55 protein-coding genes and 1 CRISPR repeat array (1 of these 56 cut by a window edge) are annotated in these 57671 nt (G+C 43.9%); of the genes, 9 read left to right on the top strand and 46 right to left on the bottom strand.

Translation table 11 applies throughout. The features are described from left to right. Window positions 1–324, bottom strand: the beginning of a protein-coding gene (locus tag BQ9856_RS05450; protein WP_077610136.1) for a LacI family DNA-binding transcriptional regulator. It extends 678 nt beyond the left edge of the window; only the first 324 of its 1002 coding nucleotides appear in the window; its start codon is at window positions 322–324; its stop codon lies beyond the left edge, outside the window. A 419-nt stretch (window positions 325–743) separates the two neighbouring features. Between BQ9856_RS05450 and BQ9856_RS05445 the strand changes: the two genes are divergently transcribed. Continuing rightward, window positions 744–2123 (top strand): ABC transporter substrate-binding protein, encoded by a 1380-nt coding sequence (locus tag BQ9856_RS05445; RefSeq protein ID WP_077613259.1) that lies wholly within the window; start codon window positions 744–746, stop codon window positions 2121–2123. A gap of 31 nt (window positions 2124–2154) precedes the next feature. Then, complete coding sequence (locus tag BQ9856_RS05440) at window positions 2155–2991, top strand: alpha/beta hydrolase (RefSeq protein WP_077610135.1); 837 nt, start codon at window positions 2155–2157, stop codon at window positions 2989–2991. A 71-nt stretch (window positions 2992–3062) separates the two neighbouring features. On the opposite strand, the gene pfkA is transcribed toward BQ9856_RS05440, so the two are convergent. The 13 genes from pfkA to map all read right to left on the bottom strand — a co-directional run bounded on the left by pfkA (window position 3063) and on the right by map (window position 18155). Next, entirely contained in the window at window positions 3063–4037 is a 975-nt protein-coding gene (pfkA, locus tag BQ9856_RS05435) for a 6-phosphofructokinase (RefSeq protein WP_077610134.1), read from the bottom strand. 65 nt (window positions 4038–4102) lie between these two features. Beyond that, window positions 4103–7585, bottom strand: a complete 3483-nt coding sequence (locus BQ9856_RS05430) for a DNA polymerase III subunit alpha (protein WP_077610133.1) — start codon at window positions 7583–7585, stop codon at window positions 4103–4105. A 255-nt stretch (window positions 7586–7840) separates the two neighbouring features. After that, on the bottom strand, window positions 7841–8098 hold the full coding sequence (locus BQ9856_RS05425; RefSeq protein ID WP_077610132.1) for an HPr family phosphocarrier protein: 258 nt from the start codon (window positions 8096–8098) through the stop codon (window positions 7841–7843). A gap of 29 nt (window positions 8099–8127) precedes the next feature. Further along, window positions 8128–9096, bottom strand: coding sequence for a DNA-binding protein WhiA (whiA, locus tag BQ9856_RS05420; protein WP_077610131.1), 969 nt, complete (start codon window positions 9094–9096; stop codon window positions 8128–8130). A gap of 2 nt (window positions 9097–9098) precedes the next feature. Further along, on the bottom strand, window positions 9099–9980 hold the full coding sequence (gene rapZ, locus BQ9856_RS05415; RefSeq protein WP_077610130.1) for an RNase adapter RapZ: 882 nt from the start codon (window positions 9978–9980) through the stop codon (window positions 9099–9101). A 22-nt stretch (window positions 9981–10002) separates the two neighbouring features. After that, a complete protein-coding gene (gene murB, locus BQ9856_RS05410) occupies window positions 10003–10914 on the bottom strand; it encodes a UDP-N-acetylmuramate dehydrogenase (RefSeq protein WP_077610129.1) in 912 nt (303 codons plus the stop codon). 8 nt (window positions 10915–10922) lie between these two features. After that, window positions 10923–11855, bottom strand: coding sequence for an HPr(Ser) kinase/phosphatase (gene hprK, locus BQ9856_RS05405; RefSeq protein ID WP_077610128.1), 933 nt, complete (start codon window positions 11853–11855; stop codon window positions 10923–10925). A gap of 82 nt (window positions 11856–11937) precedes the next feature. Next, window positions 11938–13809 (bottom strand): excinuclease ABC subunit UvrC, encoded by a 1872-nt coding sequence (gene uvrC, locus BQ9856_RS05400; protein WP_077610127.1) that lies wholly within the window; start codon window positions 13807–13809, stop codon window positions 11938–11940. 9 nt (window positions 13810–13818) lie between these two features. Further along, window positions 13819–14337 carry a DUF1653 domain-containing protein gene (locus tag BQ9856_RS05395; protein ID WP_077610126.1) on the bottom strand — a complete coding sequence of 173 codons (519 nt, stop codon included), beginning with the start codon at window positions 14335–14337 and terminating at the stop codon, window positions 13819–13821. Between the two features lie 15 nt (window positions 14338–14352). Then, window positions 14353–15870 carry a putative glycoside hydrolase gene (locus tag BQ9856_RS05390; RefSeq protein WP_442855486.1) on the bottom strand — a complete coding sequence of 506 codons (1518 nt, stop codon included), beginning with the start codon at window positions 15868–15870 and terminating at the stop codon, window positions 14353–14355. Between the two features lie 58 nt (window positions 15871–15928). After that, window positions 15929–16699, bottom strand: a complete 771-nt coding sequence (locus BQ9856_RS05385) for a GNAT family N-acetyltransferase (protein ID WP_077610125.1) — start codon at window positions 16697–16699, stop codon at window positions 15929–15931. 16 nt (window positions 16700–16715) lie between these two features. Then, complete coding sequence (locus tag BQ9856_RS05380; RefSeq protein WP_077610124.1) at window positions 16716–17282, bottom strand: DNA-3-methyladenine glycosylase I; 567 nt, start codon at window positions 17280–17282, stop codon at window positions 16716–16718. After that, window positions 17283–18155 (bottom strand): type I methionyl aminopeptidase, encoded by an 873-nt coding sequence (gene map, locus BQ9856_RS05375; RefSeq protein ID WP_077610123.1) that lies wholly within the window; start codon window positions 18153–18155, stop codon window positions 17283–17285. 181 nt (window positions 18156–18336) lie between these two features. On the opposite strand from map, the gene BQ9856_RS05370 reads away from it, so the two are divergent. After that, the gene (locus BQ9856_RS05370; protein WP_077610122.1) at window positions 18337–19815 is read left to right on the top strand and encodes a DUF1846 domain-containing protein; all 1479 of its coding nucleotides are present in this window, start codon (window positions 18337–18339) and stop codon (window positions 19813–19815) included. A gap of 48 nt (window positions 19816–19863) precedes the next feature. Here the strand turns inward: BQ9856_RS05370 and BQ9856_RS05365 are convergent, their stop codons facing one another. The 7 genes from BQ9856_RS05365 to BQ9856_RS05335 form a co-directional block, all read right to left on the bottom strand. Then, window positions 19864–20418 (bottom strand): CarD family transcriptional regulator, encoded by a 555-nt coding sequence (locus BQ9856_RS05365; RefSeq protein WP_077610121.1) that lies wholly within the window; start codon window positions 20416–20418, stop codon window positions 19864–19866. Window positions 20419–20661: 243 nt separating this feature from the next. Next, complete coding sequence (gene deoC / locus BQ9856_RS05360) at window positions 20662–21330, bottom strand: deoxyribose-phosphate aldolase (RefSeq protein WP_077610120.1); 669 nt, start codon at window positions 21328–21330, stop codon at window positions 20662–20664. Between the two features lie 40 nt (window positions 21331–21370). Beyond that, window positions 21371–22696 carry a pyrimidine-nucleoside phosphorylase gene (locus BQ9856_RS05355; protein WP_077610119.1) on the bottom strand — a complete coding sequence of 442 codons (1326 nt, stop codon included), beginning with the start codon at window positions 22694–22696 and terminating at the stop codon, window positions 21371–21373. A gap of 63 nt (window positions 22697–22759) precedes the next feature. Further along, a complete protein-coding gene (locus BQ9856_RS05350) occupies window positions 22760–23191 on the bottom strand; it encodes a cytidine deaminase (protein ID WP_077613257.1) in 432 nt (143 codons plus the stop codon). A 41-nt stretch (window positions 23192–23232) separates the two neighbouring features. After that, window positions 23233–24408, bottom strand: coding sequence for a phosphopentomutase (locus tag BQ9856_RS05345; RefSeq protein ID WP_077610118.1), 1176 nt, complete (start codon window positions 24406–24408; stop codon window positions 23233–23235). Window positions 24409–24462: 54 nt separating this feature from the next. Beyond that, window positions 24463–24798, bottom strand: a complete 336-nt coding sequence (locus BQ9856_RS05340; protein ID WP_013271785.1) for a cyclic-di-AMP receptor — start codon at window positions 24796–24798, stop codon at window positions 24463–24465. 113 nt (window positions 24799–24911) lie between these two features. Continuing rightward, a complete protein-coding gene (locus tag BQ9856_RS05335; RefSeq protein WP_077610117.1) occupies window positions 24912–25490 on the bottom strand; it encodes an NUDIX hydrolase in 579 nt (192 codons plus the stop codon). Window positions 25491–25581: 91 nt separating this feature from the next. On the opposite strand from BQ9856_RS05335, the gene BQ9856_RS05330 reads away from it, so the two are divergent. Continuing rightward, window positions 25582–26175 carry a ferritin-like domain-containing protein gene (locus BQ9856_RS05330; RefSeq protein ID WP_077610116.1) on the top strand — a complete coding sequence of 198 codons (594 nt, stop codon included), beginning with the start codon at window positions 25582–25584 and terminating at the stop codon, window positions 26173–26175. A 64-nt stretch (window positions 26176–26239) separates the two neighbouring features. Here BQ9856_RS05330 and BQ9856_RS05325 read toward each other — a convergent pair whose 3' ends face one another. From BQ9856_RS05325 to BQ9856_RS05310, 3 genes are all read right to left on the bottom strand, one after another. Continuing rightward, window positions 26240–28156, bottom strand: a complete 1917-nt coding sequence (locus BQ9856_RS05325) for an endonuclease MutS2 (protein WP_077610115.1) — start codon at window positions 28154–28156, stop codon at window positions 26240–26242. Window positions 28157–28935: 779 nt separating this feature from the next. After that, entirely contained in the window at window positions 28936–29472 is a 537-nt protein-coding gene (locus BQ9856_RS05315; protein ID WP_077610113.1) for an NUDIX hydrolase, read from the bottom strand. Window positions 29473–29487: 15 nt separating this feature from the next. Then, window positions 29488–30414, bottom strand: coding sequence for a LysR family transcriptional regulator (locus BQ9856_RS05310; RefSeq protein ID WP_077610112.1), 927 nt, complete (start codon window positions 30412–30414; stop codon window positions 29488–29490). A 130-nt stretch (window positions 30415–30544) separates the two neighbouring features. On the opposite strand from BQ9856_RS05310, the gene BQ9856_RS05305 reads away from it, so the two are divergent. Together BQ9856_RS05305 and BQ9856_RS05300 are read left to right on the top strand one after the other, a co-directional pair. Further along, window positions 30545–31267 (top strand): AzlC family ABC transporter permease, encoded by a 723-nt coding sequence (locus tag BQ9856_RS05305; RefSeq protein ID WP_077610111.1) that lies wholly within the window; start codon window positions 30545–30547, stop codon window positions 31265–31267. Further along, a complete protein-coding gene (locus BQ9856_RS05300) occupies window positions 31260–31565 on the top strand; it encodes an AzlD domain-containing protein (protein ID WP_077610110.1) in 306 nt (101 codons plus the stop codon). Before BQ9856_RS05305 ends, BQ9856_RS05300 begins: the two co-directional genes overlap by 8 nt. A 75-nt stretch (window positions 31566–31640) precedes the next feature. Here the strand turns inward: BQ9856_RS05300 and BQ9856_RS05295 are convergent, their stop codons facing one another. The 14 genes from BQ9856_RS05295 to BQ9856_RS05230 all read right to left on the bottom strand — a co-directional run bounded on the left by BQ9856_RS05295 (window position 31641) and on the right by BQ9856_RS05230 (window position 44312). After that, window positions 31641–32162, bottom strand: a complete 522-nt coding sequence (locus BQ9856_RS05295; RefSeq protein ID WP_077610109.1) for a folate family ECF transporter S component — start codon at window positions 32160–32162, stop codon at window positions 31641–31643. Then, window positions 32159–33967: a glutaredoxin domain-containing protein gene (locus BQ9856_RS05290; RefSeq protein ID WP_159441950.1), complete on the bottom strand. Its 1809-nt coding sequence runs from the start codon at window positions 33965–33967 to the stop codon at window positions 32159–32161. Before BQ9856_RS05290 ends, BQ9856_RS05295 begins: the two co-directional genes overlap by 4 nt. Before the next feature lie 109 nt (window positions 33968–34076). After that, window positions 34077–34892 (bottom strand): energy-coupling factor transporter transmembrane component T family protein, encoded by an 816-nt coding sequence (locus BQ9856_RS05285; protein ID WP_077610107.1) that lies wholly within the window; start codon window positions 34890–34892, stop codon window positions 34077–34079. Continuing rightward, window positions 34886–35761 (bottom strand): energy-coupling factor transporter ATPase, encoded by an 876-nt coding sequence (locus tag BQ9856_RS05280; protein WP_077610106.1) that lies wholly within the window; start codon window positions 35759–35761, stop codon window positions 34886–34888. Before BQ9856_RS05280 ends, BQ9856_RS05285 begins: the two co-directional genes overlap by 7 nt. Before the next feature lies 1 nt (window position 35762). Beyond that, the gene (locus tag BQ9856_RS05275; protein ID WP_235839156.1) at window positions 35763–36614 is read right to left on the bottom strand and encodes an energy-coupling factor transporter ATPase; all 852 of its coding nucleotides are present in this window, start codon (window positions 36612–36614) and stop codon (window positions 35763–35765) included. Between the two features lie 4 nt (window positions 36615–36618). Continuing rightward, entirely contained in the window at window positions 36619–37131 is a 513-nt protein-coding gene (locus tag BQ9856_RS05270) for a folate family ECF transporter S component (protein ID WP_077610104.1), read from the bottom strand. 16 nt (window positions 37132–37147) lie between these two features. Next, window positions 37148–38905 (bottom strand): gamma-glutamyltransferase, encoded by a 1758-nt coding sequence (gene ggt / locus BQ9856_RS05265; RefSeq protein ID WP_159441949.1) that lies wholly within the window; start codon window positions 38903–38905, stop codon window positions 37148–37150. 39 nt (window positions 38906–38944) lie between these two features. Next, a complete protein-coding gene (locus BQ9856_RS05260; RefSeq protein ID WP_077610102.1) occupies window positions 38945–40210 on the bottom strand; it encodes a bifunctional folylpolyglutamate synthase/dihydrofolate synthase in 1266 nt (421 codons plus the stop codon). 13 nt (window positions 40211–40223) lie between these two features. Next, window positions 40224–41003, bottom strand: coding sequence for an N-formylglutamate amidohydrolase (locus BQ9856_RS05255; RefSeq protein WP_077610101.1), 780 nt, complete (start codon window positions 41001–41003; stop codon window positions 40224–40226). 23 nt (window positions 41004–41026) lie between these two features. Next, complete coding sequence (gene folK / locus BQ9856_RS05250; protein ID WP_077610100.1) at window positions 41027–41890, bottom strand: 2-amino-4-hydroxy-6-hydroxymethyldihydropteridine diphosphokinase; 864 nt, start codon at window positions 41888–41890, stop codon at window positions 41027–41029. 11 nt (window positions 41891–41901) lie between these two features. Beyond that, on the bottom strand, window positions 41902–42714 hold the full coding sequence (gene folP / locus BQ9856_RS05245; protein WP_077610099.1) for a dihydropteroate synthase: 813 nt from the start codon (window positions 42712–42714) through the stop codon (window positions 41902–41904). 18 nt (window positions 42715–42732) lie between these two features. Further along, a complete protein-coding gene (locus tag BQ9856_RS05240) occupies window positions 42733–43227 on the bottom strand; it encodes an HD domain-containing protein (protein ID WP_235839154.1) in 495 nt (164 codons plus the stop codon). 24 nt (window positions 43228–43251) lie between these two features. Beyond that, a complete protein-coding gene (gene folE / locus BQ9856_RS05235; protein ID WP_077610098.1) occupies window positions 43252–43818 on the bottom strand; it encodes a GTP cyclohydrolase I FolE in 567 nt (188 codons plus the stop codon). 2 nt (window positions 43819–43820) lie between these two features. Continuing rightward, entirely contained in the window at window positions 43821–44312 is a 492-nt protein-coding gene (locus BQ9856_RS05230) for a dihydrofolate reductase (RefSeq protein WP_077610097.1), read from the bottom strand. A gap of 229 nt (window positions 44313–44541) precedes the next feature. Between BQ9856_RS05230 and BQ9856_RS05225 the strand changes: the two genes are divergently transcribed. Together BQ9856_RS05225 and BQ9856_RS05220 are read left to right on the top strand one after the other, a co-directional pair. Further along, on the top strand, window positions 44542–44934 hold the full coding sequence (locus BQ9856_RS05225; RefSeq protein ID WP_077610096.1) for a BlaI/MecI/CopY family transcriptional regulator: 393 nt from the start codon (window positions 44542–44544) through the stop codon (window positions 44932–44934). 1 nt (window position 44935) lies between these two features. Further along, complete coding sequence (locus BQ9856_RS05220; RefSeq protein ID WP_159441948.1) at window positions 44936–46069, top strand: M56 family metallopeptidase; 1134 nt, start codon at window positions 44936–44938, stop codon at window positions 46067–46069. 377 nt (window positions 46070–46446) lie between these two features. On the opposite strand, the gene fucP is transcribed toward BQ9856_RS05220, so the two are convergent. The 5 genes from fucP to BQ9856_RS05195 all read right to left on the bottom strand — a co-directional run bounded on the left by fucP (window position 46447) and on the right by BQ9856_RS05195 (window position 52328). Then, a complete protein-coding gene (fucP, locus tag BQ9856_RS05215) occupies window positions 46447–47775 on the bottom strand; it encodes an L-fucose:H+ symporter permease (RefSeq protein ID WP_077610094.1) in 1329 nt (442 codons plus the stop codon). Window positions 47776–47821: 46 nt separating this feature from the next. Beyond that, window positions 47822–48511, bottom strand: a complete 690-nt coding sequence (locus BQ9856_RS05210; RefSeq protein WP_077613255.1) for a class II aldolase/adducin family protein — start codon at window positions 48509–48511, stop codon at window positions 47822–47824. A 92-nt stretch (window positions 48512–48603) separates the two neighbouring features. Beyond that, window positions 48604–49041 (bottom strand): RbsD/FucU family protein, encoded by a 438-nt coding sequence (locus BQ9856_RS05205; protein ID WP_077610093.1) that lies wholly within the window; start codon window positions 49039–49041, stop codon window positions 48604–48606. Continuing rightward, window positions 49035–50498 carry a rhamnulokinase gene (locus tag BQ9856_RS05200; protein WP_442855571.1) on the bottom strand — a complete coding sequence of 488 codons (1464 nt, stop codon included), beginning with the start codon at window positions 50496–50498 and terminating at the stop codon, window positions 49035–49037. The genes BQ9856_RS05205 and BQ9856_RS05200 overlap by 7 nt, the downstream gene beginning before the upstream one ends. Window positions 50499–50516: 18 nt before the next feature. After that, window positions 50517–52328: an L-fucose isomerase gene (locus BQ9856_RS05195; protein WP_077610091.1), complete on the bottom strand. Its 1812-nt coding sequence runs from the start codon at window positions 52326–52328 to the stop codon at window positions 50517–50519. A 125-nt stretch (window positions 52329–52453) separates the two neighbouring features. On the opposite strand from BQ9856_RS05195, the gene BQ9856_RS05190 reads away from it, so the two are divergent. After that, window positions 52454–53308: an AraC family transcriptional regulator gene (locus BQ9856_RS05190; protein ID WP_077610090.1), complete on the top strand. Its 855-nt coding sequence runs from the start codon at window positions 52454–52456 to the stop codon at window positions 53306–53308. A 54-nt stretch (window positions 53309–53362) separates the two neighbouring features. On the opposite strand, the gene BQ9856_RS05185 is transcribed toward BQ9856_RS05190, so the two are convergent. The 3 genes from BQ9856_RS05185 to tnpA all read right to left on the bottom strand — a co-directional run bounded on the left by BQ9856_RS05185 (window position 53363) and on the right by tnpA (window position 57556). Continuing rightward, window positions 53363–54106, bottom strand: coding sequence for a MerR family transcriptional regulator (locus BQ9856_RS05185; RefSeq protein ID WP_139348661.1), 744 nt, complete (start codon window positions 54104–54106; stop codon window positions 53363–53365). 93 nt (window positions 54107–54199) lie between these two features. Continuing rightward, on the bottom strand, window positions 54200–54676 hold the full coding sequence (locus BQ9856_RS05180) for an LURP-one-related/scramblase family protein (RefSeq protein WP_077610088.1): 477 nt from the start codon (window positions 54674–54676) through the stop codon (window positions 54200–54202). 582 nt (window positions 54677–55258) lie between these two features. Further along, a CRISPR array of direct repeats spans window positions 55259–56840; the repeat unit is 33 nt; unit sequence ATTTCAATCCCCAAGGGTCTCACGACCCTCGAC. A gap of 287 nt (window positions 56841–57127) precedes the next feature. Beyond that, on the bottom strand, window positions 57128–57556 hold the full coding sequence (gene tnpA / locus BQ9856_RS05175) for an IS200/IS605 family transposase (RefSeq protein ID WP_077609580.1): 429 nt from the start codon (window positions 57554–57556) through the stop codon (window positions 57128–57130). Between the last annotated feature and the right edge of the window lie 115 nt (window positions 57557–57671).

The raw sequence follows: 57671 nt of genomic DNA, 5'->3' as shown, positions 1-57671 counted from the left end.
TGTCTCCGGTTCATGCATGTCAATTCCTTTTACTATGATATTGTACTTACTCCCTATGACGCTGTATACCCCGGTGAGCACATCATGAAGTACAAACGGTGATGTGGATTTGCTGATCGTAGAAAAGTAAAGTCCGATGATATGAGACTTGGACTTTCTTAAAGTAACTGCAGCCTGGTTCGGCACATACCCCATCACGCGGGCAATCTCCAAAATCCGTTCCTTTTTCTTTTGATCAACTGCACCGGTTCCGTTTAAAGCCCGGGAGACCATAGAATAAGAAACTCCTGCCCGTGCTGCAATATCTTTTATGGTAACTGCCATACCGATTCCCTCCAATTCCCATATGCTTCCCCTTTTCTGCTATCATATCATTCTTTTGTTTCCTTGTCACCCACCATGTAAAATCCCTTTTCCCATTGCCGGTGCTTTATTGCAAAGGTTTGCAATTATATTCTCACTTTTCGTTTATTATGTATAATATACCTTCATCTATGCTTACTCTTATTATCCATTTTTTATTATTATGCATAAAGTTAAAATTTTAACCTGATATCAGAAAGATATTTTTGGATATTTTATATAATTTTTTATTACAATTTTATTCATTTTTAATCTTTATTCTTTCCATACTTATGGTAATATAATTGAGGTGTGTAAGTGCTTACACAGTACTTACCTGTTGCGGCATGCTGCCGCCTTATTTCCCTGACAGGGGATGGAAAGAAAGAGAGGAAAGAAATATGAAAAAAAAGCTGGCCAGACTTATGGCAATCGCATTATCCTCCGCTATGGGGTTATCCTTAACAGCCTGCGGCGGCTCCCAAAGCACTACGGCTTCTAAACCGGAGAACGCAGCTCAATCAGAAGCAAAAGCTGGAGAAAATTCCCGGGCGGAAACATCAGGCGAGCCTGTTACCCTTCGCCTTTCCTGGTGGGGAGGAGATTCCAGACATGAGGCAACAGAGAAAGCTGTTAAAGCCTTTATGAAGAAGTATCCTGATATTACTGTTGATACCGAATACGGCGCATGGACCGGCTGGGAAGAAAAGCAGTCCCTCAGTATTTTAAGCGGGGAATGTGCCGATGTTATCCAAATCGGTTCTAACTGGGTTACTGATTACAGTAAGGGCGGAGAATCCTATCTGGACCTTTACCAGTATTCTGATGTCATTGATTTAAGCCAGTTTCCGGAAGACAAGTTAAAATTAAACGAAGTGAACGGAAAACTGATGGCTATCCCGATTTCTCTGACAGGCCGCCTTTTCTACTGGAACAAGACCACATTTGAGGAAGTGGGCTGTGAGATCCCGACAGACGAAGCTTCCCTTCTGGCTGCCGGTGCTGCCTTCAAGGCATTTAACGAAGACTGCTATCCTCTGGCTCTGGGTGAATATGACCGTGCCATTTTCATGGTATATTATCTGGAATCCAAATACGGAAAGGATTGGATCGTTGACGGAAAATTAAATTATACAGAAGATGAGATCAAAGAAGGTATGGAATTCATGACCAGGCTGGAAGAAGCCCATGCGATTCCCTCCATCGCTACCATCAATGGTGACATGGCCGACTCTCTTGACAAAAACTCCAAATGGATCGACGGCAAGTATGCAGGAATTATGGAATGGGATTCCGGCGTTTCCAAGGTAAAAGCTGCTTTGGAAGGAAGTGTTAACAAACCTGGCCAGGAATTTGTCATTGGCGATTTCCTCAAATTCGGCGATTATCAGGGAGGCTCAACAAAAGTTTCCATGGATTTTGCGATCAAAGCTTCTACCCAGCACCCAAAGGAAGCAGCTATGCTGATGAACTTCCTGTTAAATGATCCGGAAGGCGTAGAAATCTGCTCCACCGAGCGCGGAATCCCATGTTCGGCTTTCGCGATCAAGCACCTTAATGAAAAAGGCATTGGCGATGAAATGACCAAAGAAGCAAATGCAAAAGTCCTGGATTATTGCAAGTTCATTCAGGATCCCCAGTTCGACAACAGCGAATTAAAGGCTAACCCGGACGGTTTATACTATAAGGTTTTCGGTAAATTAAGCGCCGGGGATATTACCCCGGAGGAAGCTGCCAAAGCTTTATACGATGGCATCGCAGAGGTTATGGAGGAGAATTGATAGATTTATATGGAAGGATTGGGGCAAGATCATGAAACAGTTTACACAGCGTATTTTTATTACAGAAGAACAGGCAGGCCAGAAAAAATTAACTGCTCCGGCCAGCCTTCATGCTTATATCCTGGATCCGTTAACCATTGCTCCTGACCGCAAGCGCCCTGCAGTCATCATCTGTCCGGGCGGCGGTTATGGGCACTTATCCGACCGGGAGGGCGAGCCTGTGGCCACGCAGCTTCTGTCTATGGGATGCCATGCCTTTGTTTTCCATTACAGTCTGGCACCGGATGGTTTCCCTTTTCCCCAGCTGGAACTGGCCATGGCCATATCCTATATCCGCTCTCACGCTTCGGAATGGCTGGTTGACCCTGAACGAATCATTGTATCCGGCTTTTCAGCCGGAGGTCACCTGGCATGCAGCCTTGGAGCTTTCTGGAACCGGGAATTTCTTTACGCCCCTCTGAAGCTGGATCCGGAAGCAATACGCCCTGACGGCATGATTCTGGGATATCCGGTCATTACGGCAGGGCCGTACTGCCACGCCGGCTCCTTTAAGAATCTGTTAGGAACCAGGGCTGATGATGAAGCCATGCGGCATCTGGTTTCATTGGAGTACCAGGTAGGCGCGCATACACCGAAAACCTTTTTGTGGCACACCTCCACAGACGATGCGGTACCGGTGAAAAACAGTTTGCTGCTGGCTGATGCCCTGACGGCACATGGGGTCAGCGTGGAAATGCACATTTACCCTGCAGGCTGCCACGGCTTATCCCTGGCTACCAAAGAGGTTTCCGGAGCTGACGGCCGGTATGTACAGCCCCAGTGCCAGAGCTGGTTACCGCTGGCCAAAACCTGGCTGGAATATTTCTAACAAGCACATAAAAAGCGCGGCAGCCTGAGCGATTCCATTCTCAAGGCTGACGCGCTTTTTCTTTCCCGTTCTTATCTTACAAGCATTCTGCTGATCTGATACTGATCCTCAGGAATGTCCTTGGTCATATCAAGAGCTTCCTGGATATCGTAATCCACGAACTCTCCATGCCGGTAGCCTACCACACGGTTGCTTTTCCCGTCGCAGAGAAGTTCTACAGCCCTGGCTCCCATAATCGACGCATAAACACGGTCTTTGCAGGTAGGCGCACCGCCTCGCTGCATATGGCCCAGTATGGTGGCTCTTGTCTCAATGCCGGTAGCCGCTTCGATCCGCTTCGCCATGGAAGCAGAATGTCCGATCCCTTCCGCATTGATGATGATATGATGCTTCTTTCCCCGCTTCCTGTTCTCAATGATGCGGTTGATCAGCGACTGCTCATCGCCGTCATAGCGCTCCGGAAGCAGAATATCCTCCGCACCGTTCGCAAAGCCGCACCAAAGGGCAATGTAACCTGCATTGCGCCCCATAACCTCAATGATGCTGCAGCGTTCGTGAGAGGTGGATGTATCACGTACCTTATCAATGGCTTCCATCGCTGTATTGACAGCCGTATCAAAGCCAATGGTATAATCGGTACAGGCAATATCCAGATCAATGGTTCCCGGAAGTCCAATGGTATTGATTCCAAGTGCAGAAAGCTTCCCGGCTCCACGGAAGGAACCATCTCCGCCGATGACCACAATGCCGTCAATGTTATGCTTTCTGCAGATCTCAGCACCTTTTTTCTGCCCCTCCGCAGTCGTAAACTCCTGGCATCTGGCCGTATAAAGAATGGTTCCGCCGCGATGGATGATATCAGACACGCTTGTGCTGGTCATATCAACGATCTCTTCCTGCAGAAGGCCAGCGTATCCTCTCATGATACCCTTTACTTCCAATCCTTTATGGATTGCAGTCCTGACAACAGCACGGATCGCAGCATTCATACCTGGTGCGTCACCGCCGCTGGTTAATACGCCGATGGTTTTTACTTGTTTTGCCATAGTAACTTCCTCCTGATTCACGGATATCTGTTTTTGTAAGTATTTCATTTCGTACATGTTGTATTCTAATTCATTTTCTCAATCTTTTCAAGTTTTTTTTCCACAAGCCTGACATTTTTTTCACCAAGTTTTTTGGCCAAAATTTCAATGAGATCGTGATCCGCATTTACATTCCGGTTAACGGGCAGAACCTTTCTGGCCCGTTCCTTTTCCAGATAGATGATGACGGAATCATTGCCCTCCGAATCCTTTAAATCATCAAAAATTTCCCTTTCTTTCTCCAGATAACATTCCTTATCCGGAAACTTCAGCCAAAGCTCCTTCGGAAGGGAGGAAAACGGAATCACCCGCTCACAGATCAGTTTTCCGACCGGATCGTCTCCGATGGAAGCTCTGCCCTGTATGAATACCTTGGAATCCTCGGTAAAGAGCTCCCTTTTGTTCTCATAGTCCTTCGGGAATACGATCACCTCGACAGAACCTACCAGGTCTTCCAGGGTGATGAACGCCATCATTTTGTTGTTTCTGGTAGTTTTCACCGTCTTGCCCGTAATCATTCCTCCGATGGTCACATGAGAGCCGTCGGGCACATTGGTTTTCTGCGTCTCCTCGTCCACGATAAAATCTATGGATAATGCGGTAATATTATTCCTCCATGTGCCTTCGTAGGCTTCCATGGGGTGGCCGCTTAAATAAATGCCAAGGGTTTCCTTTTCAAAGGCCAGCAGATCCTCTTTTAAAAATTCTCCTACATCAGGGAAGGTTACCTGGAACCGGCTTTTCTCTTCTTCGCCGGCTATATCGAACAGCGTCATCTGCCCCTCCATGGTATTCTTCCGCTCCTTGCTCCTCTGCTCCAAAAGCTCCGGCGCGATTAAAAGCTTCTGCTTCCTTGTACCGGGAAGGGTATCCAAAGCTCCGGATTTTATGAAATTTTCCAGAGTCCGTTTGTTGACCTCCTTGTTGCTCATCCGGTCAATAAAATCCTCTATATCATGAAACAGCCCGTTTTGTTCCCGTTCCGCCACGATCAGCTCTACAACAGACTTTCCAACGCTCTTAATGGCAGAGAGGCCATACCGGATGGATTTACCTGAAACCGAGAAACCGCTTTCTCCTTCGTTGATGTCCGGGGGGAGAATGGGAATCCCCATCTGTCTGCAGCTTAAAATATATTCCGATACCTTTGTTACATTATCCATGACCGAGGTTAAAAGAGCTGCCATAAACTCCTGCGGGTAATAATATTTTAAATAAGCTGTCTGATAGGATACTACCGCATAAGCGGCCGCGTGGGATTTATTAAAAGCATACTTGGCGAAATCAATCATCTCGTCATAAATGCGGTTTGCAGTCTGTTCTTCAATCCCGTTGGATATGCAGCCCGTCACGCCTTCTTCCAGGTTTCCATAGACAAAGTTCTGGCGCTCCTTCTCCATGACATAGGTCTTTTTCTTTGACATGGCTCTGCGGACCAGGTCGCTGCGGCCCATGGTATATCCGGCCAAATCCCTTACGATCTGCATTACCTGCTCCTGGTACACGATACAGCCATGGGTAGGGTTTAAAATCGGCTCCAGCTGGGAGCAGTCATAGGTAATGGAGCTGCGGTCGTTCTTTCCCTTTAAATATTTGGGGATAAAATCCATGGGACCCGGACGGTAAAGGGAAATTCCGGCTATGATATCTTCCAGGCTTTCCGGCTTTAACTCCTTCATGAAGCTCTTCATGCCGGAACTTTCCAGCTGGAACACCCCATCGTCCTTTCCGGTGCCGATGGAATCCAGCACTGCCTTATCATTGTAATCAATTTGGTCCATATCAATGGCAAGATTCCGGTTTTTCTCCACCGCATTCACTGCGTTCTGAATGACGGTCAGGGTACGCAGCCCCAAAAAGTCCATTTTCAGAAGCCCCAGCTCCTCCAGGGTGGTCATGGTGAACTGGGTGGTAATGGTTCCGTCGGTAGCTCTGGAAAGAGGGACGTATTCATCCACGGAGGTCCGGCTGATCACGACACCGGCCGCATGCATGGAAGTATGACGCGGCAGGCCTTCCAGACGCATGGACATATCAATGAGGTATTTGACCTCAGGGTCCTCATTGTAGGCATTGCGCAGGTCCGGGCTCTGTTTTAAGGCCTTTTCCAGAGTTATTCCCGGATCCCCCGGTATCATCTTTGCTATGGTGTCACAGCGCGCGTAGGGCATGTCCAGGACCCGCCCCACATCGCGGACCACACCTTTGGCAGCCAGAGTACCGAAGGTCACGATCTGCACCACCTGGTCCTTGCCGTACTTCCGGACCACGTAATCGATCACCTCCTGCCGCCGTTCAAAGCAGAAATCCACATCAATATCGGGCATGGAAACACGTTCCGGATTCAGAAAACGCTCAAACAGCAGGTTATAACGGTTAGGATCAATGTTAGTGATTCCCAGACAGTACGATACAATGCTTCCCGCAGCAGAACCCCGCCCGGGTCCCACCATGATATCCTGGGACCTTGCATAATGAATGAAATCCCATACGATCAGGAAATAATCCACATATCCCATGGAATGGATGACATCCAGCTCATAATTAAGCCTGTCCCTTAAGGTCCCGTCATCCTCCGGGTAATGGTGCTCAAATCCCTCCAGACACAGCTTGTTTAAGTAAGACCAGGAGTCATACCCTTCCGGCACATCATATTTTGGCAGCTTGGTCACACCGAACTCGATCTCCACATTGCAGCGCATAGCGATCTTATGGGTGTTGTCAATGGCCTCTGACGCATAGGGGAAAAGCTCACGCATCTCCTCTTCGGACTTGCAGTAATACTGGCCGCCCTCGTAGCGCATGCGGTTCTCATCGGCCACTTTTTTTCCGGTCTGGATGCACAGCAGGATGTCGTGAGGCGTGGCGTCCTCCGCAAAAGTATAATGGATATCATTGGTAGCCACCAGCTCGATCCCGGTCTCGGCGCTCATACGAAGAAGTCCCTGGTTAACGGTCTTCTGGGCCGGTATGCCGTGGTCCTGAAGTTCCAGGAAGAAATTCCCCTTGCCGAATATCTCCTGGTAACGAAGTGCCGCCTCTTTCCCCTGCTCGTACATCCCACGGCTGATAAAACGCTGCACCTCTCCCGCCAGACAGGCACTTAAAGCGATGATCCCCTCATGGTATTCCTCAAGAATTTCATAATCCACCCTGGGTTTATAATAAAATCCATCCACAAATCCCTTGGAGACGATCTTCATCAGGTTCTGGTATCCCCGGTTGTTTTCTGCCAGCAGAACCAGATGATAATACCGGTCCTCTCCGCCCGCGATTTCTCTGTCAAATCTTGATCCGGATGTCACATACACCTCGCACCCGATGATGGGCTTCACTCCCACCTCTCTGGCCGCTCTGTAAAAATCAATAACGCCATACATCACACCATGGTCTGTGATCGCCATGCTGTCCATTCCCAGCTCCTTTGCCCTGGCCGCAAGCTCCTCAATCTTACAGGAACCATCTAACAGACTGTATTCCGTATGGACGTGTAAATGTGTAAATGCCATCTGCTCCTATCTCCTTCTGTACTCATTTCTTCTATTATATCATGATATTGCAAATCATGATCGTCATTCGCCGCTCGCCAGATGTGCGGGCACATCTTTTTCGCTTAAGCTCATTATATCATAAATCAGCATGCAAGGGGAACCTTTTATCCCAAATTTGGTTTCGTCCTCTATACCGGGGCGTACAAGAGGCGGAGCCTCCATTGTCAGCCAATGGCAGTCTCCGCCTCGTAAACATTCTATTATACTTCAGACTTACTCATGATTGCTTAAGTATTTCTCGATATCGGTAATCGCCTGTTCTTCATCCGTACCATCTGCAGTGATCGTGATATGCTCTCCCGCTGCAAGCCCCAAAGTCATCATGCCCATAATGCTCTTGGCATTCACTCTCTTGGATTCGATTTCAACATAGATGTTGCTTTCATACTGGCTGGCAACCTGAACCAGCATAGCAACTGGTCTTGCCTCTAAGCCTGATGCGAGTTCAACGGTGACTGTTCTTCTTACCATAATTATCCTCCTCATTCCTATGAACGGACCTATTCCATTCTGCTGTCTGCGCCTGTGCCGCGAAGCCGGCCTGCCAGGTCGCAAAGCTTTCTAAGTCGGTGGTTCACTCCTGATTTCCCTACAGGAGGGTCCAGAGCTTCTCCAAGCTCTTTTAATGTTGCTTCCGGCCTCTCCAGTCTTTCCCTGGCAATCTCACTTAGATTGTCCGGCAGATGATCCAGACCGATCGTATCTCTGATATATTCTATATCTTCTATCTGCTTAACCGCAGCTGATACCGTTTTATTAATGTTAGCAGTCTCACAATTAACCTGCCGGTTCACACTATTGCGCATGTCCTTTAAAATCCTGATGTTCTCAAGTTCCATTAAAGAGACCGGCGCTTCCATCACATTTAAGATGTCCACAATCTGGCTTCCTTCTTTTATATAAACCACGAAGTAGCGCTTTCTTTTCACGATCTTTGCTTCCAGATCAAAGGTAGCAATGATGGACTTTAGCTGTTCGGCCTTTTCTTCTGTTGCACATACGATTTCAAAATGATAGAATTTTTCAGGATCGCTTAAGGAACCCGAAGATAAAAATGCCCCCCGGATAAAAGCTCTTCTGCAGCAGAACTGCTGGATGACCACATTCTGTACTACACTTAAGTTTTCCCCAACTTCTCCGTTTTCATTAAGAAGCTTCGTAGCATGCAAAACCCGGATCGCCTCCTCATGCTCCCGGATCGTCACCGTGTAAGTACGGTTCTTATTTAAATAGGCATTTCTTCTAATGGAGACATCAGTACTAATATTAAATGTTTTTTTCAATAATGTAAAGTACTTTCTTGCAACAGCTACATTTTCCGTGTGAATTTTAATGGTATAGCGGTCTTCTTCCGATATTATTATTTTCCCGCAAAGGCTGATAATTGCGGCCATTTCCGCAATCTGGCAATGCCTTGCCGGGCTTATCTGCCTGGAAAGCTCTTCTTTTAATTTGGAAGAAAATGACATATCTAGACCATCCTTTTCCGTATATTGTCCTTGTCGATATCCCGATGCTCCAGCCTGAGCCCAAATTCTTCCCTGGGCTTAAACCTGTCATAAACAGAGTTGGCAAGGGTAACCGACCGATGCTTGCCCCCCGTACATCCAATGGCAACTACCAGTTGGTTCTTCCCCTCCAGAACATAATTGGGGAACAGAAATTCCAGCATATCATAAAGCTTGTCTAAAAACAGGCCTGCGGTACCATGCTGCATCACATAGTCCCGCACTGCCTTATCCTCTCCGGTTTTCGGCCGCAGTTCCTCTACATAGTAGGGATTCGGAAGAAACCGGACATCAAATACCAGATCCGCATCCGACGGAATCCCATATTTGAATCCAAAGGAAAGGATGGTAATGTATAAATTCCGGTAGGATTCATGATTTACAAAAATCTTTTCCAGCTCCTGCTTAAGCTCCTTTGTAAGAAGCTTGCTGGTGTCGATGATGTAATCTGCCTCTTCCTTCAGAAATGCCAGCTTCCCCCGCTCCTTTTGGATCCCGCTGTCGATCCTTCCTCCTGCCGCAAGGGGATGGGCCCTTCTGGTTTCCTTATAACGCTTGACCAGTGTTTCATCACCGGCATCAAGGAACAGAATCTCAAACGGCAGCCGTTTTCTTGACCATTCATCAAAAATCCTGTTTAAAACGGATAAATCTTCCCCGCTGCGGATATCGATCCCCAAAGCTGCGTTCCGGATCCCCTCCTGATTGCTCAGGGTCAGTTCCGCAAATTTTTCAATCAGGGGAATAGGAAGGTTATCCGCGCAATAGAATCCCATGTCCTCCAGCATTTTAAGCGCCTGAGTCTTTCCTGCGCCCGACATGCCCGTAACAATTACAAGCCTCACTTTGTTGTTCTCCTTTGCACTGTTAAAACTTTCCCAGCGTCTTTACTTCCATCTCAAGCTCCACCCCGGAATGGACCAGTACCCTTTCTTTTACTTCTTCACATAAAGCTCTGATATCCGCCGCAGTGGCATGATCTTTATTGATCACAAACCCACAGTGCTTTTCTGAAACCTGAGCTCCGCCTACGGAAAATCCCCGAAGGCCGGCTTCCTCTATCAGCTTTCCGGCAAAATGTCCCTTGGGCCGTTTGAAGGTGCTTCCGGCACTGGGATATTCCAAAGGCTGTTTTTCTTTTCTCCTGCGGGCCAGTTCATCCATCTGGCTTTTAATGGCGCCCTCATCTCCTGTTTCCAGACGGATCATGGCTTCCAGCACAACATACTGCTTTGGAATGATGCAGCTGGTCCGGTATCCCAGGGAAAGCCCGGAAGCAGGTATCTCCTTTCCTTCTCCCTCAGGTGTCAGAACCCTGACAGACTGAAGAACTTCCTTCATCTCCGAACCATATGCACCGGCATTCATTACCACAGCCCCCCCAAGGCTCCCCGGTATACCGGCTGCGAATTCAAAGCCGGTTAATGAAGCCTTATATGCTTCCTGTGCGGCCCGCGCCAGGGATACACCGGCCCCGGCCCTGATGATCCCCGTCTCCTTCTCTGCCTGACAGCCGGAAAAGCCGTCCATGGAAACAACCACTCCGTCAAACCCCTGATCCCCGACCAGAAGATTGCTTCCATTGCCTAGTATAAAAAAAGGTACCTCTTCCCGGCGGCAGAGAGCGATTGTCTCCACAAGCTCTTTTTCATCCCCCGGAGTCACAAACCAGGCGGCAGGCCCGCCAACCCGGAATGAGGTATGCTTCCGCATCTCTTCCCCTATCTTTACATGGTCTTTATCGGCTGCACCAAGAAGTTTTTCATAAAATCCAGTCATCAGACACCTCAATCATCCTGTTTTCTTGAAAGGTTTGCCTGGACGCGGTTATATAATTCCTGAGCCGCGTTGTACCCCATCTTCTTTTGTCTGTAATTGACAGCAGCCGATTCGACAATGATGGCCAGATTACGTCCCGGGCGCACCGGGATGGAATGGCATACCACCCGGTTGCCCAAAAATTCCGTATACTGATCCTCAAGTCCCAGCCTGTCGTATTCCTTATCCTTATCCCAGTCCTCCAGTTTGATGACCATATCAATGGCCTGGGTATCCTTAACACTTTCCACACCGAACAGGGTCTTGACATCGATGATACCGATGCCCCTTAATTCGATAAAATGCCTGGTAATCTCCGGGGCGCTTCCGATTATGGTCTCATCGCTTACCTTGCGGATCTCCACCACGTCATCAGTCACAAGACGGTGGCCTCTCTTAATGAGTTCCAGAGCTGCCTCGCTTTTTCCGATGCCGCTTTCTCCCATGATCAGTACGCCTTCGCCGAATACGTCAACCAGAACTCCGTGAATGCTGATGCAGGGAGCCAGCTTGACCTTTAACCAGCGGATGATCTCTGCCATCAGATCAGAGGTGGTCTTATCCGACACAAGGCATGGGACCCCGTAATGGTTGCAGAGAGCCAGCATATCCTCATCCGGATTCTGGCTCCGGCTGTATACCAGGCACGGGATCTGACAGGACAGCAGCTTATGGTACATCTCAAGCTTTCTTTCCTGATTCATCTGATTGATGTATTCCTGCTCCACGTAACCGATGATCTGTACCCGTTCATTGTCAAAGTGGGCGAAAAAGCCGGCCAACTGCAAAGCCGGACGATTTACATCCGGATGCTCAAGCACAACTTTTTCCGCATCAATCTCCGGCGTCATGTTCCGAAGATTCATCTTCTCAATCAAATCTGTTATGGCTACTCCATGCATGGCTAAACGCTCCTTTTTTCTTTCTGTTTTCTTCATACTAACACACATTTCGTATTTTGAAAAGCTATAATAGCATGGGCTTCTATAGATGAAAAAATTCATAAACGCTTTTTGCTGCCCGTGCATTCATGCCCGGCGCACGTTCCAGTTCCGCCTCGGCTGCTTCCTTTATGGCCTCTATGGATTTAAATTGGCGCATCAGCGCCTTTCTCCGGTTGGGGCCGATATCCGGAATGTCATCAAGAATGGATTTCACCTGTCCCTTGCTTCTTAAGCTCCTGTGGTACTCAATGGCAAACCGGTGGGCTTCATCCTGGATTCTGGTGATCAGCTTAAACCCTTCGGAATGCCTGTCAATGGGAATTTCCACGTTGTTATAGTAAAGTCCCCTGGTCCTGTGGTTGTCATCCTTTACCATGCCGCAGACAGGAATGGAAAGCTTTAATTCCTTCAGAACTTCCAGGGCAATGTTAACCTGGCCCCGCCCGCCATCCATCATGATCAGATCCGGAAACCGGGTGAAGCTGCCAAACTCTTCATCCACGCCCTTTTCCCTTAAGGTCTCCGCTTCTTTCAGCCCATGGGAAAATCTTCTTGTCAAAACCTCGTTCATGGAAGCATAATCGTTGGCTCCCTTGACCCATTTGATTTTAAACTTCCGGTAATCATTCCGTCTGGGCTTTCCATTTTCATAAACGATCATGGAGCCTACCGACTCAAAACCGCTTATGTTGGAAATGTCATAAGCCTCAATCCGCTTTATTCCGGAAAGGCCCATCAAACCGCCTACTTCATTCATGGCTCCGATGGTCCGAAGCTCCTCCCGCTTTATCTTCTCCTTATCCTGGGAAAGCACCAGCGCGGCATTTTTTTCTGCCAGCTCCACCAGACGCTCCTTCTGCCCCTTTTGTGGAACCACAATCCTGACTTTCTGGCCCCGTTTCGTGGAAAGCCAGTCTCCAATGACGCCCTCATCCTCCAGCCCGGTCTGTATCCATAGCTCTCTCGGTACAAAAGGGGTACCTGCATAAAACTGTTTCACAAAGCTGGTAAGTATCTGTTTATTATCCTCAGCCGTAGCAATGCTTACATGGAAATGTTCCCGGCCGATCAGCCGGCCCTCCCGGACAAAAAATACCTGAACCACAGCATCCTTTTCATCCTTTGCCATGGCTATGATATCCCGGTCTTCCATGCCGCTGTCCGTGATCTTCTGTTTCTGTGCGATCTGCTTTACGCTGTTTAATAAATCCCGGTATTCAATGGCCTTTTCATAATCCATTTCTTCCGAAGCTGCCTGCATTTTTTCTTCCAGCAGCTTAATGACCGGAGCGTATTTTCCTCCGAGAAAATCCAGAGCCTGGTCAATGGATTTCCAGTATTCTTCCTTGCTGATATAGTCCTGGCAGGGAGCAGAGCACTGTTTGATATGGTAATTCAGACAGGGACGTTCTTTTCCGATGTCCCTGGGCAGATTCCGGCTGCAGGTCCGGATCCTGTAAAGCTTATGAATCAGCTCTATGGTATCTTTTACCGCTCCGGCGCTTGTGTATGGCCCGAAATACTTGCTTTTATCCTTTTTCATATCCCTGGAAAATAAAATTCTGGGATAATCCTCGTACACCGTCACCTTGATATAGGGATAGGTCTTATCGTCCTTTAACATGGTGTTATAGCGGGGGCGGTGTTCCTTGATCAGATTGCATTCCAATACCAGGGCTTCCAGCTCAGAGTCTGTTATAATGTATTCAAACCGGGCGATTCTCGATACCATCTGTTCGATTTTTGCCGTCTTGTTCCTGCTGCTCTGAAAGTACTGCCTGACCCTGTTTTTTAAGCTGATCGCTTTTCCTACATAGATGATTTCGTCCCACTTGTCGTGCATGATATACACGCCAGGCTGGGACGGCAGTTTTTTTAATTCCTCTTCTATATTAAATTCGGTGTGGTCCACTTAAACTTATCACCTCAGTCTTGCTCCATCGTATTTAACCTGCAGTTCCAGAAACCGTTCCACTGCGTAATATTTCTCTTCCGGTTCCGAATCGGCTCTTCCGATTTCCATGATCTCGCAGATGGCCAGAAGCTCTTCCGCGGAAAACTGATCCTTCCGCTCCCGGAGAACCTCTAACTTCTCATGATACGTCCTGGCGTCAAGAAATGCAAGAAGATTTTTATTGGGACCCTGATTTTCCTCTTTTTTCTCTTCCTGTTTCCGCTCCGTGTTTTCCGCAGCAGGCTGCGCATTTATGAGATCCACCTTCTCAAACCGGTATTTCTGCTTCACATCCGGATATTTCCCGTGATCCACCTCGCTGGTAAACATGGACAAAGGACGCACATAGGTTCCGAATGTTCCATACAAAGCCTGGTATACCACCATTTCTTCTCCGGTTTCCGAGTGAACCGCAACGGTTATCACCTGATACAGCTTATCTTTAAAATGTCTGTAAAATTCTCCTGGTCTGGGTGTTCTGTCCATCGCTTCCCTCACTTCCTATTCTCTTGAGCCTCCTGTTGTCACGATCACTACATTCGGCTTGGTCCTGGTTTCCTTTTTATTCTCATTTTTCGTCTCCGGCGTGGTTTCCACAGCAGCGGTATTTCCCTCCAGGCTCTTTTCTGCAGTCTCTTTCCCGCTTTCCGGCTGTGTCTCCGGCTGCGTCCCCGGTTGTGTCCCCGGCTGAAGCTCTTTTGTTTCAGAGGAAGCCTCTGTAAGCGCTTCTGACGCTTCCCGGGACCGGGCAATCTTATCCGCTTCTTCTTTGGCCGCTTCCTCAGTCAGAAGGCCATCCCAGGTATAACGGTTTGACGCGCTCCATAATATCCACTCATCATACCCAGCATCATAGACCGCCTGAATCTGGTCCCTGATTTCCTTGGCCCCATAGGGAATGTAATGGTCCAGATAGGAAGCCGTAAAGTCCTGAAGCCAGGGGCGGACGATTGCCTGATGCTTTCCATCCTCCCTGACAGCTTCCAGATCCTTAGCGGACAGCTCAAGGGCCGCGCGAATGGTGCGGTAAGGCTCCGTATCGGGATGTTCGATGCCAAAATTACCGTCTCCGTAATGGGAAGGGTATATCATAGGGCAGATATAGTCCAGGTGGGATGCCATCTCATTATAGAGCTGCCCCACCGCTTCTGCGTCCACCCTGCTTCCAATAATGGTACCAAAGACATCGGCAGACACATAAAAATCCCGGGCCGACAGCTTATCATATGCATATTCGATAAATTCCGTAATGATATCGGTTTTGGAACGGCCCCTGGTATCCGCTTCGTCGAAAGCCACCTGTTTCATGGAGCTGTCCGTAGCGAACCGGATATAGTCAAACTGGATTTCATCAAACCCGGCCCTCTTGGCCTCGGCTCCGACCTCCACCAGGTAGTCCCATACTTCCGTCCGGTAAGGATTGACCCAGGCAAGTCCCTTATTATCCCGGTGCAGACTGCCATCCTTGTTTTTAAGGCTCCACTCCGGCTTCTTCTCTGCAAGATATGGATCGCGGAAAGCAACTACCCGGGCAATGGTATAAAGCCCTCTGGCCTTTAACTGGGCCATCAGACTGTCTATATCCCTGATATATTTTTCCGTTGCACCGATCTCATTTACCGTAGGCGCATCATCCATGGCAAAGGTTATGCGCCCATCATCATTCTTCACATCAATGACAACCGTATTGATCTCCGTACCTTCGATCTTGTCCAAAATTGCCTGGAACCCTTCTGAGCCGGCCATATAACCGGAAATATAGATTCCCTTTACCTTCACCGGCTTTTTCTCCGGTACAGCCGAAGCCTCCAGGGTAGCCTTAAGATCATTTTCATTTGTTTCCTGCCCGGTTTCTCCTGTTGCGGGATCTGTCTCCGGTACTTCGGAAATCCTTTTATATCTGCTGCATCCGGATGCCACCAATGAGCATACAATTACTGCCAAAAGCCATCTTTTCATAATACTCCCATTCACTTCCTTTATGGTTTCAGGTGTCTCATTGTAATAAATATTTAACATTTTACCACATTTTGTAAAATTTTCCAATAAAATTTAAAATTTCCGGATGCAGCCATTTTTAATAGCCGCTTATTTCATAAGCCATGTACTCTTTATCCAAATGATATCCCAGCTTTTCAGCCAGTGACACTGACCCTGGATTCTGGGCATCCCAGCTGGGATACAGCCCTCTTTTTAAGCACTCCAATATCAGCCTTGCCCCGCAGGCCAGGGCAGCTCCCCTGCGGCGGTAATCCGCTCTTGTGTCGATTTCTATTTCAATGCCGCCCCGGTAAACCGTATAGGATGACGCGCCGGAAACCACCTGACCATCCACCAGCGCAGCCACACCCAATCCCCGTTTTTCATAGTCCCCGTAACCGGCAAACTGGGAACACAGATCCTCACACCAGGAATGCTCCATGATCTGTCCATAGATTTCTTTATCAATCATGCGGAGTGAAAAGGGAGCAGGAAGCCCGCCGGCTATTTCCCGAAGCCGTTCCGGATCGAATCCATCCGGTTCCTTTTTAATGGCATACCGGACCACCCGTTTTGCGGAGGACTGCCATACAGCTTCAATGGCAGCAGCCCATTTCTCATCGGGCGGGACCATGATGATGAAATCAGAATCCCGGCCGGAGGGCTTGTTCTTAATCAGTTCCCGGTTGGGTGTTCCTGCAAAAAAGCAAAAGTCCGCCACCACAATCTGTGCGGACTCCGGGTTTTCTTCCCTATCAGCATAAGCTCTGCCCATAACGCCCTGCAGGCAGGACCAGATCATGGTTTCCTGCCAGCCTTCAAAAAGGGGGGCAATTGAGGATTTTTCTATGATTTCAACTATACCCATTTTAGTCCCCTCTTACTCATTTTTCCTGGCCGCGCCTGCGGCAAAAGCAGGAAAGCTCATGGTCATTGACTACTCCTACCGCCTGAAGATAGGAATAGATGGTAACGGAACCCACAAAGGCCATTCCCCGCTTTTTTAAGTCCCCGGAAACCCGGTCGGACAGTTCCGTCTTTACCGGAAAGCAATCATCCCGGTTCCTTATGATTTCACCATTGGTAAATCCCCATAAATACCGGGAAAATGAGCCGGACTCCTGCTGAATATCCAGAAACACCCGGGCATTTTTCACCGCGGCCTCCAGCTTTTTCCGGTTCCTTATGATGTCAGCGTTCTGCATCAGCTCCTCAATTTTTTCTTCCCCATAGGAAGCCACCTTTTCTACCGTAAAATCATCAAAGGCTTTCCGGAACGCCTCCCTCTTTCTCAGTATGGTGATCCAGGAAAGCCCGGCCTGAAATGTTTCCAGAAGAAGCATTTCATAGAGTTTCTTATCATCATAAACCGGCACTCCCCACTCTTCATCGTGGTATTTCACATAGATGAGAGAGGATTCATCCACCCAAAAACAACGTTTTTTCTCCATTTATCTTGCCAGCACCTCCGGACCCTCTTCTGTAATTAAAATGGTATGTTCCCACTGGGCCGACAAGCTTCCGTCTTTTGTGTAAATGGTCCAGCCATCTTCGTCGTCCTGGACCACATCCGGCTTTCCGGCATTTACCATGGGCTCAATGGTAAATACCATTCCCGGAACAAGAAGCATATCCGTACCCCTTGTACCGATGTGGCTGACCCATGGTTCCTCATGAATATCCAGGCCTACGCCATGTCCGCCGATTTCCCGGACTACCGTAAAGCCATTGTCATAGATATATTCGGAAATAGCTGCTCCGATATCGCCGAGGTGGCCCCATGCGCGGGCTTCCTTAAGCGCCAGTTCCACACTTTCCTTTGTGACCCGGACAAGCTTTAAAGCCTCAGGGGAAACCTCTCCGATGCAATACATTCTGGATGCATCGGCATAAAAGCCGTTTACAATGGTGGTCGTATCCACATTGATGATGTCTCCCTCCTGCAATATCCGCTTGGGGTCCGGGATACCGTGGCATACTACCTCATTGACCGAAGTACATACACTCTTGGGATATCCCTCAAAATTAAGAGTCGCAGGAATGCCTCCCAGCCTGATGGTATTCTCATGCACCAGTGTGTTGATATCCTCCGTACTGATGCCCGGTTTCATGAACTCATCCACCAGATCAAGGATCTGGTTGTTAATAACTCCGGCATGGCGGATCCCTTCGATCTGTGCCGGGGTTTTTATCATATAGTGCTCCGGCACTTCATCTCCCATGATCGCATAATTTTCAATTTTTCGGTCAAAAGCCAGATGGCAGTTTTTATATTTCTTTCCGCTGCCGCACCAGCACGCATCATTTCTTCCTATTTTAAACATTTCTCTCCTCCTTCTCTCTACAACGTTTTAACACGTTTGACGCCGGTTGTAAAGAGTTTCGGGTAAATAAAGGACCCGAAAAAATCCATGGCATTTTCATCATTTTTATGTTACAATCTATGGATATTACGGGCAAAAAGTTCGTGCATGCGTCAAAGGCGCACACGTCATGGAGGGACAAATGAAATTCGGATTTGATAACAACAAGTATTTAACCATGCAGTCAGAGCACATCAAGGAGCGGATCGGCCAGTTCGGTGACAAGCTTTATCTGGAATTCGGAGGGAAATTGTTTGACGATTATCACGCTTCCAGAGTGCTTCCCGGATTTGAGCCTGACAGCAAGCTCCGCATGCTGATGCAGCTGGCAGACCAGGCTGAGATCGTGATTGCCATCAACGCAGCTGATATCGAAAAGAACAAGATCCGGCATGATCTTGGCATCACTTATGACGTGGATGTGTTCCGCCTGATCCAGTCCTTTACGGATAAGGGACTCTATGTAGGCAGTGTTGTTATCACGCAGTACTCCGGCCAGAAGGCAGCTGATCTATTTAAGAGCAAGCTTGAAAAAATGGGAATCCGGGTATACCGCCACTATATCATTGACGGTTATCCCAGCAACATCCCCATCATCGTCAGTGACGAGGGATATGGCAGAAATGATTATATCGAAACCACGAAGCCCCTTGTCATCATTACGGCTCCCGGGCCCGGAAGCGGAAAGATGGCCACTTGTCTTTCCCAGCTCTATCACGAAAACAAGCGGGGCATCAAGGCCGGATATGCAAAATTTGAGACATTCCCCATCTGGAATATCCCCTTAAAGCATCCGGTCAATTTAGCTTACGAGGCTGCAACCGCAGATTTGAACGATGTAAATATGATCGATCCCTTCCATCTGGATGCTTATGGTAAGACCACGGTCAATTACAACCGTGATGTGGAAATTTTCCCGGTTTTAAGCGCAATTTTTGAAGGAATCTACGGAGAATGCCCTTATAAATCCCCCACCGATATGGGAGTGAATATGGCCGGCTTCTGCATCGTGGATGATGAAGTCTGCCGGGAAGCTTCCATGCAGGAAATCATAAGGCGTTATTACCAGGCGCTTTCCCGTCTTGCAAGGGATATGGGTTCCAAGGATGAGGTATATAAGATCGAACTGCTTATGAAGCAGGCCAAGATCACCACCGATATGAGAATGGTCGTGAATGCAGCCAATGAACTGGCCGAACGGAAAGGCTCCCCGGCTGCCGCAATGAAGCTGGACGATAAGACCGTTATTACGGGAAAGACCACCAACCTATTGGGTGCTTCTGCCGCCCTCCTATTAAATGCAGTAAAGGTTCTGGGAAATATTCCCCATGACATCCACCTGATTTCTCCATCTGCCATTGAACCGATCCAGAAATTAAAGGTAAAGTATCTCGGCAGCAAAAATCCCAGACTCCATACGGATGAGATTTTAATTGCACTGTCCGCCAGCGCAGCTACCGATCCCAATGCCCAGATCGCGCTGGAACAGCTTCCGAAATTAAAGGGGTGTGAGGCGCATACTTCAGTACTGCTTTCCGATGTGGATGTTAAGATATTTAAGAAACTGGGCGTTAATCTGACCTGTGAGCCCATTTATGAAGAAAAGAAAATTTATCATTGATTCGTTCATGCTCCTCTCCGACCCTGCCGGTCAGGGCCGGAGAGTTATTTATTCCTGCAGGAACGGATCAGGCCCTTCGGATTCCATCACCTGTTTTTCCTCATCCTTTATACGCTCTATCACCATATCCTTTACGGCTGTCTGTTCCAGTTCCAGAGCCGCCGCCAGTTCCCCGTAAAGTAAGTCTTCCGCCATTTTAAAATAAAAGTCATCTTTTGACGTATTTTTCTTGCCTTCTGCCAGCCGCTTCTGTTTCTTTAAATAAATTGTTTTGATGATCTGAAGCCAGCCGATGCACTCATTTCTCATCATGATTTCCTTATACATTCCTTCCCGCTGTCTTTCATCAGGCACCCACATGGCCGGGGTATCAGGAATCCGGCCAATCAGTTTTACGGCCTCTTCTCTGGTAGATGCAGCTCTCATGGGCGCCTTTAAATTGTCCACGGGCGTGTAAACGGCGCATTGCTGTGCCTCATAAAGAGGCTTCAGCGTATAGTAAAGGCGGTCCTCATCTGCTGCAGACATTTGCAGACTTCCTATCACCTCTACCCTGCAGATCCCATGGGTTCCGAACACTACCAGATCATTTACCTGAAACATAATCATTCCTCCTGCCTGAATGCCAACACGTTGATACATAAAAGTTTCAATTTCCATATCTTAAGTCTAACACCTTAAAAACCTTTTTGTTAGTGTTTTTTTCTGTTTTTACACATTTTCGTGAAATATAGCCAGACAGATCCTTAATATGATTTGTGCAAATTGAATGAAGAAAAAAAGAAAAACGCTCCAAAAGGCCGACACTTATAAAGCTGCCGCCTTTTGAAGCGCTCAAAGCAAATCTTATTTTCCGGGAATCGATTCCTTCTTTTGTGCCGCCAGCTTAACGGCTGCACTCGCTCCCACACGGCTGCATCCCGCTTCAATATAAGCTCTCAAATCTTCCAGGGTCCTGACTCCGCCGGCTGCTTTTATCTTTACATCAGGACCGATGTGCTTTTTAAATAATTCTATATCACTAAGAGCTGCTCCTCCGGTTCCGAACCCGGTGGAGGTTTTGATGTAATCGGCTCCTGCTGCTGTCACTGCCTTGCACATGGCAATTTTCTCATCCCCGGTCAGATAGCAGGTTTCAATGATGACCTTTAGAATATTCCGGCCGGCCGCTTTTTTAAGCTCCGCTATTTCTTTTTCCACCTTACCGTAATCGCCGTTTTTCACGTCACTGATGTTTACCACCATATCCACTTCGGAGGCCCCATCCTCAATGGCTTTCTTTGTTTCCAGAACCTTGGCCTCCGTCACGCTGTATCCCAGAGGGAAGCCAACCACAGTGCAGATATTAAGGGTCGGGAACTCCTTATGGACCCGGCTGATATAACAGGGCGGGATGCAGACCGAAGCAGTTTTATATTCCACTGCCTCTTTGCACAGCTCTTCTATGTCTTCCCATGTGGCAAACGCCTTTAACTGGGTGTGGTCTACATAACGTAACATTTCTAAATCTGTCATTGGTTTTCTTCTTCCTTTCTTTTTTATCACTTTATCCCGTTTATACCAGACGCTCTACGCCCTCCCGGGTGACTCTGGCATAAATAAGAGGCTCTGGTTCCGGCTTCTGCCCGCAAATGGTGACCGCCTTTAAGAATTCTTCCTCAGATGCCTGAAACAGCTCTTCCTTTGAGGTGTAAAGCACTGCAATGGTCTCTCCCTCTTCCACCTTCTGGCCCGCTTTTTTCTTAAGGGCAATGCCGGCCGTATAATCAATCCGGCTCTCCTTGGTAAGCCTGCCGGCTCCTAAAAGAGAGGAGGCAATTCCACACTGCTCCGTGTTCATGTGGGTAATATAGCCGCTCTTTAAAGCCCTTACTTCTTTTTGGAATGGCGCCATGGCTAAAAGGGATGGATCCTTAATGACAGAGGAATCCCCGCCCTGGGCTTCCACCATGGCAATGAGGCGTTCCAGAGCGCTTCCGTCCGCAACCGCCTGCTCTGTCAGCTTCCTGCATTTCTCCATACCGCCCTTGCCGGCCAGGGAAAGCATGCCGGCAGCCAGGCTTAAGCAGACCTCTGTCAGGTCCCCGGGTCCTCTTCCGTGAAGGGTTTCCACCGCTTCCATGACCTCCAGGCTGTTTCCAATGAGACTTCCTAACGGTATATCCATATTGGTAATAAGAGCCATGGTTTTCTTTCCCGCATGCTCGCCGATCGCCACCATCTTTTCCGCAAGGGTAATGGAATCTTCCAGGGTCTTCATAAATGCGCCGCTTCCCGTCTTTACGTCAAGAAGAATGCAGTCATTTCCCGCCGCCAGCTTCTTACTCATAATAGAAGCAGCGATCAGGGGAATGCTGTCCACCGTGGCCGTCACATCCCGGAGGGCATAAAGCTTTTTATCAGCCGGCGCCAGATTTCCGGACTGTCCGATCACCGAAAGCCCTGCCGTATTGACCACCTGAAAGAACTCCTCTTCCGTCAGAGTAGTCCTCATGCCCGGTATGGATTCCAATTTATCCACGGTTCCTCCGGTATGGCCCAGCCCCCGGCCCGACATTTTGGCGACCTTGACGCCGCATGCCGCCACAATGGGAGCTACAACCAGGGTGGTCTTATCCCCGACCCCTCCGGTGGAATGCTTATCCACTTTAACGCCCTGAATCGGGGAAAGATCCACCATATCGCCGGAATGAGCCACTGCGTCGGTAAGAATCGCGGTTTCCGTATCGCTCATTCCTTTTAAATAAATAGCCATCAGCATGGCAGACATCTGGTAGTCCGGAATCTCTCCCGTTACATAACCGTTAATCATGGCGCGGATCTCTTCCCCTGTCAGAGCCTCCCCATTCCGTTTCTTCGTAATAACATCGTACATCCTCATGATATACCTAAAACCTCCCTTGTTCCCTTACTTGTGATGCCGGATACCCGCAATCCGCCCTGGCTACCCGCTCACATCAGGCAGCCTGCTGTGCAGTTCGCCTGTTAAATTCTTTTTTGTAAATCCCAGGGGAAACAGTTCCTTTAAGGTATATACGGAAATCTCTTCTCCCGCTCCCAGAATGATCTCAAAATCCTCAGGATCGCAGAATTCTGCCATCACCTGCCGGCATACACCGCAGGGAGCGCAGATTTCTCCCTTTTCTCCCCTTTTATTTCCCACAATGGCAATGGCATCAAATGACCTGACCCCCTCGGAAACCGCCTTGAAAAATGCGGTCCGCTCCGCACAGTTGGTAGGCGTAAACGATGCATTTTCAATGTTGCAGCCCCGGTATACTTTGCCGTTTTTCGCAAGCAGGGCGGCCCCAACGCAAAAATCCGAGTAAGGAACATAGGCCATCTTCTGAGCCTCATAGGCCTCTGCCACCAGCATGTTTCTTGTTGCCTCTTCCAGTTTCAAACACACACCTCCTGTTATCCTGCCACTTCATTCAGAAAGCTTTTTCCTGCAATATGGCCCTTTACACCGAATAAATCCAATACCGTAGCCGCAATATCCGCAAAGGTCTCTCTTGTTCCGATGGAAACTCCGGCCTTGATCCCCTGACCATAAATGAGCATCGGAGTATACTCTCTGGAATGGTCCGTGCTTGGAGTTCCCGGGTCGCAGCCATGGTCCGCCGTGATGATCAGCACATCCTCCGGCCTCATGACTTCCATGAACTGTCCCAGCTGCACATCAAAATCCGTAGCTGCCTTTGCATATCCTTTCACATCATTCCGGTGTCCGTAAACCATATCGAAATCCACCAGATTCACAAAGCAGATCCCATTAAAATCTTCCTTCTGGGCTTCCAGGGTCTTTTCCATTCCATCGGTATTATTAACAATGGATGTGGTTTTCCCAATGCTCTTTCCTGCGAAAATATCGTAGATTTTACCGATTCCAATGGTATCGTAGCCAGCATTATCAAGGCAGTCCAGCATCGTGGTATTCGGAGGAAGCAGAGAAAAATCATGGCGGTGGGGCGTTCTCTTATAGTCCGGATATTCCCCTTCAAACGGTCTTGCAATGACGCGGCCGACTCCATGTTTTCCTGTTAAGATTTCTCTTGCGATCCGGCAATCACGGTACAGTTCCTCCAACGGGACCACCTCTTCATGGGCTGCAATCTGAAACACACTGTCCGCAGAGGTATAGACGATCAGATCTCCGGTCTCCACATGCTGTTTCCCATAATCCCGGATCACATCTGTGCCGGAATACGGCTTGTTGCACAGGACCCCGCGGCCGGTCTGTTTCTTGAATTCGTCAAGAACCTCCTCCGGAAATCCTTCCGGATAGGTGGGGAGGGGTTTTTCTGAAATAATTCCGGCGATTTCCCAGTGTCCGATGGTGGTGTCCTTTCCCTGGGAGCGTTCTGTCATGCGTCCAAAGGACCCTGCAGGCTCTTTTTCTTTCTCTCCGGCCGTTACCCCATCAATATTAAATAAGCCCAGCTTTTTTAAATTCGGCGTAAAGTATTCCTCCGCCTTCGCGATCGTGCCCAGGGTATCGCTTCCCTCATCATGGAACCTGGCCGCATCGGGTGCTTCCCCGATTCCAAAGCTGTCCAGTACAATTAAAAATACTCTTTTTGTTTCTGACATGTTCATTCCTCCTGTTACGAAAAGGGATTGCTCTGCAATCCCTTTGTCGGTCCGTCAAATCTTCTCAAATCTTTCTACATCTGTTACAAATATGGTAGCTCCGCCAAGCTCGACTGTCATCGGCATCATCATATATCCGGCCGAAACAGAAGCAATATTGGGTGCCGGAACATTGCATGTAATTTTCTGGCGTTTTCCACAAGTATCTTTAATCAGGGTGATGACTTCTTCTACCTGTCCGTCATCGGTACCAATCATTAATGTAGAGTTGCCCTTTTTTAAGAAACCACCGGTCGTGGCAAGCTTTGTTACGCTGAACTGGTGTTCATTCAGCACATCGGTCACCCGGTTTCCATCATCGGAGCTGACGATCGCATAAATAATCTTCATATTTACCACCTCGCTGTCTTATTTGGCAAAACTTCATCGATAAGCTGCTTCTATTATAAAGCATAATCCAAAAAAATAAAACAGCAAATTGGAAAATAAATATCAATTTTCTGTTAATATTTCATATCACGCATTTTATCGAGCAATTTCCGGTAAATCCGATCTCTCATCCACGGCTCGTTTATGACTTCCAGGCATTGATCCAGGCCGAACCATCCCACGGCGCTGTTTTCATCCGCCTTCTTACGAAGAACCTGCCGGTCATCCGCTTCCAAAAGGTAGGTCACATTCAGATGAAGGTGGGAAGAAACATAGGCCCCTTTCTTCTCATGTCCGTCTACGGTCAGAACCTCCAGGGAGAAAATGTCCTCCATAACCGGCACCGCCTTTGTAATCCCTGTTTCCTCCATGGCTTCCCGGAGGGCAACCTGAAGCAGATCCGTTTCTCCGTCCGCATGGCCTCCGGTCCATGCCCAGGAATCATAAATGTTATGATACGCCATAAGAACCCTATCATGCGTCTGATTTACCACCCAGGCCGACGCCGACATATGGGCTCCCGCACTTTCCCGGTAAAATATGGAATCCCCTGAGGACAGATAATGAAGCACCAGCCCCTTATCCCTTTCCTCCTGTTCGTTATACGGCAAAAAAGCCCGGATCATTTCCTTTAATTTATTTTCTCCATTCATGTCCTTTCTGCCTCCATTTTCTTGTGTTTTTCAGTCATACTCCATAATCTGGCGGATATATATAAATAGAATAACTGAAACGAGGTGCCATATGGATTTATCTTCTCTTGTCTTCTCCGCCCCCTCTCCCTGGCCTCCCATAGAGATTACGGAGCAAAACCCACGGTATGCGGCCGCCATGCTGTCCAACGTCGGCTCCAATAACTCTGAAATGTCGGCAATCAGTCTTTATATCTACAACAGCATGATTACACGGAGTTACTTTTTTGACATAGCGGAGTGCTTTCATAAGATAAGCATTGTTGAAATGCATCATTTAAACACCTTTGGAGAACTGGCCCTAATGCTGGGCACGGATCCCAGGCTGTGGAGCCGTCAAAAAGGGCGCATGCGGTACTGGTCTCCTGCCTGCAACCGCTACCCCACCCGGATCGGAGCCATCGTCTCCAACGCACTGGCCGGGGAACTGGAAGCGATCAAGAAATATGAGGCCCAGGCCAAGTGGATCGACGATTACCGGATCAAGACCATTTTAAACCGCATCATAGCGGATGAACAATGCCATGTGAAGATTTTCCGCCTCATACTGGCAGAACTTAACGATGAGCCCTTTATCCCGCCTCTGGAACATGAGATTCCAAAGGACAGCATAGCAGAGCCGTGCATTAATCCGGAACCTGCATAAAACATATTCCGGCCCGAACCGGCGGATCCTGCTCCCGACAGGCCCGCCGGTCCGGGAAATGAACTTATTCCATGCGGATCTCCAGATCTTCCTGATGTCCTTTTTCCATTTTATGTCTCGCTTTTCTGTTTTCCACCGTATCAAAAATAATGGAGAAATCATAATCTTCCGGATATAGTTCAGCCGCCGCTACCAATCGCTTCACCCGCTTCTGGTTGATCCAGATTTTCCGGTCCGGCATCTGAACCTGCAATACCCCTTTCTCATTGACCGGCCTGCACACGATTCCCTTTTTCTTATCCGGGTAAACGAGAACACTGTCTCCGACGGTAAATTTTTCTTCCATGGTGTTTTTATTTCCTGCCGTTTTTATCTGCTTCTCAATTCTGGGGCTGCCGGCTTTTCTGCCGTTATCCTTCTCTTTGAGGGAATCCGGTCCATTGTCCCGTATGGTTTCCCTTTCTCCATAAGCGTACATTCTGGCTCTTGCGATCATTTCCTCCGGCATTCCAAGCCGTTTGGCGATAAAAAGGGCACAGCTCTCTCCCGCTTCTCCGATCTCCATGCGGTAAAGGGGCCTTAATGTCTCCTTGTCAAAAGCCATGCGTGCATTGGTAATTCCCTCTGCTTCTCTGGCATAGGTTTTTACCTCCGGATAATGTGTGGTCGCCAGAAAAAGACAGCCATTGGTCCGCAGCTCTTCCAGTATGGCAATGGCGATTCCCATACCTTCCGCCGGATCCGTTCCGGAACCCAGCTCATCCATAATGACCAGGCTCTCCGGACCGGCCATATCAAGGATTTTCATTACATTTGTGATGTGGGCGGAAAAGGTGGACAGGTTTTCCGTAATGTTCTGCCCATCCCCAATATCACAGAGGACCTGATTGTTCATACAAAGGTCCGCTTCCCTGCAGGGGACATGAAGCCCGCATTGGGCCATGAGACAGAAAAGGCCCACCGTCTTAATGGATACGGTTTTCCCTCCTGTATTGGGTCCTGTGATGACGATCCCCCTTCCGGTCTTCCCCAGTTCAAATTCAAGGGGCACCACGGTTTCCGGATTCATAAAGGGATGGCGGCCGCCTGTAATCCGTATGAACCGGTCCGTATTCACACCTGGCTCTATTCCTGCCATAGAGGCACTTAAGCTTCCCTTGGCAAACAGGAAATCCAGTTTTTCAAGAAGGCTTTTATCTGCTTCCAGCACCTCCAAGTTCTCCTCCACGGATGCAGTCAGGGTATAAAGAATTCTTCTTGTCTCGTTTTCTTCCTCTATCCTCAGACGTTCCAATTCCTCATTTAGTCCCATAATAGCAGCCGGTTCAATGAACAGAGTGGAACCGGTGGCGGACTGGTCGATAACACTGCCTGGAACCGATGTCCGGTAATCCCTTTTCACAGGAAGGCAGATCCTGCCGTTTCGGATGGTCACATAAGAATCCGAAAAATATTTTTTATTCCCTCTGAGTATGGTTTCCGCTTTTGTCCGCAGCTTTTCTTCCATCCTGACCATGTCCTGGCGAATGTTTTTTAAATATTTACTGGCGGTATCCTCTACCCTTCCGTTTCTGACACTTTCATAGATTTCCCTCGCCAGGTCCTCCAACGGGTTCAAGTCCTGCTCATAATAGGGCAGGCCCAGCTCCAGGTATTTGCACCGGTTTAAAAAGTCCTTAAACCGTTTCACTCCGGTGAGCATAACTCCCATGCTTTCCAGCTCCTCTGCGGAAAGACAGCCGCCCTGCTTTGTCGTATTTATTATCACGGACAGGCCGCTCATGCTGACCGCAGGCGGAAGGCCCATTCGGTCAAGTATGATCCTGGCTTCCGTGGTGTCACGAAGGCTTTTTCGCACTTCTCTTTCCTTTAAGCAGGGTGTAAGGTTTCGTATCCTTTCCTTCGCCGCTTCTGTATGGGCAAATTCTTCAAGCTTCTCCAAAATAAGATTAAATTCTAAAATCTGAAATGTATGGTTCATTAAATTCTCCTCGTTCCTATCGTCAATCAATGGGATTCCGCAAGATCCATGGAGCATGGCAGCCGGGCTGGTTTTCGTACAACAAAAAACCTGTAAGACAACAAATCGACGTCTCACAGGTTTTAAACCCTAATCTGTCTGTTTGTATCTTTATGGGCATAACAGGTACGCAAAACAAAGGATAAGCCTACTGGCTTTCCTTACCCGGTTCCTGTTCTCAATATTCGACTGCTTTATGCTCCATGTTTCGATACAATTAACAAACACACACATCCTAACATTTAATATATTTCCAATATAGCATAGAAAGGCTGCTAAGTCAATCCTTCGGGCTCTTCTTGAGTTTCCTAAAATTTATCTATGCTTTTTTTTACATAACAAATTCCATATTATTTTGGTTCGATCAAATATTAGAAATAAAATAACTATTATCACAATACAAATGATTGTTCTGTAGGTAATAAGTGCTGATCTGGTAATGACACCAATAACATAAAAAAATACACAAAAATTATTAACAATATTTCAGAAATCTTAACTTTCTTTCTATCATAATTATCTTTTTCTTTATCACTTAAAATCCTAAAACTCTTGAAGTGTGCTTTTTTATCGCTATCATTTAGTATTCGTCTAATAATCGTAAAAAAAAGAAATCCGAATGCTAATATATTCATAAAATCCATAAATACCACATTAGTTTCCCCCATTTTAGATAATTATACTGTGACTACATTATGCTTTTGCCAGGTTGAAGAAATTCCGTCTATCTTTTTTGATTACTACCCGTAAGGGCCCTGACGAGCATTAAGCGCCGGCTTGCGTGCCCCCTGTGAGTGGGGCAGCTCCAACGGCGCTCCGTTTAAAGAGGCGTATGACAGGCACTCCCCCTTATAGGCAAGCTTTAAAGAGAAAAAAGGAATGTTATCTTTTAAAAGCCCAAAGAAAATACGGTCCCCTTCCCAGAGGGACAGTTCCCCGGTCTTTTCCTTTTCCACCCATAAAAGCTGCCCTTCCGCACAATCAATCATAGTCCCTTCATATCCGTCCGCCGTAAACAGAAACATATATTCATCCGGAAACCGGTCGGACACAAAGGTAACCACTCCCCGAAGTTTATAGGAGGTTAAGAACAGGCCGGTCTCTTCCTTAACCTCCCGCAGAAGGCATTCTTCCGGGCTCTCCCCATCTTCGAAATGGCCTCCCACTCCCAGCCACTTATCCTGGTTCATATCGCCCTTCTTCTTAATCCGGTGCAGCATCAGATAACTGTCTTCCTGCTCTATATAACAAAGTGTCGTTAAATTCTTGTGCGCCATAACCTTATCCTCCATTTATTTTATGCCTGTTATTGCGGCATTGCCGTTTACACCGGGGCAGTTCAAACCGGGCAGTTCTTTATAGACCTCTGTCAGAAAATCCAGGAATTGCCTGCTGGCTATTGGCAGGATCTTTTTATCCTTGAATGTAACTCCTATGTTCCGGGCCAAAGGCGGTTCTGTCTCTTTCACCGCAATCTTATAATCCACCCGGTTTAATATAAGCTCAGATAATATCCCAACGCCCAGTCCTTTTTCTATCATAGCCATAATCGTATAGTCATCGTGAACGATGTACTGGATGTTCGGCTGGATTTCATGCTCCCGGAAGCACTCCATAGGCTCACTTAAGCTCCCCTCCTCTAAAAGGATAAATGGTTCCGCTGCCAGCTCCTTTAATACGATCTTCTTTTGTGCCGCAAGGCGATGGGAAGGGGGCAGTACAGCCAGCATGGGGTCCTTCCTTAATGGAATGGTCTTAAGCTCCGGATCAGCTACCGCCCGCGGGTTAATGAGGCCAAAATCCACGCTTCCGTCCTTTACCAGATGCTCTATGGCCGAATAGTCTCCCTGATAGAGTTCAAAGCTGACCGACGGGTGTTTTTCCTTAAAATCCTTTATTAAGCCCGGAAGCCAGTGACAGGATACACTGGCAAAGGTGCCGATCCGGATGGTGGCGTTCTGGATTCCTTCCATTTCGCTTCGCTTTTCCATCAGCTCCCTGTGGGCGTGGTATATGTTTTTAATATAGGGCAGAAGCTCTGTACCATCAGGAGTCAGCGTCACACCCTTTTTGGAACGGATAAAAAGAACCGTATCCAGTTCTTCCTCTAAGGACTGTACCATCTGGCTGACGGCCGGCTGGGTATATCCCAGTTCCTCTGCCGCCCTGGTGAATCCCCCTGTTTCCACAATCTTAACAACTGCCCGGTACCGGTTCATCAATTCATCTCCTTACCATTAGATTCTCTTATCTTTTCATTATAAACATTTGTTTTACTGATGTAAAGAATCATGGTATATTTTTGTTAGTTTTATAAAAGGCGGTCGCGCTCTATGACGGAGGATCATTATGAATAACAACAGAGAACAATTAACATGCGGATTAAAGGATGGAATTCCCATCGGCCTCGGTTATTTTGCCGTTTCCTTCACCTTCGGTATCATGGCGGCAGGGACAGGGCTTACTTTATGGCAGTCCACGGTAATGTCCTTAACCAATCTGACGTCCGCAGGGCAGTTTGCAGGTCTTGGCATCATCGCAGCAGGGGCATCTTTTACGGAAATGGCGGCCGCCCAGTTCATCATCAATCTGCGTTATTGCCTCATGTCCTGCTCTCTGTCCCAGAAACTGGAGACAGCAACCCCTTTTTTTCACCGTCTCCTGATCGGGTACGGAGTGACGGATGAAATATTCGGGGTCTCCGTCTTAAGACCCGGCGCGTTAAATCCATGGTACAGCTATGGCCTGCTTATGGCAGCCGTTCCGGGCTGGACGCTTGGCACCGCTGCCGGAGCGGTCTTAAAGGGCCTGCTGCCGGAAAGGGTTTTAAGCGCCTTAAGCGTATCCCTGTACGGCATGTTTCTGGCAGTCATCATTCCTCCTGCTAAAAAGAACCGGATACTGGCTGGGGTAATCGCCGTTTCTATGGCATTAAGCCTTATTTTTTCCCTGATTCCGGCCCTGCAGTCCATATCATCCGGCATCAGATTAATGACTCTGACCGTCGTGACCGCAGGAGGCGCTGCTATCCTGTTCCCGGTTCCGGGGGAGGGGGAGGTGACAAATGAATAACCGGCTCTATCTCTACATACTTGTCATGGCCGCTGTCACCTACTTGATCCGAGTCCTTCCGCTGACGTTTATCCGGTGGGAAATCAAAAGTCCTTTTATCCGGTCTTTTCTTTACTATGTTCCGTATGTGACCTTGTCGGTGATGACCTTTCCTGCTATTCTCACAGCCACAAAAAGTATATGGTCCGCCGGTGCCGCACTGGCAGCGGCCGTATTTCTGGCATACAAAGAGAAAAGCCTGTTTAAGGTTTCCCTCACTGCCTGTGCGGTTGTATTTGTGATTGAATTATTCTTATAAAAAGCACAGGCTGTGAAAATCGTTTCGCAGCCTGTTTCCTGTTAACCATGGTATTGATTGGCATCGTTTACCGGACTATTCTTCCAACCGATTGGCTGCAGCCTTTTGCCGCAATTCAGCAATGGGATAAACAACCAGTCTTATCACGAAAACTTCTATTGGTATCATGACTACATTTTGAAATACTCTTGTTGGTAATACAGCCATGTATCCTTGTCCTGTTAACATATATAGCCAATATGAATTTAAAAAGATACTAACAGCAATATTTGCGATAGCTACTACCCCTAATACGCGCCAAGTCTTTTTGGGCTTATTATATAAAAATAATCCGTACAAAGCGCCTTTTAATATTGCAGATACTGTAAATCCCGGAAAATATCCAAAAGGATTAAGCATCGCAATTATTATATCTCCTAAAGCTGCATTTATTGATGCATACAAGGGACCATACAGAATTGCAGTCAGCGCGAGAGGAACGAATGCAAATCCAATCTTTAAATACAATGTCGATATAGTTAAAAATCTGCCTGCAATTATCTGCAGTGCTAATAACACACCTAAAACCGCTATTTTTTGACCAAACTTTTCTTTCATTTTATTTTATCTCCTTTCATACGCTGTTTTTCTTTAACAATATTATCTAAAGTACCTGAATCCAACATTTCCGGCAATACACTTCCGGAAGCAATAAAATCTCCCCACAGTAAAATCTGCGGAAATCTGCTCCAGCCAGTTCTTTTGATTACCATACTTTTCATTTCTTCATTATTTGAGAGATCAAGCTTAACATATGGCAGATTATATCTTTCTAATAGCTTGCAATCTCTCTCAATATAATACCGGGAACATTCTATACTGTTATCTATGAATAAAATTACATTTTTCTCAAAAAAATCATTTTCCTTAGAATCTTCTGACCCGCTTTCCATTGTTAATATTTTTTCATCTTCTTCCATAACCACCGGATAGCTTTTTACCTCTCCTCTCTCATTTCCTGTATATAATGAATCATTTAACAAAAGACAGGTAGTTACCAATTCATTTACCGATATTTTAGCTATGTTTTTTTGAATTGACTCATCACAAATTCCAATCTCCAAACTCGTAGAAATATATGCAACGCTACTATTGTCTGAACAATAAGATACTTTCCAAATACGGCCACCTGTTATCTTTCTATAACTTATTTCATAATCCATGTTAGTATTAATAAATACAATAGCACCCTCAAATGTAGAAATATAAATATACCCTTTTGCATGGTTAAAAGTCATGGATGTGAAATGATAACCGTTACATTTGATAATCTTGTCTATAAAGTTCTTATAATGGTTCCAGATTATAAATTCTCCTTCAACACTTAGAATCCCTATTTTTTGCTGTGATTCCAAATAACATATATCTATCAGCTGGTTACTGCTGATTTTAAATGTTTCTGATTTTCCGGTATTTAGATCAAATTTAACAACCATGCCTTCAGCAGTTACTGCATAGACAATTTCATTTATTATGCACAGATTATTGAACCACAATTTTAATCTTTCCAATAACTCAGACCTTAATAAATTATGATCTACCTTAATAATCTCTCCTCTACTGGTAACTGCAATTAAGTGTTCATTGGAAAATGCTCCTATCGCATTAATCCAGCCTGCAGAACATTTCAGGTAACTTGATTTTTTTTCATTCATGCTGTATCCAACGATCTCACCATTCTCCGATACAGAATATAACTTATCCTGGTATGCATAAAGATTCCATATAGCACCGCCGTTAATTTTAATATTTTTAAATTCATTGTACGGAATTAGATATAACTCACCAAACTCTGTACCAACATAGAAATTATCTTTTATAAAAGTTAATGACAATATCCAGCCTCTTTTCAATGGATAAGCATCTTCACAATTTCCAGTTTTTAAATCCCACTTTCTAATATATCCATCATATCCGGCTGTATATAGACTGTCTCTGACTATACAGGCATCCGTTACCCAATTTGTGTGATTTCCTGTAAGAACTTTTTCTTCGCCGCCTTCTCTCTTAACATAAATATCAAATGTATTTCCAAAATAGACTCTCATAAATGTATTTTCTATAATATATATATCTTTTCTTATTTTCGTCTCAAAATATGTAACTTGATTCTTTAAAATGTCTTTTTGAGATCCAGCTATTTTTTCTACATTTTGCTGTATGGTTAAACAATTGTTTTCATATAAAATATTAATTTCATAATCTTTAAAAAATAGAACTAATTTTTGATTTTCTTTACGAATCCCAGCAAAATTTTTATTATCAAAAAATCCTAAATATTCTTTATGAAAAGATTCGGGATTATATATCTCTAACCTATTATCTGAAAATCCCAAAACTAAGTAATCATTAAAATTTTCCATAAAAATAATTGCCCGGCCCTCAGAAAAAATCGAAGTAATTCTTTTTGGTTCCTTTGTCATATCTAAAATTAAGGCAATTGAACAATGCCTATTCCTCCTTATCTGATAATCAATAAAAAACTTTAGGTATTCTTGTATCTATATAAATAACCAAAATTCCAATTATTGCGATACAAAAAAAAGCAAAAAAGTCATATCTTTTATACTCCAATTTTTCTAAATAAGTTCGTGGATTTCCACTGTCATAACAACGGCAGCTCATTGCTAATGTAAGTTCATCCGCCCGTTGGAAGGATGCCATAAATAAAGGGATCAATATAGGAATGCGGCTCTTTACCCGTTTGATTACGCTGCCTGAATCCATATCTGCTCCTCTCGATTTTTGAGCAGATATTATTTTGTCTGCTTCTTCTATCAGGGTAGGGATAAACCGTAAAGCTATTGTCATTGTCATAGCAATCTCCTGAACAGGAAAATTTATTTTATTCAGAGGATTCAGAAGCTGTTCTAATCCATGAGTTATTTGCATGATAGATGTTGTATAAGTAAAAATATATGTACCAATCACCAAACAAATAAGCCGAATACACATGAAAACAGCCGCCCAAACTCCTCTGTCGGTTATTTTTAAAATACCAAGTTTCCATAGAACATCGCCATCTGTAAAAAAAATATTAAAAATTAACGAAATACCTACTAATGGTATGACAGGGTCTATACTCTTTTTTAATAAAGTTAATGATACCCCTGATAATATCACAGTGCCAAAAATAAAAATTACACCTAATAACAGTGAAAAAAAATTTGATGCTATAAATAAAACAAAGATATATATAAGACCAACTATAATCTTGGTTCTCGGATCCATTTTGTGGACGATCGAATTTCCCGGAAAATATTGACCGACAGTAATATCTCTTAGCATTCTTGTTCATCCCTTTTTCTGTGTTTTAACAGATTAATTATCTGACATTTTGCGCTTTCAACTGAAGTTGTTACCGGATCTATCGAAATTCCTTTTTCATTTAATCCCAGGCAAATCTCCATAATCTGTGGTATAGATAATCCTATTTCTTTTAGTTTTTTTGCATGACTATATATTTCTGGAACATTTCCGCTTAATACGATTTTTGTATCATTCATGACAAATATTTTATCCGCATAATTCGCAACTTCTTCCATATTGTGCGATACCAATATTACTGAAACATTATTTTCTAAATGATAACGATATATTTCCTTTAATATTTTATCCCTTCCCAGTGGGTCCAAACCTGCAGTAGGCTCATCCAGAATAAGAACTTTCGGATTCATTGCAATTACACCAGCGATAGCTGCCCTTCTTTTTTCTCCTCCCGACAGCTCAAAAGGCGATTTTGATAAAATTGTTCTATCCAATCCAACAATAGAAATAGATTTCATCACTCGTTCATTGATTTCTGATTCCGATACTCCAATATTCATTGGACCATAAGAGATATCTTTATACACGGTTTCTCCAAATAGCTGATATTCCGGATATTGAAAAACCATTCCTACCATAAATCTATATTTTTGCAGATTCTTTGGATGGGACCAAATATCTTGTCCATCAATTATAACTTTCCCGGATGTAGGTTTTAACAGTCCGTTTAAATGTTTTATTAATGTTGATTTTCCAGAACCTGTATGTCCAATTAATGCAACAAATTCATCTTGTTCAATTTCCATATTAATATCTGAAATTGCAGTCTTATGAAAAACACTTCCTGATGAATATTCAAAATTTAAATTTTTTGTCTTTATTATAGGCATATTACCGTTCCTCCAAAAGCCTGTATATTTCATCAATACATTGTTCTTCTGTAAGGCATTCGGAAGAAACTTCAATTCCTTCCGCTCTCAATGATTGCATTAATTCGATTGACTGCGGAACTTTCAAGCCTGCATTTTTAAGTTCTTTCACTCTATTGAAAACTTTTGCCGGAATGTCATCCATTAACACCACTCCGTTTTTCATCACTATTACTCTGTCACACGCTACTGCTTCTTCCATAAAATGCGTAATTAAAACGATAGTAATGCCATATTCTTTACGTAACTGCTGTATGACATCCATTACTTCTTTTCTGCCTTGCGGATCCAGCATAGAGGTCGGCTCATCCAATACAATACATTCTGGTTTCATAGCCAAGATACCTGCGATTGCAACCCGCTGCTTTTGTCCGCCTGATAATTTATGTGTGTCCCAGTATATGTAATCTTTCATAGAAACTGCTTCCAGTGCTTCATCAATGCGAATACGTATTTCTTCCGATGCCATTTCTAAATTTTGTAAGCCAAATGCTACATCTTCCTGAACTGTTGATGCGACTATCTGATTGTCCGGATTCTGAAACACCATTCCAATATGCTTTTTTATTTCTATACGCATATCTCTGATTTTCGTATCCTTAAAATATATTTCTCCGGATTTTGATACTAAAATACCATTAAAATGTTTGGCCAGTGTAGACTTACCAGAACCATTATGTCCTAAAATAGCTATTATGCTTCCAGGAATTATCTCCAAATTGATATGATTTAAAATATTTTCCTGTTGTTCTGAATTCTTATAATAGAATGAAACATCATCACATAATAAAAGGTTTTCCTTTGCACTTCCCACGATTCTATTCATCCCCACTGATCATTTTTTTATTATTTCTTAATGCAATTATTTTATATCCCAGCACCCATATCATAAGAATCATGATTGGTGCCATAAGAATATTCTGAATCAATCGAACCGGCAGAAGAGCCCGTATTGCCTGACCTGTCATTTGATAAACCCATATTGTACTCAAGCCACAGCTTATTATAAAATTGTTAATGAAAACCACACAAACTACCCTCCATAATTGCCTGGTTTTGTTATGTAAAAAGACTCCATAAACGATTCCCGATAGAATTGCCGATAGGGTAAGTCCTGGATGAAAGCCAGCGACAGGATACAGCAATAGCCCAACTACATCTCCTACACCTCCGGATATACCCGCCCACAACGGACCATACAATATCCCTGCCAGAGCCAGAGGAAAAAAGGCAAAGCTTATTCTCATGATAGGAGTTGTAATTGCTAAATAACTCTTTAAAACAATGAGCAGTGCTGTCAGCATTGCTGTTACTGCTATTTTATTTCGCATTTCATTCCCTCACTTTCTATGCTGCAGGCTGTAGTTCCTTATTTTCACTAATTTCTTTTGATTCATCTTCATATGAAATTGATTTATAATTCCTTCTCGGATCTGCACCGCCATTGTATTTTTGTGTTTTTGTATCATAAAATACAGCCGCAATGCCTCCTAACGCAGAATTATACGTGCTTACATCATTAAACTCATATCCCAAACTTAATAACTCATTTTTTACCGTTAATGAGAAATAGCTTCCTTCTATTGTTAATATCGGGTTATATAAATCCAGGACGAATGCACGAGGCATATCAATAGCCTGCTGAATGTCCATATCAAAAATTAATACATTATTTAATACTGTTAATATAGCCGGAGGTATGGAACTGCTGCCTGGTGAACCGATTGCCATAATTGGTTCACCGTCTTTTGAAACAATGGCTGGTGTAATAGTGCTTCTAACGCGTTTACCTGGTATAACATAATCCGGGCTATCACTTTTTTGAGGATCATGTTCTAAATTACTTATATGGCTATTGTAAAAAAAGCCCAGACCAGGAGCCATATATTTACAGCCCCAGGCATTTCCGATGGTATTGGTAGTTGATACTACATTGCCAAATTGATCCATCACGGAGATGTGGCTTGTTTCCTTACTATCTTCTCTGCTTGATTTTTGGGGATTCGATTTTAAGTCTCCGTGGGGCGGATTAATCATAGCTTTATCTGCAGGCATATTTTCAAGTCTTTTCTTTGCATAGTCTTTCGATATGATAGTGTCTACCGGAATATCATAAAAAGCCGGATCTCCCAGAAAAGTGAATGCATCTGCCATTCCTAACCGCAATGCCTCATTTAAAGTAAATAAATATTCAGATGAATGGACTCCCATTGATTTTAAATCATAGTTTTCCAATATATTAAGAGATTCTAACAGCCACTCTCCCCCATTGGATGGCATAGAAGGAACTATAATGTTATAACCATGATATGAAGTCTGAATAGGTTCTCGTTCAATAGAACGATAATTTGACATGTCATTTAAAGTAATTAAATTGTTTTCTGCCTGTAATCCATTTACAATATTGCGTGCTAATTCACCATTATAAAAACCATCAATACCTTGTTCTGCAATTTTTTGCAATGTATTAGCCAACAATTCATTTTTTATTATATCTCCTTCTTTTATTAGCTTTCCATTATTTAAATATACATTTGCAAAGTCAGGGTTTTGAACTAATATCTCATAGTTTTTGCCGATGGAATCTGCTAATCTTTTATCAGCTCTGAATCCATTTCGCGCCAGCTCAATAGCAGGTGCCATTACTTCTTCTCTGCTCATTGTTCCATACTGATCAAGTGCCGTTAATATTCCGTACACCTGTCCGGGTACAGCAGCATTTTTAGCAGTATTTTTGTCTGTATCCGGATCAAACCATCCGGCTGTCATATTTAATGGAACGGTCTCCATATATTCAATGACTATACATTGATCATTTTCCTTTGTATAAATTGTCATAATGCCGCTTCCCCCAATGGAACTTAAGTTGGGCTCGACAACTCCAATTGCAAAGATTGCTGCCACGGCAGCATCCACCGCATTCCCTCCCTTTTTTAATATATCCACTCCTATTTGCGATGAATACTCACTTGCACTGGAAACGACACCTCCGTTTCGAACAACTTCACGATCCTCATTGGCAAACACCGTAACAATATTAAAAATTAATAATATTACAGCTAACAGAAACACCCTGAATGGATGTTTCGTGAGATTTATTTTCACACTTTTCACCCCGCATTTATACAGTTTTTAACATAAAAACTAAAGTCCATAAAATGAACGTATTTCACTTGCTATTGAAAAAGAACCTGCTACACAAATAATATCTTCTTTTTGTGCACCATCAACCGCTCTTTTTAATCCATTTAAGGGACTCCCGCAATTTACTATTGGTAAATTATATTTTTTTAAACATTCAGTTAAATCTTCCGCATTGAAAGCTCTGGGATTATCGGGAGTTATGGTAAAGAATTCTTTTGCATAGGGAGCGATTATATCAATCATTGAAATATAATCTTTATCCGCGAAAACACCGATTACAAATGATATTTTTTTTCCAGGAAAATATTGCACGAGTCCTTCCTTCAGTGCCTGAAAACATTGTGGATTATGTCCGCCGTCCAAAATTACAACCGGATCCTGCTGCAGCACTTCGAATCTCGCCGGCCACTTTGTTCTTTTCAAACCTTCCTTAATATTAGCTTCACTGATTCTCCAGCCTCGTTTTTGTAATACACACGCTGTTTCTATGGCTACTGCTGTATTTTTAAGCTGATGGCTTCCTAAAAGCTCAATAAAAATATTTTGAATGTTTTTATAATGAAATAATTGACCATCCAGATTAGAACGCACAAGGGTTAATTTAGAAAAATCCGTAAGAAATAATTCTACATTTACTTTTTTACAGGTTTCTTCCACAATATGAACAACTTCTTCTCCTTGCTGATACAAAACAACCTGGCAATTCTTTTTTATAATTCCTGCTTTTTCTTTGGCGATTTCAGAAATCGTATTTCCAAGCTGTTCCATATGATCCAGACCAATTGATGTTATTACTGCCACCTCTGTATTCTCTATAAAATTCGTACAATCAAGTCTTCCGCCCATTCCTACTTCAAATACTACGATATCACAGTACTTTCGTTTGAAATATTCTACTGCAAGCATTGTAATCAGTTCAAACTCGGTTGGACCTTCTTTCATCTTATCCACATAAGGTTTTATAAATTCGGTCAGATCAATTAATTCGGAATCCATAATACAACTATCGTTAACCTGAAAATATTCATTAAATTTCGATATAAATGGAGAGGTAAACAAACCTACACGATAGCCAGAATCAATTAATATATTCGCAAGCATTCTGGAGGTTGAGCCCTTTCCATTCGTTCCTGCAATATGAACAAATTTTAATTGTTTTTGGGGATTGCCAATTAATTCATTAAGTTCTATCATTCTATCTAATCCCAGTTTGGTTCCTTTCCAGGATTTGTTATGTATAAATTTTATTGCTTCATCATAAGTCATCTTTATTTACCTCTCATATTTTAGTCCAAATATCAAACGTTTTTTCCAAGGTTTTCTCTAAACGGCCTTTTGAGTCTTTAAATAGTTCCTTATTGTAAGCAACAACTTCCTCTTCTCCAAAATACCTGTTGTCTATATATGCCCTATAATTTATTTCTAAAATCAATCCTTGAAATGCATTGCCAAATAATTTGCGATAATATTTAATTGTATTTCCACCTTTAAAAATTGAATTTGTATTAGTAGAAAATCCATTTGCCTGCAAATTCTTTTTTAACACTTCCATGGTATCCTTACCTGATGTGGCTCCATCTGAATTTCCAAGGCAAATGTCCTCATTATATTGCTGAAAAAAGCTATGCATATCTATCAAATAAACCTTTTCAAATTGTAATATTTTTGATTCTAACTGTCTTCTTAATTCCTCATGATAAGGCTTATAGAATGTTTCGATCCGCTTCGCTATTTCCATTTTGTTTAAAGAATTTTCATATAATGGAGTACCAAATGTATTGGTTTCATAAATAACTGACTGTTTATAATTATCCGGATTTAAATTGCCGGAATCTCTATTTAAATCAACTACATATCGGCTGACATTGGAAATAATCTGTGTTATCCCCTTTGCATTTAAGAAATCAAACAATTCCGGTAAGAACCAGTCCATATTGGTCAGTACAACGGATTTACGCATACTGTTTTTTATAAAATCAGGTACATATGTGCCACTGTGCGGAAAACTTACAATAATAGGGCTTTTGCTATTTGCATTTAAGATATTATATATATCCATAATCGCTTTTTATTGCCCTCCTTCTATTCAGTCCATGCAGTGACAGCTTCCATCGGCTTAATACCCTCCAGCTGCTCTTTCTCCAACCTGTCTTTTATTTCCTGCAATCGTTTTTGTAAAATTGGATGTACATAATTAGCTCTAATTTCACAGAGAGGTGTCAAAACAAACATTCTTTCGTGCAATCTGGGATGGGGAATTATTAAGTCTTCGTCTTCATGTATATCGTGATTAAATAAAAGAATATCAATATCGATTGTCCTGGGTCCCCAGTGGATGGCTCTTATACGTTTTAATTTATTTTCAACAGTCAATACATGTTTTAATAATTCTTCAGCTGTAAGTAAGGTTTTAAGTTCAATACAACAATTAAGGAAATCGTCTTGTTCAACACCTCCGACAGGAGATGTTATATAAAAAGAAGATCGATTCACAATTACATTCTTTGAATCTTCAATCAATTCCAGTGCATTACCTATATTCTCATTCTTGTTTCCCATGTTGGACCCCAGTCCTAAGAATGCCGTGTTCCACCCTCTTTTTATTTTCACTGATACATAATCCACAATGCATCCTATGGGTGCCCAGGGTTTTTTTATTTCTATAATAACCTCCCTCACCATTTGATATTTTAGAAGGATTTCTTCCGCAATTGCTTCTGCACAGCTTTCAATTAAATCATATGATTTACAAGTAAATGCATCAGAAACAAATTTACAAATTTCTGCATAATTTACAGTAGCGTTTATTTGATCATTCAGACCGGCTTTCCGCACACACAAAGACAATTGCAATGATATTAAGAACTTCTGCCCCATCTTTTTTTCTTCTTCAAAAACTCCATGATGTGCATATATTTCTAAATCTGTTATATTTATAGTATCCAAACACCCACCTCCTAATGGCGTCCTCTCACAATCTCATCAGTTATCATGCAAACCCTTTTATTAGCCTTTACATCGTGAACCCTTATAAAATCACAGTGTTTGGATATTGCTAATGCAGTTGTTGCCAGGGTACCCTCCAGTCTTTCCTCTTGTGGTAAATTAAGTATATTACCGATAAAAGATTTTCTTGAAGTCCCTAGTAAAACCGGATATTTTAATTTTGAGAACTCTTCCAGATTTTTCATGACGGCTACATTTTGTGAAACTGTTTTTGCAAAACCAATTCCCGGGTCTATAATAATATTCTCATGAGATATACCTGCATTGAGCGCTATTTCTATGCTCTCTTTCAAATCAGATATAACGTCTATAATGAAATTGTTATAATCCATATTGTTTCTATTATGCATGATGCAGCATGTTACATTATATTTAGAGCATAATGCCGCCATATTTTCATCTTTCTTCAGACAGCCAATATCGTTTATCATAGATGCTCCTAAACAAATAGCCCGTTCTGCTACAGAAGCTCTTCTTGTGTCAATAGAAATCGGTACATTAATATGTTTTTTCAATTCTTTTAAAATTGGCAGCACTCTTGACAATTCCTCTTCCTCTTCCACTGGAATTGCTCCTGGACGTGTAGATTCTCCTCCTATTTCTATGATATCTGCACCTTCACTAGTCAATTTTTCAGCATAAGAAATTGCTTTATCTATTGTATTGTATTTACCGCCGTCATAAAAAGAATCAGGAGTGAAGTTTACAATACCGACAATATAGGTTCTTTCTCCAATATCAAATTTAGTGTTTCCAATATACATTTTTTCTCCTCCTTAAATTCAATAAATTAAGTTTTTATTCATCTTTTCCGGGCTCCAATTACATATATTTTTCGCTTTGCAGAAAAAGCAAAAACGAGATAATTTATCTGCCTTATACATTAATTCTGCAAAGGAATCATTCTCACTTTCTAATTTACGATGCTTAGAAATCGCATTCTTGCACATTTCTTTTTCCTTTCCATGAAACCCGCATGAACCCAATATGATATCAGATACTTCAGCTGCCGAAATGTTATGAGGTGTCCCATCCTCATACTGCCGCCACTTTGTTATATCGTGAAGCAATGCAACTGCATAAATTAATTCTTTGTCATAATCCAACTGATCTTCAAGGTTTAGAATATATGCGATTCTTGCTACATCTATAGAATGGTTTAAATCATGCTTGCAGAACATCCTTTCTCTTTCAGCAGTCTTATTTCTTTCTAAATTTTCTTTAAAAACTTCATTATTTAAAATATTTGTTATACGTTCTATAACTATTCCCTCCAAAAATCTTTTAGAATCTGATAATAATCAATCCGATTGAAGAGTTAACAATTGTAGTGCCTCTTTTCTTGCTTTATCATCCGTTTTTAAAATTCCTGAAAATGAAGTGGTTACCGTTTTGGTACCCGGCTTTTTTATTCCTCTCATATTCATACACAAATGCTCAGCCTTTATTAGTATTGCTGCGCCAAGTGCCTGTGCATCATTTTCTAATATCTCAATAATTTCTGTCCCTAACCGTTCCTGTAACTGTGGTCTTTTTGCACATATATCTACTAAACGGGCTATTTTACTTAATCCTAACAGTTTGCCTGACGCTGGAATGTAACATATACTTGCGGTTCCGTAGAAAGGCAATAAATGGTGTTCACACATTGAATAAAAGGGTATGTCTTTTACCACTACCATCTCTTCATTATAACTCTCGCCGAAAAACTTCAGGACACTTTGGGGAGATGTTTCTAATCCTGCAAATATTTCACCATACATATTAGATACTCTTTCAGGTGTTTCTCTTAATCCTTCCCTGTCAGGATCTTCGCCTATTGCAATCAGCAACTCTCTTACAGCAAATTTAATTCGTTCTTTATCCATGCTTAAAGCCTCCTCGCAACCTTTTTATACTTCATAATGCTAATTTCATCATCTTCATATATTACCTGGTCTAAATTAAAATCTCTTTCAAATGCCGGAAAATATTTATTCCCTTCATAAGCTCTTTTTATTTGTGTTATGTAAACATGTCTGCATTTTGCAATCGTAGCGGCATATATTTCACTTCCACCACAAATCCACACTTTCTTTCCATCCATGCCAGTTTGCGGTATTTCGCTAACCTGGTGTATGATCCTTACATTCGCTTTATCTACGACGTAATTTCTATTTCGTGTTAATATATAGTACACGTTTTCCGGATAAATTTTTTTAATAGACTCAAAGGTTTTCCTTCCAACCACCAATATGTGCCCCTTTGTAGCAGCATGAAACCATTCCATATCTTTAGGCATATTCCAGGGCAGCTTATATCCATTTCCTATCACTCTGTTAGAGTCCATTGCAGCGATGGCATTCCACTCACATTCTTTCACTGTTTACACTTCCTATCATCTTTAGTGACTTATGAACATCCGAAATTATTCTAATGGCATGTATTTTTTTACTGATAATGTATTTTTTTACTGCCTTAACAATAATACACTTTCTAAGACATGTCAACAATCATTTACTGTTATTTTATATTTTATTATATAAAATATTGACACTTCATTTTTATACTGATAAAATATTAGTATACTTCACGAAACCAGGAGAATTATAATGAAAAACTTTTTACCTAAATTGAGCGGCAGAGAAAAAGATATCATGTCAGTTTTCTGGTGCATTGGAAAGCCTTTGACTGCTTCAGATATTGTGGAAAAAGGGGGAGGTATAAGTATAAATACGGTTCAGGCTATGTTACGCAGTTTGTTGAAAAAGGGATATATTGATATTTCCGGTATAACATATAGCGGTACCGTATTAGCCCGGGAATATCAATCAATTATCAGTGCCGAACAATATGCTGCTGAACAATTACAGTCTATGAGAGTAAATACCTTGAATTTTTCAACTTTAAGCTTTCTGGATCATTTAGTCAAAAACAGCAGTCCGGATATATTAGATGAATTAGAAAAAACAATAAAAATCAAAAGGGATGAGGGGGGAAAATAGTATGTCATCTTCCCTGATATTAACTAATTGTTTATTCTGTGGATTAGCAGCAATGTCATTAATTCCTCTTTTAAGAGTTCCAAATCTTTTAATCTACAAAAAAGGGGTTCCTCTTTTTATTATTGTACTCATAGTTTTTATAAAAACTCTCTTTCCTCATGAATTTTCATTTACACATACTTTAGCTTCCAGAAATATACTTCCAGTCTTAAAGAACATAGAAGCATATCCAATATATAATAATCTGCTGCTTGGTAATCTCCTAATAGTAGTTTGGTTCGTTATTGCATTGCTTTTACTGACTTCTATTACAATGAAACATCGAAAACTAATTCAAGTATTATCCCTGGTTCAAGAAACAGAAAATGAAGAACTCAAGCAAATATTATCAGAGTTATGCAGTCTTAAACAACTGACTAAAAAGCCAAAGCTAATTCAATTGAATGTAAATACAGGACCATTTATCGTGGGATTCCGAAACCCAATTATTGTATTTCCATATTATAATCTATCTAAAAGTGAAATGAAATTTGTACTAATGCACGAGCTGGAACATCTGAATAATTTCCATATGATTATTAAATATTTTATAGAAGCAGCAACTGCAATATACTGGTGGAATCCGGTTATGTGGATATTTCGCAGAGAAGTGATACGAGCTTTGGAACTGCAGGCAGATATACAAGTGATTCAGAATCTTTCAAATGATTCCAGACTATCTTATTTGGAAACCTTAATTAATTTAACGCGAATCATGTTCCGAAGACAAAATTCTATTTTAACTCTCTCGTTTTCGTTACATAATAGCATGCTTGAATATCGAATTCAATCAGCTTTAAAGTTCAATTGCAATAACAAGAAGTTAAAATTAATAAAATATAAATTATGTCCTCTGATTTTTACGGCTTCCTTATTATTATTTTCATTTATATATACATTTGAATCGTATCATATAGATCAAACAAATGTTGAAGGAACTTTTACTGTTAACAATAAAACGGATTATTTTATTGCACGTGAAGATAATTCCTATGATTTATATATAAAAGGAAAATATGTTGTGACTATGCAAGAAATCCCCAGTTGTCTTATTAACCTGCCAGTACACAGATCAAAAATTATATTAGCCAAATGAACATCTCTAAAATAAAGTTTAAAAGAAAGGAATTATAATTGTAATGAAGAAAAAATTCAGATATCCTGCTGTATTAATCATGTGTGTTATCCTATTTGGGAGCATCTATAATATTCAAGTATTTGCAAGCTCTTCCGCATCAAGTTCTTTTCATACGAAATCAGCTTGGCTTCAATCGGATATAATCGAATGGCGTTACAAAGTCGTGGATGGGAAATTATATAGAAGACAATATAATTGTACAACAAACAAGTGGATAGGAAAATGGGAATTGGTTGAATAATATATTCTATTAGGCAGACATCAAAATTAGAGATGGAAAATTTTGTGCTAAATAATTGATCCCCGGTACATTCACTTTATACCGGGGATCATGGTTATCTGAAAATTTCTTTTTTATCATAATTTCTAAACACCAGCGCATACAGGAAAATCATCGCAAAGCAGACCACTGGTATCCAGAAGGCAGATCTCACTGCTGCTGCTTCCTCCGCAAAATTATGGAGGCTGTTTGCAAACGTTCCCATATCGATGGTTTTTCCCATAATAGGGGTAATCACTGCCCCGCCAAGGATCGCCATGACCAGACCTGCCGCACCAAATTTCACTTCTTCCCCCATGCCATCCAGTGCTATCCCATAGATTGTCGGGAACATCAGCGACATACAGCCGGATATACAGATCAGACAGATCACGGAAATATTTGTCGGAAGATAGATGGTTCCCAACGTTACAATGACTCCGATAACCGCCATAACCAGCATGATCCATACCGGCTTTATCTTTTTCATCAGTGCTGTACACAGCCACCTGCACATGATGAACACAATTATGGCAGCCAGATAAACCTCTGCCCCCTCTGCTTCATCTACATGCTTTGTCACCATGACATATTTGATCGTCCATGTCCACACTGCGATCTGCATGCCTACATAGAAGAACTGTGTAACAACACCGCTTAAATACCGCGGCGATTCAAACAGCTTTTTCACACTTTGAAGAATATGCAGTTCTCCGCTGTTATCCTTTTCACTGCTTTTCTTTTTCAAAAAGAAAACCCATATAATTACAGCTACTGCGATCAGCCCTACATATGGCACACATACCCATACCAGTTCACCCGCTCTGACCTTGGCCAGCTGCTCGGGAAGCATATCGAGCCTTTCCTCATATCCTGCCGGATTTAAATGGGACAGGATCAAAAACTTTGCCATCATAATTCCCAATAATGATCCCAGAGGATTAAATGCCTGAGCCAGATTCAGACGCCTTACACTGGTCTGTGGGCTTCCGATCGATATAACAAATGGGTTGCAGGTCGTCTCAAGAATAGAAAGACCGCTTGCCAGTGTAAAAATGGAAACAAGAAACAGTTTATAGTTCTGCAATATTGCTGACGGAATATAACCGAGGGCACCTGTAATGTATAATCCAAGCCCTGCCAATACACCTGTTCTGTATGAATATTTCCTGATCAGGAGCGCCGCAGGAACTGCCAGCACTGCATATGCCCCATAAAATGCAACCTGAACATAGGATGAATCGACTGATTTCATCATGAAGATCTTTCCGAAAGCCGGCACCAGATTGTCAGTCATATTGTTCAGTAACCCCCACAGGACAAAGCAGGACACCAGCATTGCAAAATGAATCCGGTATGCTGCCGGAACTGCTGCTTCTGTCTGTTTATTCACATTTTCCCTCATATGTATCCTCCATATCGAAATTTTTAAGACTGCCTTCTCTCAATCATCATTCCTGATTATATTTCTTATACCCCGGATGCCTTCCTGTCACTTTGTAGTCCTTCCTCATCTCAATGAGACGTTCAATGTTTTCCCGGGAAATTTCCACCGCTCCCCCAAGCAGATGGGCATTCAAACTGATCTTTGCAAACAGTTCCAGAGTTTCCATTCTGTAGTATGCAGTAAACAGATCTGCACCTACTGTCAGGGCCCCATGATTCATGAGAAGAACTGCATCATGGATGCCCAGATAGGGTGCAATGGCCTCCGGAACTTCATAAGTAGATGGTGTTCCGTAAGGTGTTACCGGAATAGAACCCAATGCCACAACAGTTTCGATCATGGAATATTCATCCAGGGCCTTGTGCGCTACGGCATATCCTGTCGCTGCCGGAGGATGGGCATGCACTACCGCACCCACATCTTCTCTTTCCTTATAACAGCGCAGATGCATTTTGATCTCAGAAGACGGACGGTATCCTTCTTCCGCTTCCAGAATTTTACCTTCTCCATCAATATGTACCAGCTTCTCCGGTGTAATAAAGCTTTTACTGATGCCTGTGGGCGTTGTTAAGAATGTCCCATCCGCCAGTTTCACACTGATATTGCCATCATTGGCCGCCACCCAGCCGAGCTGCCACATTTTGTGACATACATCACAGATCTCTTCTCTCAACTTCATATCACTTAATTCCATATTTTCTCCTTTTCTGCATCCGGCTTTTGCCATTACTGATACCGGACCCTTATCTGCACTGAAATACCCGTATGCATTAAGGTCTCTTCCTCTTATACTACTACCCCCTTCTGCAGCATAATATTTCCATACAACGCCGTTTCCGAGGTAACAATGATGCAATAAGCATTACGCGCTTCTTCATAGAACTTAAATCGGTCTATATTCTGCACAATGTTTCCCTCTCTGCCATCTGCTGCGTGAATCTCGCTTTTATAGACATCCCAGACAGGAGTTTCAACCGGATCCCCTTCCACAACCTCCATCAAAGTAACCGGATGTTCCACGTAAGTATCCAGCGGAAAGACACACAATACCGCTTTCAGTATTTCCGGAACTCCATGACCATCACACCGGATGACCTTCGCATTCTTTCCTATGCTCTCTGACGGGAAATTCCCGTCTGCAATGACCAGCCGGTCACTGTGCCCCATTTCACACAATGTTTTTAACAGTTCCGGCGACAGAACCGGGGGGATTCCTTTCAGCATATCATTACCTCCTTAAACCGTTTATAAGCGGTATTCCAATGATTTTCTTCCGCAGGTATATAATGCTCCGGAAAAAATGAATGCGCGATCATCTCTCTTGCATCTTTCACACTGGAAATCCCACCATTTGCAATCAGTTGGACCGCAACATTGCCAAGCACCGTTGCTTCTGCAGGTCCGGCCGATAGAAGACACCCGCAGGCATTGGCTGTCATTGCACACAGAAGCCTGCTTTTGGTACCTCCTCCTGTCATGTAGATAGTTCCATATTTCTTCCCGGCTGCCTCTTCAATCTGTTCCCTGGCACTGCGGTATTTCATTGCAAGGCTTTCATTTATGCAACGGACAATTTCTCCTTCACTTTCCGGCACCTGCTGTCCGGTCCTGCGGCAGTAATTCCTGATTCTCTCAGGCATATTTCCTGCCGGAGTAAATACCGGATCATCAGGATCGATAAAAAAACGGAAAGGCTCTGCTTCTGCAGCCAGCTGTTCCAGATCACCAAAGTTTAATTCCTTTCCTTCACGCATCCATTGGCGCCGGCTTTCCTGTACCAGCCAGAGACCTATCATGTTTTTCATGAGAGAAATCTTTCCGTCATACCCTGCTTCGTTGGTGAGATTTAACCGCTCCGCCTTCTGGTTTAAAAGCGGCTGTTCCAGCTCCGTTCCCATCAGTGACCATGTACCGCAGCTTAAAAAGATAAAATCTTTCTCTTTCGCCGGCGTCGCTGCAAGGGCGCTCTGGGTATCATGCCCACAGACTGCCGTCACTTTGACCGGATCCATTCCAAGTTCCGTGCAGATAGCTTTTGACAGATTTCCGACCACAGTACCGCTGGGCACCAGTTCCGGGAATATCCCGGCAGGAAGCCCCAGCTTTTCAATCACCGGATATGCCCATGTCTTCTTATTCATATCAAAAAGCTGTGTCGTCGATGCTATGGACATTTCCGATTTTATTTTTCCTGTAAGAAAATAATGAATCAAATCAGGAATCAGCAGCATGTGACCTGCCCTGTTTAAAACCTCTCCTCTTTTTTCCTTTAATGCAAGCAGCTGAAATGCCGTATTAATCTCCATAAACTGATTTCCTGTTATCTGATAAAATTCTTCTTTATTAAGAAACTCAAAACTCCTTTCCAGCATTCCTTTCGTTCTTTTATCCCGATAATGAACCGGATTCTCCAACAGACTGCCGCTCTTGTCCAGAAGCCCGAAATCCACCCCCCAGGTGTCCACCGCAATGCTGTCCACTTTTCCATATTGTTTGGACTTAATAAGACTCTGCTTAATCTCATGAAACAGCCTGAGTATATCCCAGTACATCGTATCCCCCACCATAACCGGATCATTGGAAAAGCGGTGGATTTCCTGTATTTCAATTCTTCTGCCATGGAGGCTGCCGATCATCGCCCTTCCACCGGATGCACCGATGTCAATTGCCAATACCTTCATCAAATACATTCTCCTTTATCAGATTGACCGAATATTTTTATACAGGGGGCCGTACTGGCGGCACGCCCTGAAATCCTGTCCTTCTTTGTCCATTCCATATGCATTCCAGCATGCAGGACGGAAAATATCTTCTTCCGGTACATTATGCATGCTGACCGGAATGCGGAGCATGGAACACATGGTAATTAAGTCTGCTCCCAAATGTCCATAGCTGATCGCACCATGGTTCGCACCCCAGTTATTCATCACATCATAGGCAGTCCGGAATGCTCCTTTTCCGGTTACCCGCGGCACAAACCAGGTACACGGCCATGTATAATCCGTTCTCTTCCACAGCTTATCAGATACCTCTTCCGGAAGTTTCAATGTCCATCCTTCAGCGATCTGGAGCATTGGTCCCAACCCCTTTACCAGATTCAAGCGGATCATGGTACATGGCATCCGGGCATCAGTCAAAAATCTGGAGGAATAACCGCCTCCTCTGAAATATCCGAAATCAGCAGCATTCCAGGTTATTGTTTTCATGACTGCATCCTGATCTTTCTCTGTCATCTCATACCATGGCTTCATAACAGGATCACCATTTTCATCCGTTACCTGTCCGCACGCATCCAGACACGCTGCACCTGAATTAATCAGATGGATAAAGCCGCCTGCTTCTTTTGCAATGCCTTCCAGCTCATATCCCGTTGCTTTCTTCACCGCTTCCGGCGACCAGTAGGTGCGAACATCTGCAAATATCTGTGCCCGATTCGTCAGAAGTTTCATAAACATCATGCCAAGGCCATTTAATACGTCGTTTTCCGTTGCAAGTATGTACGGCTCTCTCGCTCCGTCCCAATCAAAGGAAGAATTGAGCATTGCTTCCGGGAAATCGCAGTTCGGATAGAAATCGGTCCACTGTCTCTGCCCCTGGAAACCGGCAGCAATGGCATTGTGCCCAAGCTTTTCTTCCTCACATCCATCGGGCAGATTCTCATTTCCATTCATCAGATCCTTGATGATGCACATCATCTTAACAAGAAATTCCCAGTCTTTCGCTTTTTCTTTTTCTGATTTCTGTACTTCTTCCGGATTTTTATCAAAACCGACATTACACTTTTCTTTTGTCCATTTTAGGGCCCTGTTAAATTCATTCTCATCGTAAATTCCCTCTGCCATGCGGCGTATGATCTCCACCTCGTCAACGGATTCCACCCGCATTCCCAGGTATTCTTCGATAAATGCCGGATCAATGATAGAACCGCCGATCCCCATACAGATGGAACCGATCTGCAGATAAGATTTACCGCGCATGGTCGTTACAGCAACCGCCGCCCTGGCAAAACGCAGTATTTTCTCCCGGACATCTGCAGGAATCGTACTGTCATCTGCTTCTTTAACATCATGTCCGTAAATGCCGAATGCCGGAAGCCCTTTCTGTGCGTGGGTAGCCAAAACAGAAGCCAGATAAACCGCACCCGGACGTTCCGTACCGTTAAATCCCCATACGCCTTTTACAGTCATCGGATCCATATCCATGGTTTCCGCCCCGTAACACCAGCAGGGTGTTACGGTCAGCGTAATCTCCACACCTTCTTTTTTAAATTTATCCGCACAGGCGGATGCTTCTGCCACACCGCCGATCGTCGTATCGGCAACAACCACCTTTACCGGATTCCCGTCTGAATAATAAAGGCTGCTTCTTAAAAGCTCTGCTGCAGCCTTAGCCATATTCATAGTCTGCCCTTCCAGAGCGCCGCGCACATCCAGATAACCACGGCGTCCGTCAATGGCCGGACGGATGCCTATTGCCGGATAGGAACCTACAAACCTGTTCTTTTTATTCATTACTATTTTCTCCTTTCATTCACTCTCTTTATTTTTTGTTTTATCTAATATTAACACTTCTCTATTGTTAATTCTCGTGTTATAATCACACGTAATAGTATTATATTCACTTTTTCGAGGTATCTATGCGGTATATTGAATATCAGGAAAAAAGAGAGCACGGAACCTTTAGCTTCCCTTTCGCTTTCTACAATGTAAGCCCCCGCCATCCCCGCTATGTAATGACTTACCACTGGCATAAGGAAACAGAAATCATACGGGTTCTGGAGGGAAGTTTTCCGATCCTCCTTGATAATAAAGAATACAGGCTGAACGCCGGTGACTGGCTGCTGGTTCCCAGCGGAGTCCTACATGGAGGTTTCCCGGAAAACTGCCATTATGAATGCCTTGTCTTTCATTTTGAAAGATTATACAGTGACTCCAATATCACCAGAGCCATCTGCCGGTCATTTACAGAAAAAAATTTGACCTTCCTAAACCTTTTTACACAGGAGAGCCATCCGGATCTTCTGGACAGTCTGCGCCTTTCTTTCGAAGCTGCAGCCAGCCAGTTTGAGGGCTATCAGCTATGTGTGCTTGGCAATCTGTTTTCTGCCCTTGGCTGCATCCTTAAATGCCACTACTATACCCAGCCTCCCATCATCTCTGCCCACAATAAAAAAAAGATCACGCAATATAAGACTGTTCTTTCTTATATTGCGGATCATTATTCTGAAGATATTACTCTTAATGATCTGGCTGGAAGTGTCCACATGAATAGCCGATACTTCTGCCGCTTTTTTAAAGAGTTTACCGGTCAGACACCCATGGAGTACTTAAATGTATACCGGATTGAAGCTGCCTGCGAACAGCTGACTTCTACAACTCATACCGTGACGGAAATCGCTTTTAACTGTGGATATAATGATATCAACTACTTCATACGGGTTTTTAAAAAAGTCAAGAACTGTACCCCAGGGAGATATCTGAAAAAATTGTAAATATCTTCTTCCATCGTTTACCCTCCGGTGGCGGTAAAACTGACATGTTCAGGCTTAAACCTGTTTTTCTGCATAAATGCCCATGGCCCTGGCGAGAAAGGCTGACAGTCCATCTCCATATTTGTCTATATTCCGGGTGAAACGGCTGTCGTTTACGTACATTTGTCCCAGTCCCGCAAAGGCCTCCAGAGTATAGTGACAGCCAAAGTTGCTGTTAAAATAATGGTACATCTTATCCATCGCTTTTTGAACCTTATCAGAATCCGGTAATTCGCTGCGGATCTTTGCCAGTTCCATGAACAATTCGTCCATACCTTTTGCAATGGCATTCTGCTCATGGGCAGACATGGACCGGATCTTCGCATTGCTCCTGTCTACCGCTTCATCTCCCCAAAGACGGCGGGCTTCCTCTTCATATGGATTATGGGTCATATCAAAACCGCCGAACTTTTCTTTTTGTGTCATATTACATTCTCCTTTCCATGATTTCATCGTTTTGTCCAGCGTCTCCAGCATGGCATCAATGCGCTTTCTTTCATGTAAAAGATATTTTTTCTGCAATACAAATGCCTTATCCCGATCATAGGCCGGGCTGCCAAGCAGCTTTCCAATTTCCGCAAGAGAAAATCCGCACTCCTTAAAAAACAAAATCTGCTGCAGCAGATCCAGATCTTTGTCGGAGTATTCCCTGTAACCGTTATCCGGATTACGGTCCGGGCACAAAAGTCCTATCTCATCATAGTGGTGCAGCGTTCTCACACTTACACCTGCCAAACCGGCAACTTGATTTGTGTTCATGGGCATCATCCTCCTTGCATAATCTATCATAGGGTATGACGTTGCGTTGTAGTCAAATGTTTTTTTGAGTTTTTATTGCGGACCAGATGCTAATCAGAACTTATCCTGATTGCATTTGACTGCATCTATGGCTAACACTACCATAAGTACCAGAAGACCGTCCTGTTCATCAGCCACATCTATGATATAGGTGTCGGTAAAATTGAAAAGCTGCTTTTCGATCCGTGCCACGGCCATGCCATTTTGGGTAAGGATACGGTAATCCCATTCCAAAAAGCTGCCTTCCACCTGCCAGTCGTTGCAGTCAACGGAAAATGAGGGCTTGAAGAACGTAAACTCCTTGGTAATAGTCCCAACCGTCTGTCCGTTGATCTGAATGTCAAACCGGGGCAGGAAAGTCAGTATCTGCTCACGCAGGGTGGCCAGATGATTGCCGCTGCGGTCATAAATTTCCAGTTTATGCCCCCAAGCGGGCTTGCCGTTCACCGTGTATACGGCGGTGCCGTTTTCATCGTAGATATCATAACTGTCAAACCAAGAGAAAAAGCGTTGTTTAAACATAAGTTTCATAGGGTCTTTAAATCTCCTTTCCGGGTTCCTTAAACAGGAACAGTCACTATGATCACTACGGTTAATCATAGCATACTTTGTGACAGAAAAAAAGACATGTCCCCCTGATGGAAGGTATGCCCTTTTGTATGTAAATGGAATAATAGCTCACCAGCTTCAATCTGCATGTTCTGCAGTACAAGTGTTTTCTTACCATCCATATTGCGATAAACCCTCATATCAATCAATGCGCACCGTTTTCAATGGAGGGTACAGATTACTTTTATATCATTGTATCTAAAACATACCTGCAGATCTACCAGAATAACATCATATTCACCTCAATATCCTGCAGGGCTGCTTGCAGCCCTGCATCAATGAAATAATCTGCTGGTGCCGCCTTTTTCACGTTAATCACCAGTAGACTGGTTGACATTCTAAAACTTATCCGTTTCCTTTTTTCATATATAAAGCTGCTGATACAAGTCCACAGTCCCTAGACAAAAGTACGTTCCCATATTCTCCTTTTCCTATTGATTTTGACCTACAAGGGTCTTGCGGCACTCGACAGTGGTAAGTACCGTTTCCAGTTGAATGATTCGGATTTCAATCCCCAAGGGTCTCACGACCCTCGACACGATGCCGGGGCGGCTCCTGTCATTCCATTGCATATTTCAATCCCCAAGGGTCTCACGACCCTCGACAAGCACCGGGTAATGTTCACGAAGGACAGAGCAAAATTTCAATCCCCAAGGGTCTCACGACCCTCGACTTCACAGCCGCACAGATGGGATACTTATTAAGCCAATTTCAATCCCCAAGGGTCTCACGACCCTCGACGTGGAAACCCCTGTCCTAAGTGCCTCCCCTTTGTTGATTTCAATCCCCAAGGGTCTCACGACCCTCGACAAAATTTTAATAAAGTAAAGGGATTTTACGATGCAATTTCAATCCCCAAGGGTCTCACGACCCTCGACCCCCACCTTACGATGCAGGGACGGCCCTGGACTGATTTCAATCCCCAAGGGTCTCACGACCCTCGACACTAAAAGACTGGATTACTGTTTACCAGGAATTTATTTCAATCCCCAAGGGTCTCACGACCCTCGACGTACCTATGATGGTTTTAAATCAGAACTGATTGATTTCAATCCCCAAGGGTCTCACGACCCTCGACACATGGTGGTGCTTCCTCGTCACCGGCAAGCACAAATTTCAATCCCCAAGGGTCTCACGACCCTCGACAAATACAAACCCCGTCGAGGCTGTACCGGTCAAATTTCAATCCCCAAGGGTCTCACGACCCTCGACTGTAATTGTGGATGATGCGGACACACATGGATTCATTTCAATCCCCAAGGGTCTCACGACCCTCGACATTAGAGATCCGGAAAGCTGTCAGGAGCTGCAGATTTCAATCCCCAAGGGTCTCACGACCCTCGACAAGCTCCGGGGACTTAGCAATTCCCCAAATAGTACATTTCAATCCCCAAGGGTCTCACGACCCTCGACATTGCAGAAAAGGCAGCAGAGGGCGGAGTAGAAGATTTCAATCCCCAAGGGTCTCACGACCCTCGACATGCAAAAGCCATTCTGCCTGACGTGATTCTGATGATTTCAATCCCCAAGGGTCTCACGACCCTCGACTGTGAATCACGTTTGAACCGTCCATTGTAAACCCATTTCAATCCCCAAGGGTCTCACGACCCTCGACTCTCGGCTATGTAGTCCCTGACGGATTCCTCCGGATTTCAATCCCCAAGGGTCTCACGACCCTCGACGTTATACTACAGATAAGATTCCAGTATATTCTATCATTTCAATCCCCAAGGGTCTCACGACCCTCGACAGGTGGCTCGGCTGGACATGGATCCGGGATAACTATTTCAATCCCCAAGGGTCTCACGACCCTCGACTATCCCGTTTGCCATATATCTTGTCCCCTTACAGATTTCAATCCCCAAGGGTCTCACGACCCTCGACATTAAATGGTGCTTGCATTCAGCCGGGTGACCACAATTTCAATCCCCAAGGGTCTCACGACCCTCGACAAAGTCAACAACTTCAATATATGGTCTATTTGAAAATTTCAATCCCCAAGGGTCTCACGACCCTCGACCCCTCTGCAAATACAGGAGCCCCAGATGCAAGTATTTCAATCCCCAAGGGTCTCACGACCCTCGACAGCAAAAATAACCAATATTAAAATCATCCAAAATACATTTTTGTTATCTTTGTACAAATTACACTATTATTTTTTAACTAATTCAAACTCTTAACATATAAACAACTCTATTTTATAATAAAATAAAGTGCGAATCTCCCAGACTTTTCATGTTCACTTCCAGTTCGCACCTAGCAAATTTTAAGTCAGCAACCACCAGTTCAACTGGTGGTTTGATATTAGCCCTAATAAGGGCTTTCTTACTGCTCGCCCAATAGGGCGGTGTCGCAAGCATCCTTACTGGTCCGCTAAAAAGCGGTACTTCTCATATCTTCCTTGCGCGACTCTTCTGCTTGCTCTTTAATGTATTTCTGTACTGCTTCATCGGTTATATTACCAATGGTTTCTACATAATATCCTCGCGACCAAAACGCTTTATTCCACTTACTCTGCAATTCTGGATGTCTATCATAAATCATCAGCGTACTTTTTCCTTTCAAATAGCCCATGAAACTTGATATACTAAGCTTCGGCGGAATTGCTAAGCTTAAATGTACATGATCTACGCATACTGCTCCTGCTATTATTTCTACATTTTTATACTTGCATAGCGTACCAAGTATTTCTCGTACATCTTCTTTTATTTGTCCGTATAGTTGCTTTTTCCGATACTTTGGAATAAATACTATGTGGTACTGGCATTTCCATCTACTGTGTGATAAACTTTTATTGTCCATTGGGACTGCCTCCTATTTTTGAGTTTGGCTTGCGACACCATTCTCATTTTATCATAGGAGGCTTTTTCGTTATATCCTCACCGTTTCCACTTACACTATTCTCCCCAGCATAGCT

Origin of the sequence: Clostridium sp. Marseille-P2415 (genome assembly GCF_900155545.1) — a bacterium.
Taxonomy (GTDB): domain Bacteria; phylum Bacillota; class Clostridia; order Lachnospirales; family Lachnospiraceae; genus Lacrimispora.
This window is presented reverse-complemented; position numbering and strand designations above follow the sequence as displayed.

What these genes read in the sequence shown, in the direction of transcription:
- BQ9856_RS05445 (WP_077613259.1), top strand. Translation starts at nt 744, where the DNA reads ATGAAAAAAAAGCTGGCCAGACTTATGGCAATCGCATTATCCTCCGCT.
- BQ9856_RS05440 (WP_077610135.1), top strand. Translation starts at nt 2,155, where the DNA reads ATGAAACAGTTTACACAGCGTATTTTTATTACAGAAGAACAGGCAGGC.
- pfkA (WP_077610134.1), bottom strand. Translation starts at nt 4,037, where the DNA reads ATGGCAAAACAAGTAAAAACCATCGGCGTATTAACCAGCGGCGGTGAC.
- BQ9856_RS05430 (WP_077610133.1), bottom strand. Translation starts at nt 7,585, where the DNA reads ATGGCATTTACACATTTACACGTCCATACGGAATACAGTCTGTTAGAT.
- BQ9856_RS05425 (WP_077610132.1), bottom strand. Translation starts at nt 8,098, where the DNA reads ATGGTAAGAAGAACAGTCACCGTTGAACTCGCATCAGGCTTAGAGGCA.
- whiA (WP_077610131.1), bottom strand. Translation starts at nt 9,096, where the DNA reads ATGTCATTTTCTTCCAAATTAAAAGAAGAGCTTTCCAGGCAGATAAGC.
- murB (WP_077610129.1), bottom strand. Translation starts at nt 10,914, where the DNA reads ATGACTGGATTTTATGAAAAACTTCTTGGTGCAGCCGATAAAGACCAT.
- hprK (WP_077610128.1), bottom strand. Translation starts at nt 11,855, where the DNA reads ATGCATGGAGTAGCCATAACAGATTTGATTGAGAAGATGAATCTTCGG.
- BQ9856_RS05395 (WP_077610126.1), bottom strand. Translation starts at nt 14,337, where the DNA reads ATGGACAGAACACCCAGACCAGGAGAATTTTACAGACATTTTAAAGAT.
- BQ9856_RS05390 (WP_442855486.1), bottom strand. Translation starts at nt 15,870, where the DNA reads ATGTTAAATATTTATTACAATGAGACACCTGAAACCATAAAGGAAGTG.
- BQ9856_RS05385 (WP_077610125.1), bottom strand. Translation starts at nt 16,699, where the DNA reads ATGGGTATAGTTGAAATCATAGAAAAATCCTCAATTGCCCCCCTTTTT.
- BQ9856_RS05380 (WP_077610124.1), bottom strand. Translation starts at nt 17,282, where the DNA reads ATGGAGAAAAAACGTTGTTTTTGGGTGGATGAATCCTCTCTCATCTAT.
- map (WP_077610123.1), bottom strand. Translation starts at nt 18,155, where the DNA reads ATGTTTAAAATAGGAAGAAATGATGCGTGCTGGTGCGGCAGCGGAAAG.
- BQ9856_RS05370 (WP_077610122.1), top strand. Translation starts at nt 18,337, where the DNA reads ATGAAATTCGGATTTGATAACAACAAGTATTTAACCATGCAGTCAGAG.
- BQ9856_RS05365 (WP_077610121.1), bottom strand. Translation starts at nt 20,418, where the DNA reads ATGTTTCAGGTAAATGATCTGGTAGTGTTCGGAACCCATGGGATCTGC.
- deoC (WP_077610120.1), bottom strand. Translation starts at nt 21,330, where the DNA reads ATGACAGATTTAGAAATGTTACGTTATGTAGACCACACCCAGTTAAAG.
- BQ9856_RS05355 (WP_077610119.1), bottom strand. Translation starts at nt 22,696, where the DNA reads ATGAGGATGTACGATGTTATTACGAAGAAACGGAATGGGGAGGCTCTG.
- BQ9856_RS05350 (WP_077613257.1), bottom strand. Translation starts at nt 23,191, where the DNA reads ATGCTGGTGGCAGAGGCCTATGAGGCTCAGAAGATGGCCTATGTTCCT.
- BQ9856_RS05345 (WP_077610118.1), bottom strand. Translation starts at nt 24,408, where the DNA reads ATGTCAGAAACAAAAAGAGTATTTTTAATTGTACTGGACAGCTTTGGA.
- BQ9856_RS05340 (WP_013271785.1), bottom strand. Translation starts at nt 24,798, where the DNA reads ATGAAGATTATTTATGCGATCGTCAGCTCCGATGATGGAAACCGGGTG.
- BQ9856_RS05335 (WP_077610117.1), bottom strand. Translation starts at nt 25,490, where the DNA reads ATGAATGGAGAAAATAAATTAAAGGAAATGATCCGGGCTTTTTTGCCG.
- BQ9856_RS05330 (WP_077610116.1), top strand. Translation starts at nt 25,582, where the DNA reads ATGGATTTATCTTCTCTTGTCTTCTCCGCCCCCTCTCCCTGGCCTCCC.
- BQ9856_RS05325 (WP_077610115.1), bottom strand. Translation starts at nt 28,156, where the DNA reads ATGAACCATACATTTCAGATTTTAGAATTTAATCTTATTTTGGAGAAG.
- BQ9856_RS05315 (WP_077610113.1), bottom strand. Translation starts at nt 29,472, where the DNA reads ATGGCGCACAAGAATTTAACGACACTTTGTTATATAGAGCAGGAAGAC.
- BQ9856_RS05310 (WP_077610112.1), bottom strand. Translation starts at nt 30,414, where the DNA reads ATGAACCGGTACCGGGCAGTTGTTAAGATTGTGGAAACAGGGGGATTC.
- BQ9856_RS05305 (WP_077610111.1), top strand. Translation starts at nt 30,545, where the DNA reads ATGAATAACAACAGAGAACAATTAACATGCGGATTAAAGGATGGAATT.
- BQ9856_RS05300 (WP_077610110.1), top strand. Translation starts at nt 31,260, where the DNA reads ATGAATAACCGGCTCTATCTCTACATACTTGTCATGGCCGCTGTCACC.
- BQ9856_RS05295 (WP_077610109.1), bottom strand. Translation starts at nt 32,162, where the DNA reads ATGAAAGAAAAGTTTGGTCAAAAAATAGCGGTTTTAGGTGTGTTATTA.
- BQ9856_RS05290 (WP_159441950.1), bottom strand. Translation starts at nt 33,967, where the DNA reads ATGGAAAATTTTAATGATTACTTAGTTTTGGGATTTTCAGATAATAGG.
- BQ9856_RS05285 (WP_077610107.1), bottom strand. Translation starts at nt 34,892, where the DNA reads ATGCTAAGAGATATTACTGTCGGTCAATATTTTCCGGGAAATTCGATC.
- BQ9856_RS05280 (WP_077610106.1), bottom strand. Translation starts at nt 35,761, where the DNA reads ATGCCTATAATAAAGACAAAAAATTTAAATTTTGAATATTCATCAGGA.
- BQ9856_RS05270 (WP_077610104.1), bottom strand. Translation starts at nt 37,131, where the DNA reads ATGCGAAATAAAATAGCAGTAACAGCAATGCTGACAGCACTGCTCATT.
- BQ9856_RS05260 (WP_077610102.1), bottom strand. Translation starts at nt 40,210, where the DNA reads ATGACTTATGATGAAGCAATAAAATTTATACATAACAAATCCTGGAAA.
- BQ9856_RS05255 (WP_077610101.1), bottom strand. Translation starts at nt 41,003, where the DNA reads ATGGATATATATAATATCTTAAATGCAAATAGCAAAAGCCCTATTATT.
- folP (WP_077610099.1), bottom strand. Translation starts at nt 42,714, where the DNA reads ATGTATATTGGAAACACTAAATTTGATATTGGAGAAAGAACCTATATT.
- folE (WP_077610098.1), bottom strand. Translation starts at nt 43,818, where the DNA reads ATGGATAAAGAACGAATTAAATTTGCTGTAAGAGAGTTGCTGATTGCA.
- BQ9856_RS05225 (WP_077610096.1), top strand. Translation starts at nt 44,542, where the DNA reads ATGAAAAACTTTTTACCTAAATTGAGCGGCAGAGAAAAAGATATCATG.
- BQ9856_RS05220 (WP_159441948.1), top strand. Translation starts at nt 44,936, where the DNA reads ATGTCATCTTCCCTGATATTAACTAATTGTTTATTCTGTGGATTAGCA.
- fucP (WP_077610094.1), bottom strand. Translation starts at nt 47,775, where the DNA reads ATGAGGGAAAATGTGAATAAACAGACAGAAGCAGCAGTTCCGGCAGCA.
- BQ9856_RS05210 (WP_077613255.1), bottom strand. Translation starts at nt 48,511, where the DNA reads ATGGAATTAAGTGATATGAAGTTGAGAGAAGAGATCTGTGATGTATGT.
- BQ9856_RS05205 (WP_077610093.1), bottom strand. Translation starts at nt 49,041, where the DNA reads ATGCTGAAAGGAATCCCCCCGGTTCTGTCGCCGGAACTGTTAAAAACA.
- BQ9856_RS05200 (WP_442855571.1), bottom strand. Translation starts at nt 50,498, where the DNA reads ATGAAGGTATTGGCAATTGACATCGGTGCATCCGGTGGAAGGGCGATG.
- BQ9856_RS05195 (WP_077610091.1), bottom strand. Translation starts at nt 52,328, where the DNA reads ATGAATAAAAAGAACAGGTTTGTAGGTTCCTATCCGGCAATAGGCATC.
- BQ9856_RS05190 (WP_077610090.1), top strand. Translation starts at nt 52,454, where the DNA reads ATGCGGTATATTGAATATCAGGAAAAAAGAGAGCACGGAACCTTTAGC.
- BQ9856_RS05185 (WP_139348661.1), bottom strand. Translation starts at nt 54,106, where the DNA reads ATGAACACAAATCAAGTTGCCGGTTTGGCAGGTGTAAGTGTGAGAACG.
- BQ9856_RS05180 (WP_077610088.1), bottom strand. Translation starts at nt 54,676, where the DNA reads ATGAAACTTATGTTTAAACAACGCTTTTTCTCTTGGTTTGACAGTTAT.
- tnpA (WP_077609580.1), bottom strand. Translation starts at nt 57,556, where the DNA reads ATGGACAATAAAAGTTTATCACACAGTAGATGGAAATGCCAGTACCAC.